We start from the raw sequence: 55,440 nt of genomic DNA, 5'->3' as shown, positions 1-55,440 counted from the left end.
AGAGAAGATCACCACCTGGAAGGCGATCCGCGAGCACTGGCCCGACGAGCCCGTGGAACTCTTCGGCCGCGGCCAGAACTCCGGCACCTACGACGTGTTCACCGAGGCCATCGTCGGCCAGGCCCACCGCAGCCGGCACGACTACCATGCCAGCGAAGACGAGGAAGCGCTGGCCCGGGGCATCGCCGATTCGCCCAATGCCCTGGGCTTCTTCGGCATCGGCGCCTATCACCGGCACTGGGACGAGCTCAAGCTGGTCGCCGTGGACGCCGGCAAGGGGCCGGTCTACCCGACCCTCGCCACGGTCGGCAGCGGCGACTATCAGCCGCTGACGCGGCCCCTCTACCTCTACGTCAACGAACGCAGCCTCACCGGCAATCCCCGGCTGCGCGAGTTCCTCACCCACTACCTGACCCACCTGCGCAGCTGGATCCACTTCACCGGCTTCATGCCGCTGGACGCCGGCGGCTACCAGCAGAGCCTGCAGCGCCTCGGCGCCGGCGCCCCCGTCGGCGCCCGCCCCTGAACGCGGCGACCGGCAGCCTCGACCCAGGCCCGGCCCGGGTAGCGCAGCGCCGTGGCATCCGACCTACGGACCGAGTCACGGGCGCGCCCGAATGGTCCAACGCGGAGTCCACACAACCGAAAACGAGGTGACTTATGGGCCTGTTCGACAAGATCAAGGAAAAACTGGGTGTCAGCAACGAGGCGCACAAGAAGGCCGAGCCGCAGAACCCGCAGGCGCGTGACAACCCCGCGACCGATCCGGTGATCGACTCCGAGCGTCCCACCGCCGCGCAGAACGCGACCACGGGGCCCGGGCAGTACCTGGATGCGGACGCCAGCAGCCAGAGCGCCGCCGCAGGGGCCACCGCGCCGCTGAACACCGCACCGTTGAACACCACGCCGGTGGATGTGACCACGCACCTGGACAACCTGGCGCAGCAGCACTGGGAAAAGCTCGACTGGCGCAACTCCATCGTCGATCTGCTCAAGCTGCTGGGCCTGGACAGCGACCTGGAGACGCGCAAGTCACTCGCCACCGAACTCGGCTGCCCGCCCGAGAAGATGGCCGATTCGGCGCAGATGAACATCTGGCTGCACCGCGCCGTCATGCGCAAGCTGGCGGAAAATGGCGGTACCGTGCCGGAAGAGCTCGCGCGCGCCGCCGACTGACCCCCCTGGCGACCGGGGCCATACGGCCCCGGTTCGCCGGGTGCTCCCCCTGCCCCCGGCCCGTTTGCTAGGCTGCGCGCTTTCCCCCAGCCGCGTGCGCCATGAGCCTTTCCGACTTCCTGCTGTTCGCCCTGCCCGCGGTCTTTCTCACCGGCCTGTCCAAGGGTGGTTTCGGCGGCGCCCTGGGCGGCATCGCCGTGCCCTTGCTGGCGCTGGCCACCTCGCCCAAGCAGGCGGTGGCGATCATGCTGCCGATCCTCTGCCTGGCCGACGTGGTGGGCCTGAAGGCCTATTTCGGCAAATGGGACCTGGCCAACCTCAAGGTGATGCTGCCCGGCGCGCTGATCGGCATCCTCATCGGTTCGCTTACCTTCGAGCTGCTCGACGAGCACCTGATCGGCCTGCTGATGGGCATCATCGCCGTGTCGTTCGTGCTGCTCGGCCTGATCAACACCAGCCAGACGCCACGTCCGCTGCAGCGCGGTCGCGGCACCGCCCTGTCGACCCTGGCCGGCTTCACCAGCTTCGTCGCCCACGCCGGCGGACCGCCGGTGATGATGCACCTGCTGCCGCAGCAGCTGGAAAAGCTGCGCTATGTCGCCACCATCAACATGTTCTTCCTGCTGACCAACGCGATGAAGCTGATCCCCTACACCGCGCTCGGCCAGTTCAGCCGGGAGAATCTCCTGATGAGCCTGATGCTCGCGCCCATCGTGCCGTTCGGCGTCTGGACCGGCCTCTGGCTGCAATCGCGGATCAACCACACCTGGTTCTATCGCATCGCCCGCCTGGGCATGTTCGTCGCCGGAGTGCAGCTGATCTGGCGCAACCTCTAGGGCGGTCGAGAGACGGCTCACAGCTGGCGAACGCAGCCTCTTTCCCTGCCCGGCGAACTGGAGGATAGTCGCGCCCGCCAATGACTTCGCAACCAGGGACGGACATGGAAAATATCTACCAGGCACCTGCCGCCGAGCTGGTGGAACCGACCACCGACAGCGCCTTCTTCGTGACCTCGATACGCAAGCTGATGGTCCTGTACCTCGCGACCTTCGGTCTCTATGCCTGGTACTGCCTGTACAAGCACTGGCAGGCGTACCGGGCCACCACCGGCGAAAAGGTCTGGCCGATCGCCCGATCGTTCTTCCAGATCTTCTTCATGCATGCGCTGGGCCGCGCGATCTCCCGGCGGCTGGAAGCCGAGGGGCTCGGCCGGTGGGACTACATCGGCAGCGCGACGGTTTATGTCGTGCTGGTGATCGCGTCGACCGCGCTCAACTTCATTGTTGGCGGCGAGGCGCCGGGGGTGCTCAACCTGGTGACCATTCTGGTCTCGCTGGCCTGCGCGATGCCGCTCGTCACCTTCCAGAAGATGGCCAACCGGGCCAGCGGCGACTCGCTCGGCCAGGGCAACGCCCAGTTCACCTGGGCGAACGTGCTCTGGATCCTGCTCGGAGCGATCATCTGGGCGCTGACCCTCATCGGCTTCCTGCTGGGCTGAGACCGCCAGCAAAAGTCGCACCCTGAAAAAAAGGGGCTGCCCAGGCAGCCCCTTTTTCGTCTTGCCGGCCGCCTTCAGGCGGCGTGGGCGAACAGGGCCCGACCGTGGTCCAGGCTCTGATCCACCAGCCATTTCCCATGGGCGATGGACGCCCGCTGGGCCTGTTCCAGCTCCGCCAGAAACGCGTGCTCGACCGGTAACGACATGCGTCGACTGGTACGACCGTCCGGCGCGCTGATTCGACAGCCCCCTGCCCAGGGCATCGGGCTGCCGGCGTGCTCGAAGACGTCGGCGGTGATGGTGTGTTCGCGGTAAGTACATTGCATCGTGTTCATGAGCTGACCCTCGCTATGCAGAGCCTCCTCCGGTGCGAAGAACATCGCTGCTTGCCCCAGCACGACCGGATGGAACGGCCTGTATCCGCGTGATCGCGGTAAGCCATCGCAACGGTCGGGCAAGCTCCGCCACGACGGATATTCAGGCTGCGCCCCTGCCCGCTCCGATGCAAGGTCTCTCCGACGGATGCCTCAATCGCCGTCCAGCGACGGGCCGATCATTCGCGCCAGCTGTTCGTACACGCCCGGCGCGGCAGCCAGGTAGGGGTTGCCGTGCAGTAACCCGTCGTTACGAAAGAAGTCGTTGATGCGCCCGCCGGCCTCCTCGACCATCACCACCCCGGCCAGGCAATCCCAGCTCTTGAGGTGGGTCTCGTGGTAGCCGATCAGGCGGCCGGCGGCGACATAGGCGGTCATCAGGGCGCCGGAGCCGTTGCGAAAGAACATCCCGCCCTCGGCCAGCAGCTTTTCCAGGAAGGGAATGAAGTTGCCCTTGCCCTTGCTGTGAAACGTCCCGGTCCCCATGACGCCCTGGCCGACATGGGTGGCCTCGCTGACCTTGAGCGGCGTCTCGTTGACGAAGGCGCCACGGCCCCGGCAGGCATGGAACAGCTCGTCGTGATTGGGATCGGCGATGGCGCCGATCACCGGCTCGCCATCGACCAGGAGTCCGATCGACACGCACCAGTTGTGCAGGCCGTTGAGGAAACAGGCCGTGCCGTCGATGGGATCGATCACCCAGACGCAGCGCGCGCCCAGGTCGGCGCCGCCGCCCTCCTCGCCGAGGAGCCCGTCCTCGGGAAAGCGCCTGGCGAGTTCGGCGCGGATGAACAGCTCGATTTCCTGGTCGGCGGCACTCACCACGTCCTGCAGGTTGCCCTCCTTGTGCTCGACGATCAGCTCCTCGCGTCGCGCGTAATAGGCCATGCCCCTGCGAGCGGCCTCCTGGGCGATGGCCCGCGCGCTGGCGTAGCGTGCGTCGAGATCCAGGGGATGTGCGGTGGTGGTAGCCATGAACGAACCTGCCGGGGGATGAAGGGAGGGAAAGAGACGGATTATCGCGCCTGCCGGGCCGCTGTGGAACGGCACTCGCCATGGCCGTATCGCCGGGTGCGGGGCAGCTCGCTGCCAGGCCGCCCCGGGGCCGTTCGCATAGCGCCCGGCCCCCTGCAGGCAAGGGCAGGCGCCAGGCGCGACGCTCAGCGCATGTTTTCGTGCAGGCGCACGTTGAGCTCGTCGACGATGGGCGCCCACTCGGCATCCTCGAGCAGTTCGTCCTTGAGGAAAGTGCGCTGGGCGTCGTTCCAGAACGGCGCCTCGGACACCTTCACGTCATCGGGCAGCGGGTAATGCTGGGCGATGAAGGCGTCGATGCTGGCCTCGTCGGAAGCCAGCCCGAGTTGTTCGAACAGCGTGCCCAGGTCTTTGTTGGGTAGTTCCATGCGATGTCCTCCAGGTAGGGTCGAATGACGCGTGGGCGCCTCGTTGTCGTTATTCAGAGGCCGCCCCCGGCGCAACAGTTCCGACGGCGAGACGGGCGTGGCCGTCGCCAGGCAAAGCCTTTAGGCTCTTGGGCAATCCCCAGGCGAAGGCAGTGATATGCACATTCTTCTTTGCGGCAGTTTCGATGCGTGCGAACGCGACCAGTGGCTGCGGGTGCTGCAGGCGCAGATCCCGGATGCCCACTGGCACCTGGACCGGGACGAAGCGGCCGAGCGGATAGAGGTCGCGGTGGTGGCCAACCCGCCGCCCGGCTCGCTGCGGGGGCTGCCCGGGCTGCGCCTGATCCAGTCGCTGTGGGCCGGGGTGGATCGGCTGATGGCGGACGACAGCCTGCCCGCCGGCGTGCCGGTGGCGCGTATGGTCGATCCGTACATGAGCGCGGCGATGGCCGAAACCGCCGTCTGGGCCAGCCTCTCGCTGCATCGCGGCTTCTTCGCCTACCAGCGCCAGCAGCGCGAAGGACTATGGCGCCAGCTCGAACAGCGCCGGGCCTGCGACGTCCGGATCGGGGTGCTGGGCATGGGACAGCTGGGCCGCCGCGCCGCGCGCCAGCTCGCCGCGCTCGGTTACCGGGTGACCGGCTGGAGCCAGCGCACCGCCGCGGCCGAGCCGGGTATCGACACCTGCAGCACGGACCAGGCGCTGCAGGAGCTGCTGCCGCAGTGCGACATCCTCATCAACCTGCTGCCCCTGACGCCGGCGACCCGAGGCCTGCTGAACCGGCAGCTGTTCGCCGCGATGCGGCGAGGCGCCAGCCTGGTCAATCTCGCGCGCGGCGCGCACCTGATCGAGCAGGACCTGCTGCAGGCCCTGGACGACGGCCAGCTCGGCCACGCCGTGCTCGATGCCTTCGCCGAGGAACCATTGCCGGCCGGACACCCGTTCTGGCAGCACCCGCAGATCACCCTGCTGCCCCATGTCGCGGCGCTGACCGACATGCGCAGCGCCGCCGAAGCGGTGGCCGCCAACCTGCAGGCGCTGGTCCGTGGCGAGCCGCTGAGCTACCTGGTCGACCGCCAGCGCGGCTACTGATCGCGGCCGTCCGGCGGCCCACGCGCCGAATGGACGCAGCCGGGTGGATGCCCTTCCTCGCCGGAGCGACTAGAATCGCGCTCCACGCCGGCCCCGTGACCTCACCGGAGCCGGCCCCCTTTCACGAAAAGAGATCAGCCATGGGCGCACAGTGGAAAGCCAAACATAAGGAAGCGGCGGCCAACGCCAAGGGCCGCATCTTCGGCAAGCTGTCGAAGGAAATCATGATCGCCGCCCGCAGCGGCCCGGACCCGGACATGAACCCGCGCCTGCGACTGGTCGTCGAGCAGGCCAAGAAGGCCTCGATGCCGCGCGAGACGCTGGAGCGCGCCATCAAGAAAGGCGCCGGGCTGCTCGGCGACACCGTGCAGTTCGAGCGCACCACCTACGAAGGCTTCGCGCCCCACCAGGTGCCGCTGATCGTCGAATGCCTGACCGACAACATCAACCGGACCGTCGCCGAGATTCGCGTGCTGTTCCGCAAGGGCCAGCTCGGCGCGTCCGGCTCGGTCGCCTGGGACTTCGACTACCTGGGCATGATCGAGGCCTCCCCGGCCGAGGCCGATGCCGATCCGGAACTGGCGGCCATCGAGGCCGGCGCCCAGGATTTCGAACCGGCTGAGAATGGCGCCACGCTGTTCCTCAGCGATCCGACGGACATGGACGCGGTCTGCCGCGCCCTGCCCGCCCAGGGTTTCACCGTGACCGCCGCCCAGCTCGGCTACCGCCCGAAGAACCCGGTGAGCCTGTCGGGCCCCGAACTCGAAGAGGTCGAAGCCTTCCTCGAGGCGCTCGACGCCCACGACGACGTGCAGAACGTCTACGTGGGTCTGGCGGGCTGAGCCCGTCCGCTGCGAGCCTCGGGTAGCCCCGGGGCCGCGGCAGCGACTCCCACCCAGAAGGGAGCGCCTCCTTTGCCGTGCGTGTAAACCATCGATCCGTTATCCGCGAGGTTTACCATGGCCACCACATCCGCCGACATCTGCGCCGCCGCCGACCAGCTCAAGGGCTTCGTCGGGTTCAACGGCAAGACCGGAACCCACATCGTCCGCTTCAGCGAAGACGCCTTCGGCCTGGACGTCGCCGAAGACAGCATCGCTCCCACCTGTGAATTCGTCTGGCAGCCCCAGGGCAACGGTCTGATGACGCTCAAGCGCGAACTCATCCAGCTGCTGCTCGACCAGAACATCCACGACCGCCTCGGCGTCGGCGAACCGCTGATGCTCTACATGCGCCGCCAGGAACTGCCGGAAATCACCGCCGAGCGGCTGCGTCGCTAGGCTCCTGCGTCATCCTCCATCCGAAGCGCTCCGGACTTGCAAGAGTAAAAATGACTAAACGGTCACAGTTTTATCTCTACAGCTGACGGCAAGGCTGCAGCAGGCCGGGGTGCGCGCCGATAACGAAGAACAATTCCAAAAAGGGCACCCGCCCGCCAACGAGACACGCCTATGAAAAACCTCAAGGTAAGCTACAAGCTGGGCCTGGGCTTTGCCGCCGTGCTGCTGCTCACCCTCGCGACAGCGGCTATCGGCATACAAGGTCTGGACATGCTGATTTCACGCAGCGACAAGGCCCAGACCGCCTCGCTGATGCTGGACAAGGCCAACGACATCCGCCATGCACAGATGACCTTCGAGGCCACCAGCGACCCGAAACAGGTGGAACGGCTCGATGCACTGGTTGCGGAAGTCATCGCGATGATCAACCAGGAAAAGCGCAAATTCACCGATCCGAAGGACCTTCGCCTTCTGGACTCCATGGCAGCCGAAACGCTGAACTACCAGAAGAGCTTCAAGGCGCTGGTCGCGGCTAAAGAACTCAAGGTCGCGACGCGTCGCAATTGGGTCGCCTCGGGCGATACCGCCGACAAGCTCATCGCTGCACTGGAGGCGCGCTGGAGCGGGGCCATCGATAACCCTGTCGTCCACCAGGACCGTGAGACGGCGTCACTCGCTCTACAGGTTGCCAACCTGTCCAGGCAGAACCGCCAGCTGCGCTTCGCCGTTCGCGGTTACTTGCTGGACGAGTCGGACAAGTCGCTGCTGCTCCTGCAACAGCAGTTCCAGACCCTGCGCGATGTCATCGACGTACTGGCCCAGGAGCTAGTGGGCTCCCAGGCGCAGAGCCTGCAGATGATCAAAGCCGCCGCTGAGGAATACATCGGCCTGGTTGAAAAATTGCCGCCGATCGTCGACACCGAACGCAAGGCACACGCCGAAATGGGTAACAACTTCGAAAATTTCTACACCGCTGCCGTCGGCATCGGCGCTGCTCAAAACGCCAAGCGCGCCGAAGACGCGGCTTCCAGCAAGCTGCGCATGCTCGGCGCGACCCTCCTCGCCCTGCTCGCCGGCGTGGTGCTGAGCGCATGGATGGTGCGCCAGATCACCCAGCCCCTGAGTCAGGCGGTGAAGATCGCCGAAGGTATCGGCGCCGGCGACATGACCGGCCAGCCCACCGAGAAGCGCGGCGACGAATTCGGCCTGCTGCTCGATGCCATGAGCCGCACCCGCAACAATCTGCGCGACCTGCTGGCTCAGATCGGCGGTATTACCACCCAGCTCGCCGCCGCGGCCGAGGAGCTTTCGGCCGTCACCGAACAGACCAGTGCTGGTGTCAACAATCAACGCATGGAAACCGATCAGGTTGCCACCGCCATGAACGAAATGGCCGCCACGGTGCACGAAGTGGCACAGAACGCCGGTGAAGCCTCCGAAGCGGCGCAACGTGCCGATCGCCAAGCCGTTCAGGGCAACACCGCGGTCAAGCGCGCCCTTACCCAGATCGACAAACTCACCAGCGAGGTAAGCCTCTCGGCCGAAGCCATGGGGCGCCTGAACCAGGAAAGCGCCAACATCAGCACCGTGCTCACCGTCATAAACGGCATCGCCGAGCAGACCAATCTGCTGGCGCTCAACGCGGCGATCGAAGCGGCGCGTGCCGGCGAAGCCGGCCGTGGGTTTGCGGTGGTGGCCGACGAGGTGCGTGGCCTGGCCCAGCGCACCCAGCAATCCACCGCCCAGATCGAGACCTTGATCGGCAGCCTGCAAAAAGGGTCGCAGGACGCGTCGAGCATGATGCAGAGCAGCAGCGCACTGGCGTTGGAAACCGTCGATCTGGCGCGCAAGGTCGGCGAGGAACTGGAGGCGATCACCCAGACCGTCTCGATGATCCAGGCCATGAACATGCAGATCGCCACGGCGGCCGAAGAGCAGAGTTCGGTGGCCGAAGAGGTCAACCGCAGCGTGCTCAACGTGCGCGACGTGGCCGATCAGTCCGCCGCTGCCGCCGAGGAGACCGCCGCGTCCACCGTCGAGCTGGCGCGACTCGGCAACGAGCTGAACCTGCTGATCGGCCGCTTCAAGGTCTGAGGAAGCGCAGGCTTCGCCTCAGGCGAGGCGGAGCCTGCCGAACAGCCAGCCACCGAACACGTTGACCAGCAGGCCCAGCATGACCAGCAGCGCCCCGGCCATCTGCAACGGGCCGAGCGCTTCACCCAGCAGCAGCGCCGACGAGCTCAGGCCGATCACCGGCACCAGCAGCGAGAACGGCGCCACCTGCCCCGCCGGATAGCGCGACAGCAGGCGGCTCCAGAGGCCGTAGCCGAGAATGGTGGCCCCGAAGGCGAGGTACGCGAGCACCAGGAATGAGTTCCAGCCGAACTGGCGCAACGAGGTCGCGATCAGCTCCGGCCCCTCGAGGAACCAGGACATCGCCAGGAACGGCAGCGGCGGGATCAGGCTGCCCCAGACCACCAGCCCCACCAGGTTCACCTTGCCCACCTTGCGCGTGACGATGTTGCCCATCGCCCACATCGACGCCGCGCCGATGGTCAGCAGGAAGCCGGTCAGGGTCGTCCCCCGTTCGCCCTGGGAACCGATCAGAAACAGGCCGGCCGCCGCCATCACCAGGCCCAGCAGATTGGCCGCCCGGATGCGTTCGCCGAGGAACATCGCCGCGAAGAACAGCGTGAAGAAGGCCTGCGACTGCAGCACCAGCGACGCCAGGCCCGCCGGCATGCCCTGGTTCATCGCCGAGAACAGGAAGGCGAACTGGCCGAACGAGATCGTCAGCCCATAGGCCAGCATCCAGCGCAGCGGGACCGCCGGCCGCCGGATGAAGAACACGGCCGGGATCGCGGCGAGCGTGAAGCGCAGCGCCCCCAGGAGCATCGGCGGCATGTCGTGCAGGCCGACCTTGATGACGACGAAGTTCAGCCCCCAGACGACGATCACGACTAAGGCGAGCAGCAGGTCCTTGGGCGCCATCTCGGGCTCCGGGCAGAGGAAAAGACGATCATTAGAACGGTGCAGCCGCCCGGCGCGCCCGATACAGTCGCGGCGGATTTTTGCCATACAGTGCCGGCCGCGACAGCCATGGGCGGCAGGGCTAGAATTGCAGAGCCACCACCGACGGGACCGTTCCATGAATGACAACGCCAAAAGCAGGATTCCCTACAGCCAGCGCGAGCAGGGTTATCGCGAAAAGGCGCTGAAGATGTACCCCTGGGTCTGCGGACGCTGCGCCCGCGAATTCTCGGGCAAGCGCCTGAGCGAGCTGACCGTGCATCACAAGGACCACAACCACGACAACAACCCCGAAGACGGCTCCAACTGGGAGCTGCTTTGCCTGTACTGCCACGACAACGAGCACTCGCGCTACACCGACAACCAGTACTTCGCCGAGTCGACACCCGGGGCGGACAAAGGCCCCAAGACCACCTTCAAGGGCCTGGCCGGCTTGGGCGACCTGCTCAAGGGCAAACAGTAAACCCGACCTGAACGGCGAGCCGGGCCCCATCGGCTCGCCGGTTCGCCGCTTCCGTTCGGCTATATCGCCGACAGGGTACGGTACTCGTCCTGGGCATGCTGGTCGGTCATGCCGCTGATGAAGTCCTGCAGCATCCGGCAGCGGTGGTAAAACTCCCAGAGCCCCGCGTCCGGCCCGCGCCCCTCCACCTCCTTGAGCGCCTCGTGGTAGGCCTTTACCTGCTGGCTCGGCAGGCGGCGGGCCAGCATCTGCAGATGCGGCTCGCGGCGGCAGCAGCCCTGGGTCAGCTCGGCGAAGGTCTGCGGCGAGACGCGCAGCAGCGGCGCGTAGAAATCCAGCAGACCCTGCAGGATGCGGTAGCCCTGCAGCTGCAGCGTATCGACCTCCGGATGACAGAAGACCCGCTCCATCGCGACGTCCTTGAAGGTCTGGACGATGGCATTGGGCAGGCTGTCGTCCTCCATCAGGGCGCGGTCGAGGGTTCCTTCGTACACCGCCTCGATGTTGTCGATGAACTGCCGGGCCGCATGCTGGACCAGCGGGTGGATCATGTTCACCCGCAACCAGATGAAGAACTCGCTGACCTTGTTGATCGGCTCGTTCTGGGAACGCTTCAGGGCGTACTGGACGAGTTCGCGAAAGGATTGCTGCTTGCCGGGAATCGGCGCGTCGGGCGACTTGTGCTCGGCGAACTTCTCGACCAGCAGCTGCGCCAGCTGCTCGATGCCGAGGATGCCCTTCTCCACCGAGTCCTCGATGTCGGCCAGGCAATAGGAAATGTCGTCCGCCGCTTCCATGATGTAGGCCACCGGGTGACGGGTGCCGTCCGGCATGCCTAGCGCCGCGCGCAGCTCGGTGACGAAGGCTTCCTCGCTGAGATAGAAGCCGGGCTTCTTGTTCAGGTAGGCGCACGGGCTGCCCTTTTCCGGTTTGGGCAGATAGGCCGGGCGCACGTACTTGATCAGCCCGGCGGTCTGGGTGTAGGTCAGGTTCAGCCGCAGCAGCTTGACCACCAGGCGGATGGCCTGCGCATTGCCCTCGAAGCTCTTGAGGTCGGTGAGCATGCGCTGGCGCAGTTCGGGATCGCCCTGCTCCTGCGGCACCGCGGTGGCGAACAGCGAATCCAGCGCGCCGCCGAACCAGTCGCCTATGGCGTATTCGCCGAAATGCCCGAACGGCGGATTGCCGACGTCGTGCATCAGGCAGGACATCTCCACCAGGGTTTCGAGCGCGCCCTCGAGCCCGTCGAGCCCGTACTGCCCGGCGCGATCGCCCAGCTGCTTGTACAGCGTGCGCACGATGAAGCGCCCGGTCTGCTGGACCTCCAGCGAATGGGTCAGCCGGCTGCGCACCGCGGCGTTGCGCTCGAGCGGGAAGACCTGGGTCTTTTGTTGTAGCCTGCGCACCGCCGCGGAGTTGATGATGCGGCCCCGATCGCTTTCGAGCTGATCGATCAGCGCGCCGACGTTGCCCGTCTCGAGCATGCCGGACTCCGATTTTCCGTGTGGCCGCTGGCGGGATATCTTCTGCTTGAAATCGAGGGGGCCCTGCATCGTTGCGCTCGCTGGCTATGACCGAGCCCGCAGCCTAGCGCGGCTCGCCCCTTCAACCAAGTGCGCCACGCACGCTGATCGACGGAGCCTTCGATGGATCGCGCCACCTTTCATCGGCAACAGGCCGAACGCGCCACCGCCGAAGCCCGGCGCCTGCTGGAGCAGCGCGACGCCCTGGGCCCCCGCTGGCTCGCCTGGGTGGCGACGCAACTCTACGCGATGGGGCCGCCGGAGTTCGCCGCCATGGTCCGGCGCGAACTGCAACGACTCACCGGGGCGTCCGAATGAGTCAGCGCTGGCAGGCGACCGGCCCCTTCCTGCTCGAACGGCTTGAACCACTTCCCGGCACGGGCAAGCCATCGGCCATCGACAAGCGCGCGGCCCAGGGCAGCGTCTGGCTCGGCCGCGACGGTTTGAAGGGCGATCGGGTCGCTGATCGGCGCTATCACGGCGGCCCCGACCGCAGCGTCTGCCATTTCCCGGCGCAGCATTACGCCAGGCTCGCCCGGCAGTTTTCCGCGCTCGCCGGCTGCGCCGTTCCGGCCTTCGGCGAGAACCTCTCCACGCGGGACCTGGACGAGCGGGCGGTGTGCATCGGCGACCGCTTGCGCTGGGGCGCGGCGGTCATCGAGATCAGCCAGCCCCGCGTGCCCTGCGTCAACCTCGATCGCCGCCACCAGGCGCCAGGCCTGGCGCGCACCATGACCCAGGCCGGGCTGACCGGCTGGCTCTATCGGACCGTCCAGGAAGGCGCGGTCGAACCCGGGGACGACCTGGAACTCATCGAGCGGCCGTTGCCGAGGATGACGGTCGCCTCGGTGTGGCGCGCTTATGGAGACGAAGAGGCTTCGCTGGACACCCTGGCCGACCTGGCTCAGGCGGCGCTGCTCGCGCGCCAGCTGCGCCAGGTGTTCGTCCAGCGGCTCGAGAGCGCACGCAACCGGCGCGATCAGACCCGCCTGTTCGACTAGGCCATCTCCTCGCGCAAAAGGCGCAGCAGATCGCCCGCCGGCATCTCGCGCGCCAGCGGCGCGCCCTGCCCGGCCCACTGCGCGGCGAAGTCGTCGCTGCCCGCCGCACTGGCCGCGGCATGCAGCGCCTTGGCCGCATCGTAGGCGATGGGGTAATCGGGCAAGGCCGGGGCGCCGGGCCCGCCGATTTCCTGGTACATGCGGTTGGGCAGGCCGCGGGCAGGCCGTCCCGAGATATTCGAGGTGACCTGCGTATGGGCGGCGCGCTCGCCCTTGAGTGCCTCGCGGTAGGCGGCGTTGGCGGCCGACTCCGGACAGAGGATGAACGCCGTGCCCAGCTGAACGCCAGCCGCCCCCAGCGCCCGCGCCGCCTTGATCCCTTGGCCATCCATGATCCCGCCGGCCGCGAGGATCGGCAGGCGTGTCCGCGTGGCGAGCAGCCGTACCAGGGCCAAGGTGCCGATCGCATCGTCGCGGCTGCTGTCATCGAACACGCCACGATGCCCGCCCGCTTCGATCCCCTGGGCGACGATCGCATCGACGCCGGCCGCCTCGATCCGCTCGGCCTCGGCCAGGGTGGTGGCACAGGCCAGCAAGCGGATACCCGCCGCCTTCAGCGATTCGATGAAGGCGGCCGGCGGCAGGCCGAAATGGAAACTGACCACCGCCGGGCGCTCCTCCAGCAGCATGGCCAGCATCGCCTCGTCTTCGACGAAGCTTCGGTAGATCTCCCGTAGCCCGGCCGGTGGCAACGCGCCGAATTCGGCGAACCGGGGCTTCAGATGGGCCAGCCAGGCGGCCTCGCGGTCGGGTTCGGCGCGCGCCGGGCGATGGCAGAAGAAATTGACGTTGAACGGCTTGTCGGTCAGCGCCCGCGTTTCGCGGATCATCACCCGCGCCTGTTCGACCGTGCAGGCCCCCGCGCCTATCGAGCCGAGCCCGCCCGCCTCGCTGACCGCCGCGGCCAGCCGCGGGGTGGAGACACCCACCATGGGTGCCTGAACGATGGGAGTGTCGATACCAAGCAAATCTACGAGCGTGTCCACGTTGAGCCCTCGAACCGGTTCCTGGCGAACAGCTTAACCGGTTGCCCGACGAACACCACAGAACGCGACGCTATATCCCCGCCGACAAACCCCATGCCGGTCCCTCGTCTGCAACCGGGACGGCCGATAACTTCCTGACACAAATAATAACGGCGCCCGCAGGCGCCGTTATTGAACCGACCACACTTAGAAGTTGTAGCCGATACCCACGCTGTAGAAGAACGCGCCATCGTCATAACGATTACGCGCATCGCTGCCGCTCTTGAACAGGAACTGATATTCCGCCATTGCGGTAATGAACGTCTTTTCCTGAACCCAATACTTGATACCGACTTCGGGACCGGCCATGAAGGTATCGTCGACACCTTCGCCGTAAACGCCACCGGCACTTACCCCCACGAATGGTCGAGCCGGTCCGGTTCCGAAATGGTAGTCGTAGAATACCCGAGTGGAACCGTCGAACTTGACGCTCTCGCCTTCAGTGTCGCGTGCATTGATGGTCTGGCGAATACCCCACATGGAGGAGTCGTCCAGATATCTACCCCAACTACCCTGGACCGACAGAATGGTATCGTCGAAGTCCTTGTCACTACTGCCCGCGCCACTGAGCGTAACTTCTTGATCTCCCGCTACCGGAACCGCGAGTGCGGCTACAGGGAACATCGCGGCGACTAACAGGGATGATTTGAAAAGTCGGTTCATGACTCTGCCTCTTGTTCTGTCGAGGGGAAACGCAGATACGGTAATCGCACAGCGTACACAAAGGACAAAGCATGTATGTAAGCGTTCACGTAACATTGAAAAAAAGCGATAACAGGTACTAACAAGCGCAAGCGGCAACAAGCGAAGCGCCGGACTTACATTGAGCCGGGCATGTTTCGTCATATCAGGTGACATATATTCTGGCGCAAAAAACATAACGGAGGAGACGGCGAACCGTCCCCTCCGTTCAGTCAGGCCCGGTTGGCCGCGCCGGAGGGTTTCATCAGCGGTTCGTCTTCGGGAACCACATCGAAATCGCGACGCAGCGCGATGCGCAACCAGATGGGAATTAACACCAGGCCGATCACGATGCACACCCAGCTGAGCACGACGCTGCCCTCCGGCGGAGGGAACATCAGCCGCCCTACCCCAACCAGCAGCGAATACAGCGAAATGGCGGTCGTCGCCACCGCGCCCAGCCGCACGCCGAGGGCCTTCATCGACGCGCTGTTGCTCGCGCCACACAGGGACGCCGCCCGTGGCCAGAAGCCCAGGGGCCGCACACGCTCGTAGAAGCGCTTGAGCGTCGAGTCGTCGGTCTCGGGGGTGATGAAGGTCACCAGGATCGCGACGCTGGTCGTGACCAGGGCCATGATGCCCAGGCGAATCCACTCGCCATCCGGATCGGTACCGAGGAAGTAGAGCAGCAAGGGCGCCGTGATCAGCGAGGCGCCCATCGCCGCGAGTTCCGAGTACAGGTTGATCCGCTCCCAGAGCCAGCGCAGCACCAGCACCGATCCCATCCCGGCGCCGAACAGCAGCGATATGAACCACGCGGTCTGGATCGACCCCAGGTTGGCCATGATGATCATCGCGATCACCAGGATGAGCACGTTGGACAGCCGCGCCACCAGCACCAGCTCGCGGTCCTTGGGCTTGCGCTTGAGCAGGTGCGGCGCGACGACACCGCCGTAGACGTCGTTGCTCCAGTAGGACGCGCCCCAGTTGAGGTGAGTGTCCACCGTCGAGGCCAGCGCGGCCAGCAGGCCGACCAGCATCAGACCGCGGACCCCTGGCGGCAGCAGGTCGTTGATGCCCTGGACGAAGAGCGCCTCGCGCCCTGCGGTGAAGCCGTCGCCCGACATGTCGCCGACGGAGAACGGATAGAGCACCAGCAGGCCGATGGCGATGGCAAGCCAGAACAGGCTGCGCAGGAAGATCTGCAACCAGGTGAAGACCAGCCCGGCGATGCGCGCCTCTCGGTCGTTGGTACAGGCCATGCTTCGCTGCGCCAGGTAGCCGGTGCCGTCGGAGTTCATCTGGAAGAACCACTGCAACCCGATGATGACCAGGAACGGCATCAGCGCCTCGCCGGCGTTGGACGGCGGCGAGAAGGACAGCATCTTGCTCGCCTGGTCGACCCCGTAGATCTCGACGATGCGATCGGTCAGCCCGCCGAGCCCGCCAGCCGCATCGACGACGAACCAGGCATAGGCCAGGGTGCCGAGCATCGCGACGCTGAATTGCACCACGTCGGTCTGGATCACCGCACGCAGGCCGCCGGTGATCGAATACATCGCCGTGAAGATCAGGATGGTCAGGATGGAGATGAGGTTGTTGGCGCTCATCATCGCCGGGTCCAGCCCGGTTATGCTTTCACCCAGCCGTATGCCGGTGGCCTGGACGAAGCCCACGATGGGATCGTAGATGCCCGACGGCAGCCAGTCGTGCCAGGGCAGGAAGACCTCGGCGATTCGAATCGCGGCCACCAGCACCATCGCCAGCACCACGCAGTTGATCACCGTGCCGTAATAGATGGCCTTGAGCAGGCGCAGCGGCGTCACGCCCCGCCCGCTGTAGCGAACCCGGGTCAGCTCCGCATCGGTGAGCACCCCGGCGCGCCGCCATCCCACCGCGAAAACGAAGGCCAGCAACAGGAAGGCCAGCCCGTATATCCACAAGCGCCATAGCGCGAAGACGCCCGCCGTCGCGACCAGCCCGGTGACCAGCAGCGGCGTGTCGGCGGCGAATTGAGTGGCAGACATGGAAAAGCCGGCTTTCCAGCCCTTGATGCTGTTACCGGCCAGGAAGTACTCATTAAGACTCTGAGACGCCTTGCTTCGTGCTCGCAGGCCTGCGCTCAGGCCGTAGATAATGAAAGCCGCCACGATCAGTAGGTCCAACATGTTGTTATTCCTGTCGTTGGAATGGACTCGTTTGTTGAGAGCGCGCAGGCCCCTAAAAAATGCATGGACCTGATAGACGGTCAATAAATTGGCAGCGCGCCACGTTTCGGACTCGACCTCCTTATTCGTTATAGTCAGTCCGGCGACGTTGCGTTCGCCGATCGGCCGCCCTGACCGCATCGCCCTGGAAGATTTCGTGGACCCGATCCAGTACCTGCCCCTCCCTTCGCTGCAGCGCCCCTTGCTGGACAAGTTCTATCGCGAGCAGCGCAGCGCCATGCGCACCCCGGCGCAGGCCTCCCTCTGGGTGGCCCGGGCGCCGCAGATCATTGCAGGGCTGTGCCTGTCACCGGTGGAAGACGGCTGCTGGCTGACCGGCCTGCTGGTCGCCGGGACGCACCGCCGGGCCGGTATCGCCAGCGCCTTGCTGAGCCGGGCCGCGGAATCGGTGGATGGGAATCTGTGGCTGTTCTGCCACCCGAATCTGGAAGGCTTTTACGCCAGGCGGGGCTTCGCAGCCTGCATGCAGCTGCCAGGCCCGCTGGCCGACCGATACCGGCGCTACAGCCGCCACAAGCCGCTGGTCGCGCTGGTACGCGCGCCTGCGCCTCGCTGAGCTCAGCGGAGGCCGTGTCCGGGCGTATCGTTTGGATGGTTAGGGATCGGTCTGGCGCTTCGCTCACTGCAGACTCAGCGGCGAAGCGCTATCGGGCATCAGGGGGAGATGGGATCGCTGGCGGGAAAGGTTTCCTCCAGCGCTTCGTCCAGCTGATCCTCGTCGGCATCCGTGGGGCTGCGCTTGATGGGATCTTCGTCCGGAACCGGTTGCTGCTGTTTATCGTCACCGCTCATGGCCGTACTCCTGCAATGGGACACGTCCATTAGGCTCCGGCGCCGCGGGAGGGTTCGCCTTTGCGCGGGCAAAAAAAAAAAAGGGGCGGGGTTGAACCCCCGCCCTCTTTAGTCCATTTCCCTTGCTTCCTAGCCATCGTCCTGATGAATCATGCCCTTGATTGTTCCTGACCCCCTTCCCTGGCGGCCTGTGCTTGTCCCTAAGCACAGGTGCGATAGTAAGGATCTGGCCGACCACAGCAACTCGAAATAAATCCCGCCATCACCACGAAAAATACCTGAGCATGGATATTTTTTATTTACAAAACAATTGCTTATGCGAAGCCCTACTTCCAATGTCGCCTGCACAAACGGCATTTTCGAGCTTGGCTTACAGATCCTGTAAGCGAATGCCTACAAGGGGCGAGGTAAAGCGTCGTTTCGCTGAAAATAGGGTGCGCAAGAAAAGACAATGCCCGGCAACGAGGCCGGGCATGGCAGAGGCGAAGCTGCGGGTTTTACTGGAACAAGGCGTCGCTGGACAGGCCGTTGCGCTCGAGGATCTCGCGCAGGCGCTTGAGCGCCTCGACCTGGATCTGACGGACGCGCTCGCGGGTCAGGCCGATCTCCTGGCCGACCTCCTCGAGCGTGCAGCTCTCATGGCCGCGCAGGCCGAACCGGCGAATCACCACGTCGCGCTGCTTCTCGGTCAGGTCCGAAAGCCACTGGTCGATGCTCTGTGACAGATCGTCGTCGAGCAGCAGTTCGCAGGGGTCGGAAGGCTTTTCATCGGTGAGGGTGTCGAGCAGCGTCTTGTCGGTGTCCGGGCCCAGGGAGATGTCCACCGAGGTGACCCGCTCGTTCAACCCCAGCATGCGCTTGACCTCGCACACCGGCTTCTCAAGCAGGTTGGCAATCTCTTCCGGGCTCGGTTCGTGGTCGAGCTTCTGGGTCAGCTCGCGAGCGGCGCGCAGGTAGACGTTGAGTTCCTTGACCACGTGGATCGGCAGGCGGATCGTGCGGGTCTGGTTCATGATCGCCCGCTCGATGGTCTGGCGGATCCACCAGGTCGCGTAGGTCGAGAAGCGGAAGCCCCGCTCCGGATCGAATTTCTCGACCGCGCGGATCAGGCCCAGATTGCCTTCCTCGATCAGGTCCAGCAGCGAGAGACCGCGATTGACGTAGCGGCGCGCGATCTTGACCACCAGTCGCAGGTTGCTCTCGATCATCCGCTTTCGCCCCGCCGGATCGCCCTTCTGGGCAAGGCGCGCGAAATGCACTTCTTCGGCAGGAGACAGGAGTGGCGAAAAGCCGATTTCGTTGAGGTACAGCTGCGTGGCGTCGAGCGCCCGGCTGTAGTCGATGAACTTGTGTTGCTTGGGGGAAGACGCGGTTTTCGCCTTGCTGCCGGAAGAAGGCGTGGACGCCGGTCGGGCACCCTCGAAGACTATAGCGGGGTCCATCAGCAGGACCTCGTCGTCTAAGTCAAACTCCGGCGCTTCTTTTTCGAGAGCCATTATTGTTGTCCTTTGCTGAGTTCGACAACAGGCTCGGCGACACCAACCGTGGCAGCGCTGAGCCTATTCGTGCCGGACGGTCAGGAGTCAGGTCAACGTTTAGGCAGGTATTGCTGGGGATCTACCGGTTTACCCTGGCGGCGAATCTCGAAATGCAGCTTCACCCGGTCGGTTCCTGTCGAACCCATCTCGGCAATGGTTTGCCCGGCTTTGACCTGTTCGCCCTCCCGAACCAGCAGCCTCCGGTTATGACCGTAGGCGCTTACGTAGGTATCGTTGTGCTTGATGATCACCAGTTCGCCGTAGCCCCGCAAACCGCTACCGGCGTACACGACGGTCCCATCAGAAGCAGCTAAAACAGGCTGTCCTAATTCCCCGGCGATATCAATTCCTTTATTCAAACTTCCGTTTGAGGAAAAAACGCCGATGATCGGGCCGTTCGCCGGCCATGCCCAACCGCTGGCCGACCGTGTGACCGGCGTCACAGGTGTGGTGGCAGGCTTGTTCACCGGCTGTGTCGCAGGCGTTGTCGAGACTGGCGGCTGGGAAGCTGGTGTGGAGACGATCACCGGCGAGGAGGTGGCTGGCGGCGGAGGTGCCGCTGGCGTCACGCGGCGCGGCGGTGCCGTGGCGACCGAAGCAGCCGACGAATGGCCATCGAAGCGAATGCGCTGACCCGGGTAGATCACGTAGGGCGGCTGAATGCCATTGCGCTGCGCCAGCTGTTTCCAGTCCCAGCCGAAGCGAAAGGCGATGGCATACAGGGTGTCGCCTCGCTGAACGGTGTACTGGCCACTGGTGACCGGAGCCCGTGCGTTGCGATCGACCACCTGGACGCCACCGGAAGGGGACGCCGCACAGCCGGTCAGCAGCGCGGCCAGCAGCAACACGCAGACGACGGGGCTGGCGGGTGTCGGGGAGCTGAACGGCTGGCTGGAAAGATGCCTCAACTGACGCTCCGGTACATCATCGACTCCTAGGCGTTTTCGGCAACGGGCTGGTGGCGCGCGGCGATCCATTCGATACCGAGCACGAGCGCTATACCGGCGAAGGCCAGCATCAGGGCGAGCACGAGGTGAGGATCCTGCCCGGTGATGTCGGCAAAGGCACCCGGCGACAGGTTTCGCTCCAGCAGCGGCACTTGCTCGCCGTGGGAGTTGACTCGCCAGGTCAGGGTTTCCTTCCAGGGCCAGACCTTGTTCAGCGAGCCGAGCATCAGTCCGGTCAGGAAGGCCAGGGTCAGGTCGCGCCAGCGCTTGAGCATCCAGCTCACCAGGCGGGCGAAGGTCAGCAGCCCCACCACGCAGCCGGCCAGGAAGGTCAGCAGGATTCCGGCTTCGAAGCCCTTCACCGCGGCCAGGATCACCGGATACAGGCCAAGCAGCAGGAGGATGAAACTGCCGGAAATGCCGGGCAGGATCATCGCGCAGATGGCGATGGCCCCGGCCAGGAACAGGCTGAAACCGTCGGTGCCCCACTGCACGGGCTCGGCCACGGTGATCCAGTAGGCGAAGGCGATGCCCAGCAGCAGGGCCACCACGCGGCCGGCTCCCCAGCGCCCGATGTCCTTGGCGACGATGTGCACCGACACCAGGATCAGCCCGAAGAAGAACGACCAGACGGGAATCGGATGATGCTCGAGCAGGTAGGAGATCAGCCGCGCGAGGCTGATGATGCTGGTGAAGACGCCGCCGAAGAGGATCAGCAGGAACGACAGGTTCGCGGTCTGCCAGGCTTCACGCACCCGGCCGCGCAGGAGCTGCACTGCCGCATTGGGGACGGCGGAAATCGACCGCAGCAGTTCGTCGTAGATCCCGGTGATGAACGCGACGGTGCCGCCCGAAACGCCCGGTACCACGTCGGCCGCGCCCATGGCGATGCCCTTGGCGTACAGCAATAAAGCCTTCTTCATGTTTCCTTCCGCTGAATCGTCAAACTACAGGTCCATTGAGCAGCGGCACGAAACGTACGGTATCCAGCATGTGGCGGGAAAAACCGTTTTCCTCTCGAATGATCAGCATCAGTTGCTGGACATCACCCGCGCCGACCGGAATCACCAGTCGACCACCGGGTGCAAGTTGGTCGAGCAATGCCTGAGGCACGTCGGCTGCCGCTGCGGTAACGATGATGCCATTGTAGGGCGCCAGTGCCGACCAGCCTTCCCAACCATCACCCCAGCGAAAGACCACATTGCGTAATTTGAGTTCGACCAGACGCTCCTTGGCGCGATCCTGCAGCGCCTGGATTCGCTCGACCGAAAACACCCGCTCGACCAGTTGCGCCAGCACGGCGGTCTGGTAACCGGAGCCGGTGCCGATCTCCAGCACCTTGTCCAGCGGGCCGTCGGCGATCAGCAGCTCGCTCATGCGCGCGACCATGAACGGCTGCGAAATGGTCTGGTTATGCCCGATCGGCAGCGCCGTGTCCTCGTAGGCCCGATGCGCCAGGGCCTCGTCGACGAACAGGTGACGCGGCGTGCGTCGGATCACCTCGAGCACCTTCGGGTCCGACAACCCTTCCTCGTACAGGCGCTGTATGAGTCGGTCGCGGGTGCGCTGGGAGGTCATGCCGGTGCCGTTGCGCAGGAAATCGTCTGGTCCACGCCTGATCACAGCAACCCCTCCAGCCAACGGTCGAGGCCCTGGAACGCCTCGTGAAAGGTGCGATCGAGCTGCAGCGGGGTGACCGAAACATAGCCCTGCATCACCGCGTGGAAATCGGTACCCGGCCCGCCATCCTCGACGTCTCCGGCTGCCGAAATCCAGTAGCCCTCCTTGCCCCGCGGGTTGGCCACCTTGACCGGGGCCTTGGCGCGTCGCCGGTGCCCCAGGCGCGTCAGCTGAATGCCGCGGATATGGTCCAGCGGCAGGTTCGGCACGTTGATGCTGAGCACCGTGCGCTCAGGCACCTGCAGGCGCGCATGGTTTTCCACCAGCGTGCGGGCGATGTAGGCGGCGGTCGGGAGGTTGTCCGGCTGACGCGAGACCAGGGAAAAGGCGAACGCCGGCATGCCGGTGAAGCGCCCTTCGATGGCGGCGGCCACGGTGCCCGAATAGAGCACGTCGTCCCCCAGGTTGGCACCCAGGTTGATCCCCGAGACGACCATGTCCGGCGCCTGCTCGAGCATGCCGTTGATACCCAGGTGAACGCAGTCGGTGGGCGATCCGTTGAGACCGATGAAACCGTTCGGCATGGTGACCGGGTGAAGCGGGCGATCCAGGGTCAGCGCGCTGCTGGCGCCGCTCATGTCCTGGATCGGGGCGATGACCTGGCACTCGGCGTAATCCGCCAGCGCGTCATAAAGCGCGGCGAGCCCAGGTGCATACACCCCGTCGTCGTTGGCGATCAGAATACGCATCAGATGTCCGTCTGCCCTGCCAGGCTGACCAGCTCACGAACCACGGCAGTGGCGAAGCATCCGGTCGGCAGGACGAATTCCAGTTGCAGAATGTCAGGCTCGGGATAATGCCACGACAGGCCCCCAATTGGGAGGCGAAGAATACGCCGTTCGTGCTCCAGTCGCGCTTGCGCCAGCCAGGCGGTCAATGCCGGTTCGGCCTCGGCCACCTGGCGCTCGAGCATCGCGGTGGCGCCGGTCGCGGGCGAATCGCCCTGCCCCCATAGCGCAGCGGTCGGATGCAGGTCGAGAATGGCCAGCCGCGGGTCGCTGCATTCGGCTTCGCCGGCGGCGAAATGACTGCGACTGTCGGTGAAGGCCAGCAGATCGCCGACCTGCGCGCGGTTCCAGCTGCCCGCCGCGACCCGTTCGGCGAGGATACGGTTGAACAGGTAGCTGCGCGCCGCCGAAAGCAGCCGTGAGCGAAGGTTGCGCGACTCCGGCAGCTCGCCCCGCTCGGCATGTTCGCGGGCACCGGCGAGGTTACCGCCCTGGTAGCCGAAACGCTGGGGACCGTAATAGTTGGGCACCCCCTGCTGGCGAATGCGCTCCAGGCGCGCTTCGAGCGCCTGGCGATCGGCCTGCAGGTCGGTCAGGCGCAGCGTGAATCCATTGGCCGAATGCGCACCGCGCTGCAGCTTGCGCTGATGCCGCATCTGCCTGAGCAGGCGCAGGCTGTCGTTCTCGGCGGCGGCGAGATCCGGGTCGGCCTTGCCGGGCAGGTGCAGGCTGAACCACTGGCGCGTCAGCGCCTGGCGGTCCTTCTGCCCGGCGTAGCTGATCGCCCGCAGCGGCACACCGGCGGCGCGCGCGAGACGCCGTGCCGCCTCCTCGGTATTCAGGTTGCGCTTTTCGACCCACAGCCACAGGTGCTCGCCCTCGCCCGACAACGGGATGTCGAGCACCTCGTCGACCTGAAAGTCCTCGGCCACCGCCTTGAGCACGGCCTGGCCGCAGGGCTCGCCATGGGCCCGGGGGCCGAGCAGCTGATCTTCGGTCATGCCTTGACCAGCAGCGCGACGGCGTGGACCGCAATGCCCTCTTCGCGCCCGACGAAACCGAGTTTTTCGGTCGTGGTCGCCTTCACGTTGACCTGGTCCATTTCCACTTCCAGATCCTCGGCGATGGAGGTGCGCATGGTCTCGATGTGCGGCGCCATTTTCGGCGCCTGGGCGACGATGGTGGCGTCGACGTTGCCGACCTGCCAGCCGCGGGCACGCACCTGGGCGACCACGTGGCGCAGCAGGACCCGGCTGTCGGCGCCCTTGAACTGCGGGTCGGTATCGGGGAAATGCTTGCCGATGTCGCCCAGCGCCGCGGCGCCCAGCAGCGCGTCGCACAGCGCGTGCAGCAGCACGTCACCATCGGAATGGGCCAGTAGCCCGCAGGTATGGGGAATGCGTACACCGCCGAGGGTGATGAAGGTCCCCTCGCCGAAGCGATGCACGTCGTAACCGTGGCCGATACGCATAGTGATGTCCACCCAAGCAGAAGCGAGCGGCGATTCTACAGGAGCCGGTGACTGCGTGAACGTCGTCACGAACGATGGGCGGATCGAAACCGCTGATGATGACCATCGACCGAATCGATCTCATATCGGTCAAGGCCGATATAAAGTTCGCCCCAACACGATATTCATTCGGCCTTCCCATGCCCGACGAACTCGACGACATCCTCAAGGCCCTGGCCCATCCGCTCAGGCGCCAGATCCTCGACTGGCTCAAGGACCCGCAGGGCAATTTCCCCGACCAGGAGCACCCGCTGGAAAGCGGCGTCTGCGCGGGGCAGATCGACCAGCGCGCCGGGCTCTCGCAATCCACCGTTTCGGCACACCTGGCCACCTTGCAACGGGCCGGGCTGGTCACCAGCCGCAAGGTCGGCCAGTGGCACTTCTTCAAGCGCAACGAGGAGGCCATCGAGGCCTTCGTCGAGCGCCTCGGTCGGGAACTCTGACCGGACACCCCTGAACCTTCGCAACCGGAGCCTCACGCATGCCTACTCTGTTCGACCCGATCATCATCGGCGACCTGCACCTGACCAACCGCATCGTCATGGCGCCGCTGACGCGCTGCCGCGCAGAACCCGGCCGTGTCCCCGGCGACCTGATGGCCGAATACTACGCACAGCGCGCATCGGCCGGCCTGATCATCAGCGAGGCGACGTCGGTCACGCCGATGGGCGTCGGCTATCCGGACACCCCCGGCATCTGGTCCGACGAGCAGGTCGAAGGCTGGAAGAAGATCACCGCGGCCGTGCATGCCAAGGGCGGCAAGATCATCCTGCAACTGTGGCACGTCGGGCGCATCTCCGACCCGGTCTACCTGGACGGCCAGCTGCCGGTCGCGCCGAGTGCCATCCAGCCGGCGGGCCACGTCAGCCTCATCCGCCCGATGAAGGACTACGTGACCCCGCGCGCCCTCGAGACCAGCGAGATCCCCGGCATTGTCGAGGCCTACCGCAAGGGCGCCGAAAACGCCAAGAAAGCCGGCTTCGACGGCGTCGAGATCCATGGCGCCAACGGCTACCTGCTCGACCAGTTCCTGCAGGACAAGACCAACACGCGCACCGATGCCTACGGCGGCTCCATCGAGAACCGCGCACGGCTGATGCTGGAAGTCACCGACGCGGCGATCGGCGTCTGGGGACCGGGACGCGTCGGCGTCCATCTGGCTCCTCGTGCCGATTCCCACGACATGGGCGATTCCAACCTGGCGGACACCTTCGGCTACGTCGCCCGCGAACTCGGCGCCCGCGGCATTGCCTTCATCTGCACCCGCGAGAAGGCAGGCGCCGACAGCCTCGGCCCGACGCTGAAGCAGCACTTCGGCGGGGTCTACATCGCCAACGAGCGCTTCACCAAGGAACAGGCCAACGCCTGGCTGGCTGAAGGCAAGGCCGATGCGGTGGCCTTCGGCATTCCCTACATCGCCAACCCCGACCTGCCCGAGCGCCTGCGCCAGGACGCCCCGCTGAACGAGCCGCGCCCGGAACTCTTCTACGCCAAGGGCGCGGAAGGCTATACCGATTATCCGTCGCTCTAAGCTCCGCTGACGGAAAAGGCCCGACCGGGTGACCGGTCGGGCCTTTTTTTATCCATGTGGATCGCGACATGCGTAGGGTGGAAAACCGCGAAGCGTTTTCCACGCGGGCCGGAGATCGTCCAATCACCGCTGATCCGAACGCCGCCACATCCAACGCGTGGATGAGGCTTCGCCGTCATCCACCCTACGCGGTCAACGCCTCGGCGTGGTGTCGCAGGTGATCTTCGATGAAGCTCGCGATGAAGAAGTAGCTGTGGTCGTATCCGGGCTGCAGGCGCAGCGTCAGAGGATGGCCTGCCGCCTTCGCCGCCTGCTGCAGGGCTTCGGGCTTGAGCTGGGTGGCCATGAAGTCGTCGCGGTCGCCTTGGTCCACCAGGATCGGCAACTTCTCCTGCGCCGAAGCGATCAGCGCACAGGCGTCCCACTCCTTCCAGCGCGCCCGGTCTTCGCCCAGGTAGAGGCTGAAGGCCTTCTCGCCCCAGGGGCAGTCGAGCGGGTGGGTGATCGGCGCGAACGCCGAGAGCGACCGGTAGCGTCCCGGGTTGCGCAGCGCGCAGACCAGCGCGCCGTGGCCGCCCATCGAATGGCCGCTGATACCGCGTCGGTCGGAAACCGGGAAGTTGGCCTCGATCAGCGCCGGCAGCTCCTGCACGACGTAGTCGTACATGCGGTAATGCCGGGCCCAGGGTTCCTCGGTCGCGTTGACATAAAAGCCCGCGCCGAGCCCGAAGTCCCAGGCGCCCTGCGGATCGTCGGGCACGCCCTCGCCGCGCGGGCTGGTGTCGGGGGCGACGATCACCAGGCCAAGCTCGGCGGCCATGCGCATCGCCCCCGCCTTCTGCATGAAGTTCTCGTCGGTACAGGTCAACCCGGACAGCCAGTAGAGTACCGGCAGCCTGGCGCCCTGCTCGGCCTGCGGCGGCAGGTAGACGGCGAACACCATGTCGCAATTGAGGCTGCTGGACCGGTGGCGATAACGCTTGTGCCAGCCGCCGAAGCTTTTCTGGCAGGAAATGTTTTCAAGGGTCATGGGTATTCCTCGCGCAGGGTGGAAAACCGTGAAGGTTTTTCCACTGGTCGAGGTGGATAAGCCGTCTGGCGACGGCGTTATCCACCCTAAGGATCAGAAATGGATGACGGTGCGGATGCTCTTGCCTTCGTGCATCAGCTCGAACGCCTCGTTGATCTGGTCCAGGCCCATGTTGTGGGTGATGAAGGTATCGAGCGGGATGTCGCCCTTCTGCGCCTTTTCCACGTAGCTCGGCAGTTCGGTGCGGCCCTTGACGCCACCGAAGGCCGAACCGCGCCAGACGCGCCCGGTGACCAGCTGGAACGGACGGGTGCTGATTTCCTGGCCGGCCGGCGCCACGCCAATGATGGTCGACTCGCCCCAGCCCTTGTGGCAGCACTCGAGCGCGGCGCGCATCAGCTGGACGCTGCCGACGCACTCGAAGGAGTAATCGACGCCGCCGTCGGTCATCTCGACGATGACGTCCTGGATCGGCTTGTCATGCTCCTTCGGATTGACGAAGTCGGTCGCGCCCAGTTCGCGGGCGATGTCGAACTTGGCGGGGTTGATGTCGATCGCGATGATCCGGCTCGCCTTGGCCATGGTCGCGCCGATGATCGCCGCCAGACCGATGCCGCCCAGCCCGAAGATGGCGACCGTGGCGCCCTCTTCCACCTTGGCGGTGTTGAGCACCGCACCGATGCCGGTGGTCACGCCGCAGCCGAGCAGGCAGACCTTCTCCAGCGGCGCCTCCTTCGGAATCTTGGCGACCGAGACTTCGGGCAGCACGGTGTACTCCGAAAAGGTCGAGGTGCCCATGTAGTGGTAGACCGGCTGGCCCTGGTAGGAGAAGCGGCTGGTGCCGTCGGGCATCAGACCCTTGCCTTGGGTCGCGCGCACCGAGCTGCACAGGTTGGTCTTGCCCGACTTGCAGAATTTGCACTCGCGGCATTCGGCGGTGTACAGCGGAATCACGTGGTCGCCGACGGCCACCGAGGTCACGCCCTCGCCGACGGCCTCGACGATGCCGCCGCCCTCGTGGCCGAGGATGCAGGGGAACACGCCTTCGGAGTCCTGCCCCGAGAGCGTGTAGGCATCGGTGTGGCAGACGCCCGACGCGACGATGCGCACGAGCACCTCACCCGCCTTTGGCGGCTGGACGTCGACTTCGACGATCTGCAGGGGTTCGTTCGGGGCGAAAGCTACCGCAGCGCGGGATTTGATGGTCATGGCCTGGCTCCTGTCATGGGCTTGAAGGCGACAGTGTAATTCACCCGTACTCTGGGATAATCAACGCATCAGTAAAACATTGTTGTCACACAGGGATAATCGATGGGCAGTTTTCGCTGGGACGGTCTGGACGAATTCGTCGCCGTGGTCGAATGCGGTGGTTTTCAGCGCGCCGCCGAGCGCCTGCGGGTTTCCTCTTCCCACGTCAGCCGGCAGGTCGCCGCGCTGGAGGAGCGCCTGCAGGCCAGGCTGCTCTATCGCACCACCCGGCGCGTGTCGCTCACCGAAGCCGGCCAGGCGTTCTACGTGCGTTGCCAGCGGTTGATCGAGGAACGCGACCAGGCCTACCTCGCCGTCAGCGACCTGCACAGCGCACCCGCGGGGCTTTTGCGGATGACCGCGGCGGTCGCCTATGGCGAGCGCTTCATCGTCCCGCTGGTCAACGCCTTCATGGCCCGGCATCCGCAGCTGCGGGTCGAGATCGAGTTGACCAACCGCACCCTCGACCTGGTTCAGGAAGGCTACGACCTGGCCATCCGCCTCGGCCGGCTCAGCGAGTCGCGCCTGGTGGCCACCCGCCTGGCACCGCGCGCCATGTACCTGTGTGCCGCACCGGCCTACCTGGAGCGCTACGGCACGCCCCATACCCTGTCCGAACTGAGCCGGCACAACTGCCTGATCGGCACCGGCGATACCTGGACATTCCGGCTCGACGGCCGCGAGCACCTGTTCAAGCCCAGCGGCAACTGGCGCTGCAACAGCGGCCAGGCCGTGCTCGATGCCGCCCTGCGCGGCTTCGGCCTGTGCCAGCTGCCCGATTACTACGTCCAGGAGCCGCTCCAGCGCGGCGAGCTGGTCTCCCTGCTGGAGCCCAACCAGCCGCCGGACACGGCCGTCTGGGCGGTGTACCCCCAGCGACGGCTGCTGTCGGCGAAGGTCGGCGGGCTCATCGAGGCGCTCAGGACGGGACTGGCCGCACGCCCGGAATACTCCTGAAGCGCAACACACATGGCGCAAGCATTCGGCTCGGAACCCTGTATCGACTGATCCGTCGTAACTAGGGAGGGCGGCAGGAAACACCGCCTTCCAAGCCATTGCGCGCAATGCGCCTGACAGGAGACTTGCATGCACATTCAGGTCAACAGCAATCACAGCATCACCGTTTCTCAAGCGCTGGAAGAGCGCGTACGCGCCACCCTCGAAGGTGAGCTGGAACGTTTCGATGAGTACCTGACGCGGCTCGAGGTGCACCTGAACGACGAAAACGCATCGCGAAGCGGCCCTCAGGACAAACGCTGCCAGATCGAGGCGCGCCTGAAGCACCACGATCCGCTGTCGGTCACCCACAAGGCCGACTCGCTGGAGCTGGCCATCGACGGTGCCGCCGAAAAGATGCACCACGCCCTGGATCACCTGATAGGCAAACTCAGCCGCAGAACAGATTGACACTCACCCCGAGGGATCGAATCGAGTCACACGCAAAGAGGTGCACTATGCCTGCGACAACTCTGAACCGAGCAAACCTCAAGCAGCTCCTGGCCCACAAACAGCCGCCCTGCCTGTCGTTGTATCAGCCGACCCATCGCAGTTTCCCGGACCGGGAACAGGACCCGATACGCTTCAAGCAACTCGTCCGGCAGCTCGAAGAAGCGCTGCAAAAACAGGGCAGGACCGACACGGCGAACATACTGGCGCCCTTCCACGCCCTGGTGGACGACATCGACTTCTGGAACCACAACCTCGACGGCCTCGCCGTGTTCGGCGCGCCGGACTATTTTCAGGTGTTCCGCCTGCAGCGCAGCGTTCCTGAGCTCGCGGTGGTCAACGACCGCATGCATGTCAAGCCGCTGGTGCGCATCGCCCAGTCGGCCGACCGCTACCAGATCCTCTGCATGACCCTGGACTCGGTGCGCCTGTTCGAGGGCACCCGCGACGGCATCAGCGAAGTCCCGCTGGCCGAAGGCGTGCCGGCGACGCTGGAGGAGGCCCTCGGTGCGGACCTGACCCAGAAAGGCCAGACCGGCTTTCCCCAGGGCTACGGCCGAGCGAGCGAACGGGGCGACCCGATGCAGGTGGAGGCCGGCGGTTCCGGCAAGCAGGATGAGATCGACCGCGACCGCGAGCGCTTCTTCCGCGAGGTCGACCGCGCCATCATCGAGCATCACTCCAAGCCTTCGGGTCTGCCGCTGATCCTCGCCGCGCTGCCGGAACACCAGTTCCACTTCCGCAAGCTCAGCCACAACGACCAGCTGATCGATGAAGCGATCGAGGTCGACCCCTCGCTGCTGTCGTCCGAACAGCTGCGCGAGAAGAGCTGGACGGTGATGCAGCCGCGCTACCTGAAGCGCCTGGGCGGGTTGCTCGACCAGTTCGGCGAATCCCACGGGCAGGGCCTGGCAACCGACCAGCTCGAAGCCATCGGCCAGGCCACCCGCGAAGGCCGGGTCGCCACGCTGCTGGTCGAGGCCGAGCGCCGGATTCCCGGCAAGGTGGACAAGGAAGAAGGCAAGGCGATTCCGGTCGATGACGGCTCCCAGACCACGCCGGACCTGCTCGACGAGCTCACCGTCTGGACCCTCGAACAAGGGGGCGAAGTCGTGGTGGTGCCGGTCGAGCGCATGCCGACCCAGAGCGGCGCCGCCGCCATCTATCGTTACTGAGCGGGCATGAAAAGGCGGGGTCTCCCCCGCCTTTTTCATTCTTCCCGACGTTCCCGTCCGCCCGGCCATTGCTGCTCCAGCCAGTGCAGATCCTCGGGCCGGGTCACCTTGATGTTGTCCGCCCGCCCTTCCACCAGCCGAGGGGCATGCCCGGCCCACTCCATCGCCGAGGCCTCGTCGGTCACCGTCACGCCGGCAGCCAGGGCCTGGCGCAGCGCATCGCGCAACAGACCGAGGCGGAACATCTGCGGCGTATAGGCCAGCCAGATCACCGAACGATCCACCGTTTCGGCCACCCGCCCATCCGCACCGGCGCGCTTGAGGGTGTCCTTCGCCGGAACCGCCAGCAGACCGCCGACCGGGTCGCCGGACAGCTGCTCGAGCAGCCCGTCGAGATCGGCGCGCTGCAGGTTCGGACGCGCCGCATCGTGCACCAGCACCCAGTCCGCCTCGTCGGCGCCCAGCGCCTCCAGCCGCAGAAGCCCTTCGAGCACCGAGTCGGCACGCTCGCGGCCGCCGACGGCCCGGGCGATGCGCTCATCCGAGGCGCAGGGCAGCGTGCTCCAGTAGGGATCGTCCGCCGCCAGGCTGACCACCAGCCCGCGCAACCCGGGATGGGAAAGAAAGCACGCCAGGGTGTGTTCGATCAGCGCGCGGCCGGCCAGCGGCAGGTACTGCTTCGGCCGGTCGGCGCGCATGCGGCTGCCGACGCCCGCTGCCGGGATGACGACCCAGAAGCCGTTCATTCGGCGAGCTGAAAGAGGGTTTCGCCCTCTTTGACCATGCCCAGCTCGTGACGAGCCCGCTCTTCGACCGTCTCCATGCCCTGCTTGAGCTCCATCACTTCGGCCTCGAGGATACGGTTGCGCTCGAGCAGGCGCTGGTTCTCCCCCTGCTGGTCGGCGATCTGCTTCTTCAGCTCGGTCACCTGCGCCAGGCTGCCTTCGCCGACCCACAGGCGATATTGCAGCCCGCCCAGAAGCAGGAGCAGCACGACGAACAACCAGTAAGGACTACGCATGGATGGCATCAGAAGGTTTTGGGTAGCTGAGCGACGGGCGAGCCGCGAATGGAAACATGAATCGACAACCGGCCGGCTGACCATCGGTCAGGCGCAGGCAAGAGAAACCCGCCGAATGCGCGGCGGGGCTGGATCCTTCCGGCTCACACAAAAAAGGGCGGCTCAGGCCGCCCTTTTAACATGGCAGGTATCAGCCACGGAACTCCGCACGTCCCTTGTAGGGCGCTTTTCCGCCCAGCTGCTCTTCGATGCGCAGCAGCTGGTTGTACTTGGATACGCGATCGGAGCGGCACAGCGAACCGGTCTTGATCTGGCCGGCGGCGGTACCGACGGCCAGGTCGGCGATGGTGCTGTCCTCGGTTTCGCCCGAACGGTGCGAGATGACCGCGGTGTAGCCGGCCGCCTTGGCCATCTGGATGGCCTCCAGGGTCTCGGTCAGCGAGCCGATCTGGTTGAACTTGATCAGGATCGAGTTGCCGATGCCTTTCTCGATGCCTTCCTTGAGGATGCGGGTGTTGGTCACGAACAGGTCGTCGCCGACCAGCTGCACCTTGCTGCCGATCTTGTCGGTCAGCACCTTCCAGCCGTCCCAGTCGGATTCGTCCATGCCATCTTCGATCGAGATGATCGGATAGCGCTCGGACAGGCCGGCGAGGTAGTCGGCGAAACCGGCGGCGTCGAACACCTTGCCTTCACCGGCCAGGTCGTATTTGCCGTTCTCGAAGAATTCGCTGGAGGCGCAATCGAGTGCCAGGGTCACGTCGTCGCCCAGCGTGTAGCCGGCGTTGGCGACGGCTTCGGCGATGGCGGCCAGCGCGTCTTCGTTGGAGGCCAGGTTCGGTGCAAAACCGCCTTCGTCACCCACGGAGGTGCTCAGGCCACGCGCCTTGAGCACGGCCTTGAGGTGATGGAAGATCTCGGCGCCCATGCGCAGCGCATCGGCGAAGGTCTTGGCGCCGACCGGCTGGACCATGAATTCCTGGATGTCGACGTTGTTGTCGGCGTGCTCGCCGCCGTTGATGATGTTCATCATCGGTACCGGCATCGAGTACTGGCCCGGGGTGCCGTTGAGGTTGGCGATGTGCGCGTAGAGCGGCAGGTCGGCATCCTGGGCAGCGGCCTTGGCGGCGGCCAGGGAGACCGCGAGGATCGCGTTGGCGCCCAGTTTGGCCTTGTTGTCGGTGCCGTCGAGTTCGATCATGGCGCGGTCGAGCGCCTGCTGGTCGGCCGGGTCCTTGCCCAACAACAGGTCACGGATCGGCCCGTTGATGTTGGCCACGGCCTTCAGCACGCCCTTGCCCAGGTAGCGGCTCTTGTCGCCGTCGCGCAGTTCCAGCGCCTCGCGGGAGCCGGTCGAAGCACCGGACGGCGCGCAGGCGCTGCCGGTGATGCCGTTATCGAGGATTACATCGGCTTCCACGGTGGGATTGCCACGGGAGTCGAGAACCTCGCGCCCCTTGATATCGACGATCTTTGCCATTGTTGTTCACTCTCCATAGATAACTGCAGGCTTCAAGCAGCTCGCTTCAAGCGGTTTCGATCGGGGGGAAACTCTTGACCAGGTCATCCAGTTGCTTGAGCTGGGCGAGGAACGGCTCCAGCTTGTTCAGGCGCAGCGCGCAGGGACCGTCGCACTTGGCGCTGTCCGGGTCCGGGTGCGCCTCGAGGAAGAGGCCCGCCAGCCCCTGGCTCAGACCGGCCTTGGCCAGGTCCGTCACCTGGGCACGGCGGCCACCGGCCGAATCGGCGCGCCCGCCCGGCATCTGCAGGGCATGGGTCACATCGAAGATCACCGGGTATTCGGTCTGCTTCATGATGCCGAAGCCGAGCATGTCGACCACCAGGTTGTTGTAGCCGAACGAGGAGCCGCGCTCGCAGAGGATAAGCTGGTCGTTGCCGGCCTCCTCGCATTTGGCGAGGATGTGCTTCATTTCCTGCGGGGCGAGGAACTGCGCCTTCTTGATGTTGATCACCGCGCCGGTCTTGGCCATGGCCACCACTAGGTCGGTCTGCCGCGACAGGAAAGCCGGCAGCTGGATCACGTCGCAGACCTCGGCCACCGGAGCGGCCTGGTAGGGTTCGTGCACGTCGGTGATGACCGGCACGCCGAAGGTCTTCTTCACTTCCTCGAAGATCTTCATCCCCTCGTCCAGGCCCGGGCCACGGAAGGAATTGATCGAGGAGCGGTTGGCCTTGTCGAAGCTCGCCTTGAAGACGTAGGGAATGCCCAGCTTCTCGGTGACCTTCACGTAGGCTTCGCAGATCTGCATGGCCAGGTCACGGGACTCGAGCACGTTCATCCCGCCGAAGAGGACGAACGGCTTGTCGTTGGCGACGTCGATGTGGCTGACGCGAATCGTCTTCTGAGTCATGCGGTGCGGGCCTTCTGTGCCAGTGCGGCATTGACGAATCCACTGAACAGCGGGTGGCCGTCACGCGGAGTCGAGGTGAATTCGGGGTGGAACTGGCACGCCACGAACCAGGGATGGTCCGGCGCCTCCACGACCTCCACCAGGGCGCCGTCGCCCGAGCGGCCGGTGACCTTGAGCCCGGCGGCCTGAAGCTGCGGCAGCAGGTTGTTGTTGACCTCGTAGCGGTGACGATGACGCTCGACGATCCGCTCCTTGCCGTAGCAGGCGTGCACGTTGGAGCCGCCCTCGAGCTGGCATTCCTGCGCACCCAGGCGCATGGTGCCGCCCAGGTCCGAAGCGTCCGAGCGGGTCTCGCGCGCGCCGGTCGCGTCTTCCCACTCGGTGATCAGGCCGACCACCGGATGACCGCTGTCACGGTCGAACTCGGTGGAGTTGGCATCGGACCAGCCCAGCACGTCGCGCGCGAACTCGATGACCGCGACCTGCATGCCCAGGCAGATGCCCAGGTAGGGAATCTTGTTCTCACGGGCATATTTGACCGTGGCGATCTTGCCTTCGACGCCGCGCAGGCCGAAACCACCGGGCACCAGGATAGCGTCCATGCCTTCGAGCAGGCCGGTTCCCTGGTTTTCGATGTCTTCGGAGTCGATATAGCGGAGGTTCACTTTCGTGCGGCTCTGGATTCCAGCGTGGCTCATCGCTTCGATCAGAGATTTGTAGGCATCGAGAAGTTCCATGTACTTGCCGACCATGGCGATGGTGACTTCTTTTTCCGGGTTCAGCTTGGCGTCGACCACACGGTCCCACTCGGACAGATCGGCACCGCCACACTCCAGCCCGAAGCGCTCGACCACGAAATCATCGAGGCCCTGGGCATGCAGCACGCCCGGGATCTTGTAGATGGTGTCCACGTCCTCGAGGGAGATGACCGCGCGCTCCTCGACGTTGGTGAACAGCGCGATCTTGCGACGCGACGAGACGTCGACCGGGTGGTCGGAGCGGCAGATCAGAACGTCCGGCTGCAGGCCGATGGAGCGCAGCTCCTTGACCGAATGCTGGGTCGGCTTGGTCTTGGTCTCGCCAGCCGTGGCGATGTAGGGCACCAGGGTCAGGTGCATCAGCATCGCGCGCTTGGCGCCGACTTCCACGCGCAACTGGCGGATCGCCTCGAGGAACGGCTGGGACTCGATGTCGCCGACCGTGCCGCCGATCTCGACCAGAGCGACATCGGCGTCGCCGGCACCCTTGATGATGCGGCGCTTGATCTCGTCGGTGATGTGCGGAATCACCTGGATGGTGGCGCCCAGGTAGTCGCCACGGCGCTCACGGCGCAGCACGTCCTCGTAGACGCGGCCGGTGGTGAAGTTGTTGTTCTGGGTCATGGTGGTGCGGATGAACCGCTCGTAATGGCCCAGGTCCAGGTCGGTTTCGGCCCCGTCATGGGTGACGAAGACTTCACCATGCTGGAAGGGGCTCATGGTGCCCGGATCGACGTTGATGTACGGATCCAGCTTGAGCATGGTGACCTTCAGGCCCCGCGCCTCCAGGATTGCCGCCAAAGATGCCGAGGCGATGCCTTTCCCCAATGAAGAAACAACACCGCCCGTGACGAATATATAGCGCGTCATGAAAAACCCTAGAAGTCTGCGTTAAGCGGCCAGCGCCGCCGGGGAAAGCGAGGTGCCATTGCACGAGGTTCGGCAATGACGAACTGCCGCGGGATCCATGCGGACCGCAGAAGCTCTGTAGAGACGGGAGCGTAGTCTACTCGAAAGGCCTTATCAGCTCAAACGGCCGTCACCCGTCGGAGGGCGCCAGTCGAGGCGGATGCCGGAGCCGGTCAGGTCGCCCAGGTTGGCGACCGCGACGACCTCGCGCTCGCGCAGCAGCAGCGGAAGGCGCGGCCGGACGAATCCCGGGACGCCCTGCTCGTTGAGCACCCGCTTGAGATCCCGCCTGCCCCGCCCGGCCAGTTGCAGCCACTCGCCACCCTGGCGATACCCGAGCCGCAACCCGTCCCCCGCCGCGCCGCTGATGCGCACGCGACCATTGCCGGCCAGATCGATGTCGCCCAGCAGGCTCGCCACGTCCGGCTCCGGCGGCGTCTGCAGCCAGGCCCCGCGCAGCAGCCAGAGGCGGTCGGCGGTCCGGCGCAGCTCGGCCTGGTCCAGGCGCCACACCGGCGCGGCATCGCCAGCGGCATCGCGCAGATCGCACCAGCCGGCCCAATGGTCGGCATCAGGCAGTCGTACATGGGGGCGCAGCCAGTGGCGCAAGGCATTGCGCTGCCGCGCCTCGGAGATCGCCTGCAATGGCCCCATGGCAAGACTGGGCAACCCGAGCCAGGCAAAGGGCGGCGGCGCGGCAGCCGATGCCAGGTCGAGCGCCGCCAGCTCGTCCAGCAGCCCCTGGGCCTCGGCCAGGTGCCCGGCGGCACGCGCCATGGACGACGCGGCAGCCGGCCAGCGCCGCTCGAGCACCGGGAAGACCTGGTGACGGAGGTAGTTGCGCGCATGATCGAGCGAGGCGTTGCTCGGGTCCTCGACCCAGCTCAGCCCCTCGGCCCTCGCCCAGGCTTCGAGCTCGGCGCGGCCGGCATCGAGCAGCGGACGCACCAGAAGCCCGCGCCCCAGCGCGCGCGACGGCGGCATCGCAACCAGCCCTCTCAGCCCCGCGCCACGCAGCAGGCGAAACAGCAGCGTCTCGGCCTGATCGTCACGGTGCTGGGCCGTCAGCAGCACCTCGTCCTCGCCAAGCCGTGCCTCGAAGGCCGCGTAGCGGGCCTGGCGGGCGGCGTTCTCGAGACTGGCCGAATCTGCGACCCGCACCCGGACAACCTCCAGCGGAACACCCAGCGCCCCGCAGGTCTCACGGCAATGCTCCGCCCAGGCATCGGCGCCCGACTGAAGCCCATGATGAACATGGATCGCCGAGATCGGCGGCAGCGCCTGTTGGCGCGCGAGCCTGACCAGCAGGTGCAGCAGGACGCAGGAATCGAGGCCACCCGAATAGGCGATCCGCCAGGCGGGCGCGTGGCGCTGCGGAATGAGCGAGGTCAGCAGGCGGGATTCGAGCGACATGGGAAGCGACGATGCGCAAGGAGGAGTGGCAGAGGATGCGCCCGTGCCGGGCACGGCGCAATCGCACTGCGGCGAGGCCTGCGGCGCCAGTGACGCTGCAGGTCTCGCAGGGCGGGATTATCAGGCGATGCCGTAGCTCATCAGGCGCTCGTAGCGCTGGGCCAGCAGCGCATCGACGTCGAGCGCGCGCAGCTGTTCGAGCTGAATGTTGAATTCTTCGCGCATCGCTTCGGCCATTACGGCCGGGTTGCGATGGGCGCCACCCAGCGGCTCCGGGATCACCTTGTCGACGATGCCCAGGCCCTTCAGACGCTCGGCGGTGATGCCCATCGCCTCGGCGGCATCCGGCGCCTTCTCGGCGGTCTTCCAGAGGATCGACGCGCAGCCTTCCGGGGAGATCACCGAGTAGGTCGAGTACTGCAGCATGTTCAAGCGGTCGCATACACCGATCGCCAGCGCACCGCCAGAACCGCCCTCGCCGATCACCGTGGCGATGATCGGGGTCTTCAGGCGCGCCATCACGCGCAGGTTCCAGGCGATGGCCTCGCTCTGGTTGCGCTCCTCGGCGTCGATACCCGGATAGGCGCCGGGCGTGTCGATGAAGGTGAGGATCGGCATCTTGAAGCGCTCGGCCATCTCCATCAGACGGCAGGCCTTGCGATAGCCTTCCGGACGCGGCATGCCGAAGTTGCGACGCACCTTCTCGCGCACGTCGCGGCCCTTCTGGTGGCCGATGATCATCACCGGCTGGCCTTCCAGGCGCGCCACGCCGCCGACGATCGCGGCGTCGTCGGAGAAGTGACGATCGCCGTGCAGTTCATCGAACTCGGTGAACAGGTGGTTGATGTAGTCCAGCGTGTAGGGACGACGCGGGTGACGCGCCAGTTGCGCGATCTGCCAGCTGGTCAGGTTGCCGAAGATGCTTTCGGTGAGCGACTCGCTCTTGTCCTGCAGGCGTGCGATCTCATCGCCGATGTTCAGCGAGTTGTCGTTGCCGACCAGGCGCAACTCTTCGATCTTGGCTTGCAGGTCGGCGATCGGCTGTTCGAAATCCAGGAAATTCGGGTTCATAGGCATCCGTCATGCGTCGACGGCCAGGCGGCCGGGAGGCTGTTCCGTTTTTTGCGCCTTACCTTACGGGAGAGGCGCATTCAGGTCGAACAAAAATATGCTCGTCTCGTGACCCGGTCATCGACCAGGCCTATCGGTAGTGCAGGAAGACGTTGTCTCGGCCGAACTGGTCACGCAACGCTTGAATCAAGTTGTCGGCCGGGTCGATTCGCCAGCCCTCGCCGAACTGCAGCAACGCCTTCGCATCGCGGCTGGTGTACTCGAGGGTGATCGGGCAGGCGCCGCGGTGGCGCCCGCAGACATCGGCGAACCAGCGCAGCCGATCGCCTTTCAGGCCGTCGGCCGCGACCTTCACCCGCAGGCTCTCGGCAAGGCCGGTGCGCGCCTCTTCCAGACTCATCACGCGCTTGGCGCGAAGACGCAGGCCGCCGGAGAAATCGTCGTTGCTGACCTCGCCCTCGACCACCACCAGCGCATCGGTCTGCAGCAGTGCCTGGGCCGAATTGAACGCATCGGCGAACAGCGACGCCTCGATACGCCCGGAGCGGTCGTCGAGGGTGATGAAGCCCATCTTGTCGCCCTTCTTGTTCTTCATCACCCGCAGGTTGACGATCAGTCCGGCGATGGTCTGCGACTCGCGCGCCGGGCGCAGGTCGATGATCCGCTGGCGGGCGAAACGCCGGACCTCGCCTTCGTATTCGTCGATCGGATGGCCGGTGAGGTAGAGACCCAGGGTCTCCTTCTCGCCCCGCAGGCGCTCCTTGAGGGAAAGCTCCTTGGCCTTGCGATGGTTGGCGTACACGTCGGCCTCGGGCTCGGAGAACAGGCCGCCGAACAGGTCCATGTGGCCACTGTCCAGGCTGCGCGCCGTCTGCTCGGCCGCCTGCACGGCTTCTTCCATCGCCGCCAGCAACACCGCACGGTTGCGGTCGATGTTCGCCTGGTAGGCCTTGGGCTCGTCGGAGAAATAGGGACCGAGACGGTCCAGCGCCCCGCCACGGATCAGCGCTTCGAGGGTCCGCTTGTTGATCCGCTTGAGATCGACCCGGGCACAGAAGTCGAACAGATCCTTGAACGGACCGCCCTCGTTGCGGCACTCGACGATCGCCTCCACCGGCCCCTCGCCGACGCCCTTGATCGCGCCGAGCCCGTAGACGATGCGCTTGTCGTCATCGACGGTGAACTTGAACTCCGAATTGTTCACGTCCGGCGCGACGATGCGCAGCTTCATGCTGCGGCATTCCTCGATCAGCGTGACCACCTTGTCGGTGTTGTGCATGTCCGCCGAGAGCACCGCGGCCATGAACGGGGACGGATGGTGCGCCTTCAGCCAGGCGGTCTGGTACGACACCAGGCCGTAGGCGGCCGAGTGCGACTTGTTGAAACCGTAGCCGGCGAACTTTTCCACCAGATCGAAGATGTTGCCTGCAAGATCCGCGTCGATACCGTTCCTGGCGCAACCTTCGATGAAGCCGCCGCGCTGCTTGGCCATCTCCTCGGGCTTCTTCTTGCCCATGGCGCGACGCAGCATGTCCGCGCCGCCGAGGGTGTAGCCGGCCATCACCTGGGCAATCTGCATCACCTGCTCCTGGTACAGGATGATGCCGTAGGTGGGCTTGAGCACCGGCTCCAGGCCGGCGTACTGGTAATCCGGGTGCGGATAGGCGAGCTCGGCGCGGCCGTGCTTGCGGTTGATGAAGTCGTCCACCATGCCCGACTGCAGCGGGCCGGGGCGGAACAGCGCCACCAGTGCGATCAGGTCTTCCAGGCAGTCCGGCTTGAGCTTCTTGATCAGCTCCTTCATGCCGCGCGATTCGAGCTGGAACACGGCCGTGGTTTCGGCCTTCTGCAGCATCGCGTAGGTCGGTTTGTCGTCCAGCGGGATGAAGTCGATGTTCAGCGGCTCCAGGCCTTTCTGGGCCTGCTCGCGGTTGATCGTCTCCATCGCCCACTTGATGATCGTCAGGGTCCGCAGGCCGAGGAAGTCGAACTTCACCAGGCCGGCCTGCTCGACGTCGTCCTTGTCGAACTGGGTCACCAGGCCGCCACCTTCCTCGTCACAGGCGATCGGCGAGAAGTCGGTGAGCTTGGTCGGCGCGATCACCACGCCCCCGGCGTGCTTGCCGGTGCCGCGGGTGATGCCTTCGAGCTTGAGCGCCATCTCCCAGATTTCGGCCGCTTCTTCATCGACCTTGAGGAACTCGCGCAGCGGCTCCTCCATCTCGTAGGCCTTTTCCAGCGTCATGCCCACTTCGAACGGGATCATCTTGGACAGTCGGTCGGCCAGGCCGTAGGACTTGCCCTGCACCCGCGCAACGTCCCGCACCACTGCCTTGGCGGCCATGGTGCCGAAGGTGATGATCTGGCTGACCGCGTTGCGCCCGTAGGCCTCGGCCACGTAGTCGATCACCCGGTCGCGACCGTCCATGCAGAAGTCGACGTCGAAGTCGGGCATCGATACCCGCTCCGGATTGAGGAAGCGTTCGAACAGCAGGTCGTAGGCGAGCGGGTCGAGATCGGTGATCTTCAGCACGTAGGCCACCAGCGAGCCGGCACCCGAACCCCGGCCGGGGCCCACCGGCACGCCGTTGTTCTTGGCCCACTTGATGAAGTCCATCACGATGAGGAAGTAACCGGGGAAGCCCATCTGGATGATGATGTCCAGCTCGAAATTCAGCCGGTCGATGTAAACCTGCCGCTTGGCTTCGTAATCCTCGGTGTCGGGCGGCAGGATGACGCTCAGGCGCTCATCGAGGCCTTCGAAGGAGACATGTCGCAGGTAGTCGTCGATGCCCATGCCGTTGGGCGTGGGGAAGTCGGGCAGGAAGTACTTGCCCAGCTGCACTTCGATGTTGCAGCGCTTGGCGATCTCGACGGTGTTTTCCAGCGCCTCGGGCAGGTCGGCGAACAGCTCCTGCATTTCTTCGGGCGTCTTCAGGTACTGCTGATCGGAATAGTTGCGCGGCCGGCGCGGATCGTCCAGCGTGCGGCTCTCGCCGATGCAGACCCGGGTTTCGTGGGCCTCGAAATCCTCCTGCTTGAGGAAGCGCACGTCGTTGGTCGCCACCAGGGGCGCGCCGAAGCGATCGGCCAGCGCCACGGCGGCGTGCAGGTATTCCTCATCGTTGACGCGGCTGGTGCGCTGCACTTCGAGGTAGAAGCGATCCGGAAACACCTGCTGCCATTCGGCGAGCAGCCCGGCGGCGACGGACTCGTCGCCCGCCAGCAACGCCTGGCCGATCTCACCCTCCTTGGCGCCGGACAGGCAGATCAGCCCTTCGGCCGCGCCCTTGACCCAGTCGCGCTGGATGATCACCAGCTCGTTGCTCTGTCCTTCGGTCCAGCCGCGCGAGACCAGCTCGGTGAGGTTACGATACCCGCGGTTGTCCATCGCCAGCAGCGTCATGCGGCTGAGCGGACCATCTTCCTCGCGGCTCGCCAGCCAGATGTCGGCGCCGCAGATCGGCTTGATCCCGCCCCCCATCGCCGCCTTGTAAAACTTGACCAGCGAGCACATGTTGCTCTGGTCGGTTACCGCCACCGCCGGCATGCCCGCCCCCGCCACCGCCTTGATCAGCGGCTTGACGCGCACCAGACCGTCGACGAGGGAGAATTCGGTATGCACACGCAGGTGAACGAACAGGGCGGTCATGGGGATCCTTTCGACATCAAAAACGACAAGGCCCGGATTGTACCGGGCCACGGTCCAAACGGCAGCGTCAAACGATCAGCGATCGTCACAGAAATCGGGACTGGCATCGCCTGCCGCCCACAGGGCGGGCCGCCTCCAGGCGAGCGCCCGGGCGATGCGATGAAACGGACTGGACGACCAGCGGCAGCACTCTGGGATGGACCGCCGATCAGACGATGAGCACGTCCACCGGCACCGACGCCTCGACCACCGCAACGGCCTCGAGCAGGTTGCGCACCGGCGCGAAGGAGCGCCGATGAATCGGCGTGGGGCCGAGCCGCTGCAGCGCGTCGAGGTGCACGGCCGTGGCGTAGCCCTTGTGGGAGGCGAGCCCGTAACCCGGGTAGCTGAGATCGAGCTGGTGCATTTCCCGGTCGCGGCTGACCTTGGCCAGGATCGAGGCGGCCGCGATGGCCGGAACCGACGCATCGCCCTGGATCACCGGGGCGCTCGGCACGCCCAGCTGGGGGCAGCGGTTGCCATCGATCAGGGCCAGACGAGGCGTCACGCTCAGCCCCTCCACCGCCCGCTTCATCGCGAGCATGGTGGCATGCAGGATGTTCAGGCTGTCGATCTCATCGACGTCCGCGCGGGCAACGCACCAGGCCACCGACTTTTCGCAGATCTCGTCGAACAAGGCCTCGCGACGGGCTTCGGTGAGCTTCTTGGAATCGTTGAGGCCTTTGATCGGCCGCAACGGATCGAGAATCACCGCCGCCGTGACCACCGGACCGCACAGCGGGCCGCGCCCGACCTCGTCGACACCGGCGACCAGCTCCTCCACGAGGCTGAAATCCAGGCCCAGCTGCATCAGTTGCGCCCCGCCAGCTGCAGTACCGCCTCGGCCGCCTGCGCCGAGGCGTCGCGGCGCAAAGCACGATGGATCATGTCGAAACCTTCGGTTTGCACGGCGCCGTTGTCGATCAGCGGACAAAGCAGCTGCGCCATCGCCTCGGGCGTCGCCGCCTCCTGCAGCAGTTCGGGCACCAGCAGACGCTGGGCCAGCAGGTTGGGCAACGAAACGTAGGGTGTTTTGACCATTCGCTTGAGGATACGGTAGGTCATCGGCGCCACGCTGTAGCCCACCACCATGGGCCGCTTGTAGAGCAGCGCCTCCAGCGTCGCGGTACCGGACGCGATCAGCACCGCATCGCATGCCGCCAACGCCTCGTGGGAGCGCCCGTCGAGCAGGGTCAGCGGCAGGTCGCGCCCGGCGAGCATCTGCTCGAGCTGCTGGCGACGCGCCGGACTGGCCGCGGGCAACACGAAACGCAGCCCCGGGCGCAATGCCCGCAGGCGCTCGGCGGCATCCAGGAACAGCTCGCCAAGACGACCGACCTCCCCGCCTCGGCTGCCCGGCATCAGCGCCACGACCGGGCAATCCTGCGGAAGGTCGAGCGCGGCGCGTGCGGCCTCCCGGTCCGCGACCAGGGGAATCGCATCGGCCAGCGGATGCCCGACGAAGCGCACCTGCACCTGGTGCTGGTCATAGAACTGCGCCTCGAAGGGAAACAGCGTCAGCATCAGGTCGCACGCCTCGCGGATCTTGTGCACCCGCCCCTGCCGCCAGGCCCAGACCGAAGGGCTGACGTAGTGAGCCGTCTTGATGCCGGCACGGCGCAGTTTGAGTTCGAGATCGAGGTTGAAGTCCGGCGCGTCGATGCCGATGAAGACGTCGGGGCGCTGCTCGATCAACGTCTTGAGCAGGCGCTTGCGCCGCGACAGGAGCTCGGGAAGGCGCCCGAGGACCTCGACCAGCCCCATCACCGAAAGCCGTTCCATCGGGAAGTAGGAGGCAAGCCCCTGGGCCTCCATCAGCGGCCCGCCGACCCCGATGAATTCGACGTCGGGATGCGCCGCCTTCAGTGCCTGCATCAGCCCGGAGCCGAGGATGTCGCCGGACGCCTCACCGGCTACCAGCGCGATACGAAGCCGCTTCATTTCAGCGGGTGATGCCGCGGGTCGAGGCGAGGATGGAATCGCGGAACAGCGCCACTTCGGGGAATTCGGCCGCCTGCTCGGCGAGCTCGACGACCGCCTCTTCGATGGTCAGCCCCTTGCGGTAGACCGTCTTGTACGCACGACGCAGCGCGTGGATCGACTCGGCGCTGAACCCGCGGCGACGCAGCCCTTCGAAGTTCATGCTGCGCGCCTCGGCCGGATTGCCGGACACCGTGACGAAAGCCGGCACGTCCTTGCCGATCGCCGTGCCCATGCCGGCGAAGGCGTGGGCACCGATGTGGCAGAACTGGTGGACCAGGGTATAGCCGGACAGGATCGCCCAGTCTCCCACGTGGACATGACCGGCCAGCGCGGTGTTGTTCACCAGGATGCAATGGTTGCCGATCACGCTGTCGTGGCCGATGTGGGCATAGCACATGATCAGGTTGTGGTCGCCCACCGTGGTCTCGTCGCGGTCCTGGATGGTGCCGCGGTGCATGGTGACGCCTTCACGAATGATGTTGTGGTCACCGATGACCAGCCGGGTGGGCTCGCCCTTGTACTTGCGATCGGGCGTGTCCTCGCCCAGGGAGGCGAACTGGTAGATGCGGTTGTGCTTGCCGATTCGCGTCGGGCCTTTGACGATGACGTTAGGGCCGAGCACCGTGCCTTCGCCTATTTCCACGTCGGGCCCGATGATCGACCAGGGACCAACGACAACGTCATCGGCCAGCTTTGCAGCCGGGTCGATGATGGCGCGAGGGTCAATCAAACTCATAGCTTGCGTTCCGCGCAGATGATCTCCGCCGAGCATACCGGCTTTTCATCGACGGTTGCCTGACAGTCGAACTTCCAGATGCCGCGTTTGACGCTGAGGAACCTGGCCTCGAGGATCAGCTGGTCGCCAGGCAGCACCGGATGCCGGAAACGCAGCTTGTCGGAGCCGACGAAGTAGTAAAGCGTACCGTCCGACGGCTTCACATCGAGCATCTTGAAACCGAGCACGCCGGCGGCCTGGGCCATGGCTTCGATGATCAGCACCCCGGGCATGATCGGGTGCTGGGGAAAGTGGCCGTTGAAGAAGGGCTCGTTGATGGTGACGTTCTTGTAAGCGCGAATGCGTTTGGCTTCCGTGTCGAGCTCCACCACCCGATCCACCAGCAGGAAAGGATAACGGTGTGGGAGGTATTCGCGAATCTCGTTGATGTCCATCATGTCAGGGAAAGGCCTGTAATTGAGTAAGAGTCCGCCGGACCGTCGTTCCGTTTCGCAGCGAATCGGCTGCGTGCTCGAACGGTCGGTCAGAGGGGACGTTCAGGCATCAGAAGCAGCATCCCCGCTCGGGGTCACGGCCGCCAGCCCTTTTTCCAGTTGTTGCAGCCGGCGCGCCATGTCGTCCAGCTGACGTATCCGCGCCGCGCTCTTCTTCCATTCGCCGGCGGGCTGCATGGCCGTACCCGATGAATAGGCACCCGGCTCGCTGATCGAGCGGGTGACCATGGTCATTCCGGTGACGAACACGTTGTCGCACACTTCGATGTGGCCGACCATGCCGACACCCCCTGCGATCATGCAGTTGGCGCCAATCTTGGTGCTGCCGGAAATACCGCAGCAACCGGCCATGGCGGTGTTGTCGCCGATCTGCACGTTGTGCGCGATCATGATCTGGTTGTCCAGCTTGACCCCGTTGCCGATCAGCGTGTCGGACAGCGCACCGCGATCGATCGTGGTGTTGGCGCCGATCTCGACATCGTCGCCGATGCGTACGCCGCCGATCTGGGCGATCTTCTGCCAGGCACCTGCTTCCTTGGCGAAGCCGAAACCCTCGCCGCCGATCACCGCGCCCGACTGGATGACCACACGTTCGCCGATGACCACATCGTGATAAAGCGTGACCCTGGCCGCCAGCCGCCCGCCGGCACCGATGCGGCTGCGAGCGCCCACGACGCTATGTGCGCCGATCACGACGTCCGGGCCAATCCAGGCGCCCTCCTCGATCACCACGAACGCACCCAGACTGGCCGAGGGATCGACCTCGGCCGTCGCGCTGACCACTGCCGACGCATGCACGCCTGGCGCAACCGGCGGCCGGGTTTCGAACAGATGGGAAGCCTGCGCATAGGCCAGGTAGGGATTGTCCACGACAAGCGCAGCGCCCGCATAGGCAGCCGCATCGTCCGCCTTGAGCAGCACGGCGCCGGCCCGGGTCGAGCCCAGGAATTTGCGGTATTGAGCGTTGGCGAGAAAGCTGAGCTGGTCTGCGCCGGCATCCTGCAGCGTGGCAAGCCCGCGAATGGGCATCGCGCCATCGCCGCGCAGGGTCGCCCCCAGCCGCTCGGCGAGGTCGCCGAGCGTAAAGACAGCGTTACCGGTCATGTCAGCGCAGCTGATTCATGCGCTCGATGACCTGGCGGGTGATGTCGTATTGCGGCTTGACATCCACCACCGAGCCGCGCTCGAACACCAGGTCGTAGTTACCCTTCTTGATCACCTCTTCGACCGCCTGATCGAGCTTGGGCTTGAGCTGCTTGAGCATCTCGCGGTCGGCGACGGCCTTGGATTCGTTCAGCTCCTTGGACTGGAACTGGAAGTCACGGGCCTTCTGCTTGAATTCGAGCTCCAGGCGCTCACGCTCGGCCTGTTGCATCTTGTCGCCATCCTTGACCAGACGGTCCTGAATGCGCTTCGCATCGGTTTCCAGCGTCTGCAGCTTGGTCAGCTGGGGGCCGAACTTCTTCTCGGCATCAACCGCATAGCGCTTGGCCGCGTCGGACTCCAGCAGAGCCATCTGATAGTTCATCACCGCGATCTTCATCTCGGCGAATGCGGGGGTCGCTACCAGTGCTGCGGCAACGAGCATCATTTGGGTCAACTTACGCACGGTATGTACCACTCCTGCTTGTGGATCTCGCCACGTGGCGGCAGATCGTTAAAAGGTTTGTCCAAGGGAGAACTGGAAGACCTGGGTCTCGGCGTTGTCCGGCTTCACGACCGGCATGGCCAGACTGAAGCTGAGCGGGCCGAGCGCGGTGATCCAGGTCAGGCCCACGCCGACCGAACTCGCCATTTCGCCAAGATCGATGTCGGTGCAGCTAGGCGAGCCGGACGGGCAGTTGCTGTCGAAGACGTTACCGACATCCCAGAACACCGAGGTACGCAGGGAACGCTGATCCCTGACGAAGGGCATCGGGAAGAGTACTTCCAGGCCGCCCTGAATGAGAACGTTGCCGCCGAACGGCAGCGGATCCTGATCCGGGTCTCTGATGGTACCCGGACGACCTCCATTCCCTTCACCAAGGCTTGGCGTGCTGCGCGGACCAAGCGTGCTGTCCTTGAAGCCTCGTACCGAGTTGAAACCACCAGCGAAGTAGTTCTCGTAGAACGGCAGGCGCGAGGTCGAGCCGAAGCTGTCGGCATAACCCAGCTGCGTGTGCATGCGCAGCGTGTAGGAATCGGTCAACGGCACGAACAGCTGGCCGTTGTAGTCGAGCTTGTAGAACGACAGGTCGCTTCCCGGAATGGTGCTTTCGAGCACCAGGCTCTGCGAATGACCGCGGGTCGCCAGCGTGCCACGGTTCAGGGTGGATTCCGACCAGCCGATCGAGCCGCGGAAGTTGAGGAACTTGTCCCCTTCCTGGTCGAGGAAGTCGAAAATCTCGTCGACGGTATAGAGGCCGGTATCGATCTCGTCCTGCTGCACGGTCAGGCCGAACGTCAGGCGCGAGGTTTCGCTGATCGGATAGCCGATGTTGACGCCGGCGCCGAGGCTGTCGACCGCATAGCTGGAGATGTTGTAGTCCAGCTCGTCGTAGTCGGTCGTCCGGTAGAAGGCGTTGTAGCCCAGGCTGACGCCATCTTCGGTCCAGTAGGGATCGACGAAGCCGAAGTTGTAGCGCGACTGGTATTCGCTGCGGGTCAGACCCAGGCTCACCCGGTTGCCGGTGCCCAGGAAGTTGTTCTGGCTGATCGAGCCCCCGAGAATCAGGCCGGCGTTCTGGGCGAAACCGATGCTCGCCATGATCGAACCCGACGGCTGTTCCTCGACGCTGTAGTTCACGTCGATCTGATCGTCGGTGCCGGGCACCTGCGGCGTCTCGACGTTGACCTCCCTGAAGAAGCCCAGGCGCTCGAGACGGGTCTTGGACTGATCGATCAGATAGGTCGAAGCCCAACCGCCTTCCATCTGGCGCATCTCGCGGCGCAGCACCTCGTCCTCGGTCTTGGTGTTGCCACGGAAATTGATGCGGTTCACATAGGCCCGGTTGCCCGGATCGACGGCGAAGGTAATCGACACCGTGTTGTCTTCGTCGTGCGCCTCGGGAATGCCGTTGACGTTGGCGAAGGTGTAGCCCTCGTTACCCAGGCGACGGGAAATGAGTTCGGAACTGGTGGTCATCACCTTGCGCGAGAAGACCTGACCCTTCTTCACCAGCAGCAGCGCCTCGACTTCCTCCTGGGGAACCTTGAGGTCGCCGCTCAGGCGCACGTCGCGCACGGTGTAACGCTCGCCTTCGGCGATGTTCACGGTGATGTAGACGTCTTTCTTGTCCGGCGTGATGGACACCTGGGTCGAGGTGATGTCCATGTTGATGTAGCCGCGGTCCAGGTAGTAGGAGCGCAGGCGCTCCAGGTCACCCGAAAGCTTCTCGCGAGCGTACTTGTCGTCGTTACGGAAGAAGGAGAGCCAGTTGCTGGTCTTGAGCTCGAACAGGTCGGTCAGGTCCTCGTCGGGGAAAACCGTGTTTCCGACGACGTTGATGTGCTTGATCGCCGCGACCGTGCCTTCGTTGATCTTGATTTTCAGCGCCACGCGGTTGCGGGGCTGCGGAACGACTTCCGTCTCGATGCCTGCCGAGTAACGGCCCTGCGCCACGTACTGGCGCTGCAACTCGTTGCGCACGCCCTCGAGCGTGGCCTGCTGGAAAATCTCGCCCTCGGCAAGACCGGACTGCTGCAGTCCGTTCATCAGGTCTTCGGTCTTGATCGCCTTGTTCCCTTCGATCTCGATACCCGAGATCGAAGGGCGTTCAACGACGGTGATGACCAGCACGTTGCCGTCGCGGCCGAGCTGGATGTCCTGGAAGAAACCGGTCTTGAACAGTGCCCGGGTCGCCTCCACGAGGCGCCGGTCGTCTGCGGCATCGCCCACGTTGAGCGGCAGGGCGCCGAACACGCTACCGGCCGAGACCCGCTGCAGGCCGTTGACTCGGATATCGGAGATGGTGAAAGACTGAGCGTGAACTTCGGCGATCATCAATGCGGAAATCACCGCAGGTAGCAGCAGACGTTTCATGAAGTCCTTTCTTGTTCAGAGACCTGATAGAGAGCCGGCGCACGAGCGCGGCATTACGGTGCCTGGCGTCACAGTCGACCGATGTCGTTGACCAGGGCCAACAGCATCACCCCGATCACGAGGCTGATACCGATCTGCACGCCCCAGCCCTGCACCCGATCCGATAGAGGCCGCCCGCGTACCCACTCGATCAGATAAAAAAGCAGGTGCCCTCCATCGAGGACCGGGATAGGCAATAGATTGAGCACGCCCAAGCTAATACTCAGATAGGCAAGGAAATTCAGGAAGTCCCCGAACCCTGACTGGGCAGAAGCGCCCGCCACTTTAGCAATGGTTATCGGACCGCTCAAGTTTTTTACCGAGAGCTCGCCGAACAGCATTTTACGCAGCGAGTCGAGCGTCAGGACGCTCATCGTCCAGGTCCGCTTGGCCCCTTCGACCACCGCTTCCAGCGGGCCATAGCTCACTTCGCGCAGCATGTCGGCCGGCCATTCGCCGCCTTCGACGCCCGCCCCCAGGTACCCGCGACGCGCTTCGCCCTCGCCGCGTTCGGCCAGCGTCACCGGCACCGCCAGGCGCTGACCGTCACGCTCGATCTCGAAGGAGACGCGCGCACCCGCCAGGGTCTTCACCGAATCGATGACCTGCTGCCAGTCGTCCAGCGGCTGTCCGTCGAGGCTGAGCAGGCGATCGCCGATGCGAATACCGGACGCCTGCGCCGGCCCGTCGGGATCGAGCTGTGAAATGAGCGGCGCGACCTGCGGCCGCCACGGCCGGATACCGAGCGACGCGATGGGATCCGGCTCCTCGACGCCCTTGAGCCATTCGCGCAGCTCGATCTGCCGCGTGATCGGATGATCGCTGCCGGCATCGCGCACGGAAAGCTCGAGCGTGCCGCTTTCTCCGAGGCGGCGCACGAGCTGCAGGTTCACCGCGGCCCAGCCGGAGGTCTCCTGGTTATTGATGGAGACGATTTCCTGGCCGACCATCAGACCGGCCCGCTCGGCCAGGCTCTCCGGCTCGACGGCGCCGATCACCGGCCTGACCTGCTGGCTGCCGAGCATCGCAACCAGCCAGAAGAACAGCAAGGCGAGGATGAAGTTGGCCAGGGGACCGGCCGAGACGATGGCGAAGCGTTGGCGCACCGGCTTGCGGTTGAACGCTTGGTCCAGCTGGTGCTCGGCCACCGGGGCCTCGCGCTCGTCGAGCATCTTGACGTAGCCACCCAGCGGAATCGCGGCGATCACGAATTCGGTGCCATGGCGGTCATGCCAGCGAACCAGCGGCGTGCCGAAGCCCACCGAGAAGCGCAGCACCTTGACGCCACAACGGCGCGCCACCCAGAAATGCCCGTACTCGTGAAACGTGACCAGCACCCCCAGCGCAACCAGGGTGCCGATGATCATGTAAAGCGCGCTCATGGATTCCTCTGGGCTATTGCCCGTAGCGACTCAGCCATTGGCCAGCCAGCACGCGCGCCTGCGCGTCGGCAGCCAGCACATCCTCCAGGCATGCCGCCGGCACGCTGGCCTCGCGGCCGAGGACGTCGTCGATGATACTCGCGATCTCGGTGAAACGGATGCGTCCCGACAGAAACGCATCGACCGCCACTTCGTTCGCCGCATTGAGCATGGCCGGCGCGGTACCGCAGGCCTGGGCCGCCAGGCGAGCCAGGCGCAGACAGGGAAAGCGCTGCTCGTCGGGCGCCTGGAAGTCCAGACGACCGATACGCAGCAGGTCGAGGGGAGAAACGTCGGAGTGAATGCGCTCGGGCCAGGCCAGCGCATGGGCGATGGGCGTGCGCATGTCGGGATTGCCGAGCTGGGCGAGCACCGACCCGTCGATGTAGTCGACCATCGAATGGATGACGCTCTGCGGGTGGATCACCACCTCGACCTGCTCGGGCCTGGCGTCGAACAGCCAGCAGGCCTCGATGAGCTCGAGCCCCTTGTTCATCATGCTGGCCGAATCGACCGAGATCTTTCGGCCCATCGACCAGTTCGGATGAGCACAGGCCTGCTCCGGCGATACGTCGTGCAACTGGTCGACCGCCATCTCGCGGAACGGACCGCCGGAGGCGGTCAGCAGGACCCGACGAACGCCGACGGCAGCCAGCCCGCGGCCATAGTCGGCCGGCAGGCACTGGAAGATCGCATTGTGCTCGCTGTCGATCGGCAACAGCAGGGCGTCGCTCTCGCGCAGCGCCTGCATGAAGAGCGCCCCGGACATCACCAGGGCTTCCTTGTTGGCCAGCAGCACGCGCTTGTCCGCTTTCACCGCCGCCAAGGTGGGCCGCAACCCGGCAGCCCCGACGATGGCGGCCATGACGGTATCGACCTCCGGATGGGCCGCCACCTCGCACAGCCCGCCCTCGCCCACCAGGACGCGGGTATCCAGACCCGCCTGCTGCAGGTCCTGCTGCAGGCAGCGCGCACTCGCCTCCTCGGCGACCACCGCGTAGCACGGCCGATGGATGAGGCACAGCGCACGCAGCTCGTCGATGCGGGAAAACGCCGTGAGCGCGAAGACTTCATAGCGATCCGGATGACGGGCAACCACGTCCAGCGTGCTGAGCCCGATGGAGCCGGTGGCCCCGAGCACGGTGATCTTCATCGGCTGACTCACCAGGCACCCCAGCGGGCGAGCCAGAGCAGCACGACGAACACCGGAATCGCGGCGGTCAGGCTGTCGATGCGATCCATCACACCGCCATGACCGGGCAGCAGCTGGCTGCTGTCCTTGATACCCGATTTGCGCTTGAACATGCTTTCGGTGAGATCGCCCACCACCGAGATCAGCACGACCAGCGCAGCCCCGACCAGGGCCAGGATCATGGCCTGGCCGTCCCAGCCGCGATAGAGCCCGACGCCTGCGGTGATCACGAGACTGGTCGCCAGGCCACCGAACAGCCCTTCCCAGCTCTTACCGGGACTCACCAGCGGAGCCAGCTTGCGCTTGCCCAGCGCGCGCCCGCAGAAATAGGCGCCGATATCCGCTGCCCAGACGAGCACCATCACCGCCACGATCAGCCAGTTGCCCAGCGGCCACTGCTTGAGCACGACCAGTGCCTGCCAGGCCGGCAGCAGGATCAGCAGACCGATCAACAGACTGCCCGGCGCGCCACCCCACAGGCCAGTGCTCCGGGGATAGGTCAGGACCAGGCCGGTCGCCGCCAGCCACCACAGCACGCCGGCCCACAACAGCCAGGGCGCGATACCCGGCGCCCGGTAGGCCAGCACCAGCAGGATCGCCACCGCAAGGGCATAGCCCACCCGTACCGCCTGGCTCTCGTAGCCGGCCAGCCTCGCCCACTCCCAGGCGCCCAGCGTCACCACCAGGCCGATGAAGAGTGCGAAAGCGACACCATGGAGCAGAAAGAAACCGATCAGCGCAACGGGGAGCAGGATCAGTGCGGTGATGATTCTCTGTTTCAGCATTCGGCCCCAGCCTCTCTTTCGACCTGCTCGCAGGTCTTGCCAAAGCGACGCTGTCGCGTGGCGTAGTCCGCCAGCGCCTGACGCATCGCCTCGTGTTTGAAATCGGGCCAGTAAAGGTCCGAAAAATAGAGTTCCGCGTAGGCGATCTGCCACAGCAGGAAGTTACTGATGCGGCGCTCGCCGCCGGTGCGTATGCACAGATCAGGAAGCGGGCCGTTCTCGGTGGCCAGATACCCCTGGAACAGCGCGGGCGTGATCTCGTCGGGATTCAGGCGCCCGGACTGCGCCTCGCGCGCCAGTTGCTGCGCGGCCTGCACGATATCCCACTGGCCGCCGTAGTTGGCCGCCACCTGCAGGATGAAGCGATTGGGACCGGCGGTCATGGCTTCGGCCTGCGCCATCGCGGCCTGCAGTTCGGGATGGAACCGCGAGCGGTCGCCGATGATCTTCAGGCTGATGCCGTTCTCGTTGAGTTTCCTCGCCTCACGGCGCAACGCCGACAGGAACAGCTCCATCAGCGCCCCGACCTCTTCGGCCGGCCGCTGCCAGTTCTCACTGGAGAAGGCGAACAGCGTCAGCACCTCGACACCCGCCTTGGCGCATACCTCGATCACCGCCCTTACCGCGTCGACCCCGGCCTTGTGGCCAGCCACTCCCGGCAGCAAACGCCTTTTAGCCCAGCGGTTGTTGCCATCCATGATGATTGCAACATGGCGAGGAACGCTCCGCCCGGCAATCTGCCTGACCTTTTCCATGAAACGACTCTACTTGCGCTATAAGCGCGGCGAACGATAAAGGATGAAGCTAGACCTGCGCATCACGCAGCCCGATGCGGGACGGATGCCGCTCGATGGAGCCGAGACAGCACCCTGCATCAGACGATAGCCGAACGAGGCCTTATACGGCCATCAGATCGGCTTCCTTGGCCTCGAGCAGCTTCTCGACTTCGGCGACGAACTTGTCGGTCAGCTTTTGCACGTCATCCTGTGCACGACGCTCCTCGTCTTCGCTGATTTCCTTTTCCTTGACCAGATCCTTGAGCTGCGCCAGGGCGTCGCGGCGGATGTTGCGTATGGCGACCCGGGCATTTTCCGCCTCGCCACGTGCCTGCTTGGAAAAGCCCTTGCGGGTTTCCTCGGTCAGAGCCGGCATCGGCACACGGATGGTGGTACCGGCGGTGGCCGGGTTCAGGCCCAGGTCGGAGGTCATGATGGCCTTCTCGACGGCCTGGATCATGCTCTTGTCGAACACGCTCAGTGCGAGGGTGCGGGAGTCCTCGACGGTCACGTTGGCGACCTGGCGCAGCGGCGTGTCGCTGCCGTAATAGGACACCGTGATGCTGTCGAGAATGCTGGGGTGCGCCCGGCCGGTGCGGATCTTGGCGAAAGCGTGGCCAAGGGACTCCAGGCTCTTCTGCATGCGCTCCTGCGCGTCCTTCTTGATCTCGTTGATCATTCGTTCGACTCCTCGATCAGTGTTCCTTCGGCGCCACCGAGCACGATGTTCAGCAGGGCGCCGGGTTTGTTCATGTTGAAGACTCGCAGCGGCATGTTGTGGTCGCGGCACAGACAGATGGCCGTCAGATCCATTACGCCAAGCTTGCGATCGAGCACGCCATCATAGGTCAGACGATCGAATTTCTCCGCATTCGGGTCCTTGAACGGGTCGGCCGTATAGACGCCGTCGACCTTGGTGGCCTTGAGCACCACGTCGGCGTGAATTTCGATGGCACGCAGGCACGCTGCCGAGTCGGTTGTGAAGAAGGGGTTACCGGTGCCCGCGGAGAAGATCACCACTTCGCCGGTATTGAGGTGGCGCATGGCCTTGCGGCGATCGTAGTGATCGGTCACGCCGACCATCGAAATGGCGGACATCACCAGTGCCGGAATGTTGGAGCGCTCGAGCGCGTCGCGCATGGCCAGGGCGTTCATCACGGTGGCCAGCATGCCCATGTGGTCCCCGGTGACCCGATCCATGCCCGCCGCCGACAGCGCCGCGCCACGGAACAGGTTGCCGCCGCCAATGACCAGACCGACCTGGACGCCGATTCCAACCAGCTGACCGACTTCCAGCGCCATGCGATCCAGCACCTTCGGATCGATGCCGAAATCTTCGGACCCCATTAGGGCTTCGCCGCTTAACTTGAGCAGAATCCTTTTATAGCGAGGTTTGCGTCCACTCACCTGCTGAGCCATTGCGAGTCTCTCCTGCGGCGTTCGATGTAAGAAGGCTGAAGCAAAATATCTGCGGTGTGACAGCACGAAGTAGCATTGGTGCCACAACGCCAGTGAAAAGAGGCGCTAAAAACAAAGCCTTGCACCCATTTGAAAAAGAGGCCGCGCGCGTGAGCGGGCAGCCTCTTTTATTACAGCAACACGCCTTACTGCTTGATAGCCGCTACCTGGGCAGCCACTTCTGCAGCGAAGTCGACTTCGGCGCGCTCGATGCCCTCGCCCACTTCGTAACGAACGAAGGAAACGATTTCGGCACCGGCCTTCTTCGCCAGGTCACCGACCTTGACTTCCGGATCCTTGACGAAAGGCTGCTCGACCAGGCTGGCTTCGGCCAGGAACTTCTGGATGCGGCCACCGACCATCTTCTCGACGATCTCTGCCGGCTTGCCCTTGATCTTGTCTTCGTTCAGTGCCAGGAAGACGCCCTTCTCGCGCTCGATGGCTTCCTCGGAAACCTCGGACGGGTTGAGGAACTGCGGGTTGCTCGCGGCAACGTGCATCGCGATTTCCTTGGCCAGGTCGGCATCGCCGCCCTTGAGCACGACCAGCACGCCAATACGGTGACCGTGCAGGTAGGCACCAACGACATCGCCTTCCACGCGGGTCAGGCGACGGATGTTGACGTTCTCGCCGCACTTGGCGACCAGCGCCTCACGTGCCGGCTCCTGCGCCGCGATCAGCGGAGCGGCTTCGGTCAGCTGCTGGGCGAAAGCCTTGTCCAGGCTGTCGGCGACGAACGCCTTGAAGTCATCCTGCAGGGCCAGGAAGTCGGTCTGGGAGTTGACTTCGATGATCACGGCAGCCTTGTTGTCATCGGCTACCTTGACCGCGATGGAGCCT

The 55,440-nt window shown here is 65.1% G+C and carries 56 protein-coding genes and 1 pseudogene (1 of these 57 only partly in view); 17 read left to right on the top strand and 40 right to left on the bottom strand.

The genetic code is table 11. The annotated features are described in order from the left end of the window. The 4 genes from DN824_RS12735 to DN824_RS12720 form a co-directional block, all read left to right on the top strand. Window positions 1–526 carry the 3' portion of a PstS family phosphate ABC transporter substrate-binding protein gene (locus tag DN824_RS12735; RefSeq protein ID WP_241666698.1) on the top strand. 431 nt of this gene lie to the left of the window's left edge, so only the last 526 of its 957 coding nucleotides appear in the window; its start codon lies beyond the left edge, outside the window; its stop codon occupies window positions 524–526. Window positions 527–660: 134 nt separating this feature from the next. Next, entirely contained in the window at window positions 661–1,176 is a 516-nt protein-coding gene (locus tag DN824_RS12730; RefSeq protein ID WP_138408779.1) for a DUF3597 domain-containing protein, read from the top strand. Window positions 1,177–1,277: 101 nt separating this feature from the next. After that, a complete protein-coding gene (locus DN824_RS12725) occupies window positions 1,278–2,012 on the top strand; it encodes a sulfite exporter TauE/SafE family protein (RefSeq protein WP_138408778.1) in 735 nt (244 codons plus the stop codon). 104 nt (window positions 2,013–2,116) lie between these two features. Then, the gene (locus DN824_RS12720) at window positions 2,117–2,674 is read left to right on the top strand and encodes an MFS transporter permease (protein ID WP_138408777.1); all 558 of its coding nucleotides are present in this window, start codon (window positions 2,117–2,119) and stop codon (window positions 2,672–2,674) included. 74 nt (window positions 2,675–2,748) lie between these two features. Here the strand turns inward: DN824_RS12720 and DN824_RS12715 are convergent, their stop codons facing one another. The 3 genes from DN824_RS12715 to DN824_RS12705 all read right to left on the bottom strand — a co-directional run bounded on the left by DN824_RS12715 (window position 2,749) and on the right by DN824_RS12705 (window position 4,451). After that, window positions 2,749–3,009 carry a hypothetical protein gene (locus DN824_RS12715; protein ID WP_138408776.1) on the bottom strand — a complete coding sequence of 87 codons (261 nt, stop codon included), beginning with the start codon at window positions 3,007–3,009 and terminating at the stop codon, window positions 2,749–2,751. A gap of 192 nt (window positions 3,010–3,201) precedes the next feature. Next, on the bottom strand, window positions 3,202–4,023 hold the full coding sequence (locus DN824_RS12710) for an inositol monophosphatase family protein (RefSeq protein WP_138408775.1): 822 nt from the start codon (window positions 4,021–4,023) through the stop codon (window positions 3,202–3,204). Window positions 4,024–4,208: 185 nt separating this feature from the next. Continuing rightward, complete coding sequence (locus DN824_RS12705; RefSeq protein ID WP_138408774.1) at window positions 4,209–4,451, bottom strand: DUF2789 domain-containing protein; 243 nt, start codon at window positions 4,449–4,451, stop codon at window positions 4,209–4,211. Window positions 4,452–4,608: 157 nt separating this feature from the next. On the opposite strand from DN824_RS12705, the gene DN824_RS12700 reads away from it, so the two are divergent. The 4 genes from DN824_RS12700 (at window position 4,609) to DN824_RS12685 (ending at window position 8,918) form a co-directional block, all read left to right on the top strand. Continuing rightward, a complete protein-coding gene (locus tag DN824_RS12700) occupies window positions 4,609–5,544 on the top strand; it encodes a 2-hydroxyacid dehydrogenase (protein ID WP_138408773.1) in 936 nt (311 codons plus the stop codon). A 140-nt stretch (window positions 5,545–5,684) separates the two neighbouring features. Beyond that, window positions 5,685–6,386, top strand: coding sequence for a YebC/PmpR family DNA-binding transcriptional regulator (locus tag DN824_RS12695; protein WP_138408772.1), 702 nt, complete (start codon window positions 5,685–5,687; stop codon window positions 6,384–6,386). A 117-nt stretch (window positions 6,387–6,503) separates the two neighbouring features. Beyond that, the gene (locus DN824_RS12690; RefSeq protein WP_138408771.1) at window positions 6,504–6,824 is read left to right on the top strand and encodes a DUF2025 family protein; all 321 of its coding nucleotides are present in this window, start codon (window positions 6,504–6,506) and stop codon (window positions 6,822–6,824) included. 171 nt (window positions 6,825–6,995) lie between these two features. Continuing rightward, window positions 6,996–8,918 (top strand): methyl-accepting chemotaxis protein, encoded by a 1,923-nt coding sequence (locus DN824_RS12685; protein ID WP_138408770.1) that lies wholly within the window; start codon window positions 6,996–6,998, stop codon window positions 8,916–8,918. 18 nt (window positions 8,919–8,936) lie between these two features. Here the strand turns inward: DN824_RS12685 and DN824_RS12680 are convergent, their stop codons facing one another. Next, on the bottom strand, window positions 8,937–9,815 hold the full coding sequence (locus tag DN824_RS12680; protein ID WP_138408769.1) for an EamA family transporter: 879 nt from the start codon (window positions 9,813–9,815) through the stop codon (window positions 8,937–8,939). A gap of 157 nt (window positions 9,816–9,972) precedes the next feature. Between DN824_RS12680 and DN824_RS12675 the strand changes: the two genes are divergently transcribed. Next, a complete protein-coding gene (locus tag DN824_RS12675) occupies window positions 9,973–10,317 on the top strand; it encodes a YajD family HNH nuclease (RefSeq protein ID WP_138408768.1) in 345 nt (114 codons plus the stop codon). Between the two features lie 59 nt (window positions 10,318–10,376). On the opposite strand, the gene dgt is transcribed toward DN824_RS12675, so the two are convergent. After that, on the bottom strand, window positions 10,377–11,870 hold the full coding sequence (gene dgt / locus DN824_RS12670) for a dGTPase (protein WP_138408767.1): 1,494 nt from the start codon (window positions 11,868–11,870) through the stop codon (window positions 10,377–10,379). Between the two features lie 93 nt (window positions 11,871–11,963). On the opposite strand from dgt, the gene DN824_RS12665 reads away from it, so the two are divergent. Beyond that, on the top strand, window positions 11,964–12,158 hold the full coding sequence (locus tag DN824_RS12665; RefSeq protein ID WP_138408766.1) for a hypothetical protein: 195 nt from the start codon (window positions 11,964–11,966) through the stop codon (window positions 12,156–12,158). Next, window positions 12,155–12,841, top strand: a complete 687-nt coding sequence (locus DN824_RS12660; RefSeq protein WP_138408765.1) for an MOSC domain-containing protein — start codon at window positions 12,155–12,157, stop codon at window positions 12,839–12,841. Before DN824_RS12665 ends, DN824_RS12660 begins: the two co-directional genes overlap by 4 nt. On the opposite strand, the gene DN824_RS12655 is transcribed toward DN824_RS12660, so the two are convergent. From DN824_RS12655 to DN824_RS12645, 3 genes are all read right to left on the bottom strand, one after another. Further along, window positions 12,838–13,887, bottom strand: coding sequence for an NAD(P)H-dependent flavin oxidoreductase (locus DN824_RS12655; RefSeq protein ID WP_282097007.1), 1,050 nt, complete (start codon window positions 13,885–13,887; stop codon window positions 12,838–12,840). The two genes, DN824_RS12660 and DN824_RS12655, sit on opposite strands and share 4 nt — an antisense overlap. Before the next feature lie 186 nt (window positions 13,888–14,073). Then, window positions 14,074–14,589 (bottom strand): hypothetical protein, encoded by a 516-nt coding sequence (locus DN824_RS12650; RefSeq protein WP_174236508.1) that lies wholly within the window; start codon window positions 14,587–14,589, stop codon window positions 14,074–14,076. A 251-nt stretch (window positions 14,590–14,840) separates the two neighbouring features. Further along, window positions 14,841–16,775, bottom strand: coding sequence for a sodium:solute symporter family protein (locus tag DN824_RS12645; protein ID WP_138408764.1), 1,935 nt, complete (start codon window positions 16,773–16,775; stop codon window positions 14,841–14,843). Window positions 16,776–16,971: 196 nt separating this feature from the next. On the opposite strand from DN824_RS12645, the gene DN824_RS12640 reads away from it, so the two are divergent. After that, window positions 16,972–17,391: a GNAT family N-acetyltransferase gene (locus DN824_RS12640; protein WP_174236507.1), complete on the top strand. Its 420-nt coding sequence runs from the start codon at window positions 16,972–16,974 to the stop codon at window positions 17,389–17,391. A 98-nt stretch (window positions 17,392–17,489) separates the two neighbouring features. Here the strand turns inward: DN824_RS12640 and DN824_RS22560 are convergent, their stop codons facing one another. The 8 genes from DN824_RS22560 to ispF form a co-directional block, all read right to left on the bottom strand. Then, a complete protein-coding gene (locus DN824_RS22560; RefSeq protein ID WP_174236506.1) occupies window positions 17,490–17,627 on the bottom strand; it encodes a hypothetical protein in 138 nt (45 codons plus the stop codon). 497 nt (window positions 17,628–18,124) lie between these two features. Continuing rightward, window positions 18,125–19,123, bottom strand: coding sequence for an RNA polymerase sigma factor RpoS (gene rpoS / locus DN824_RS12635; protein ID WP_138408763.1), 999 nt, complete (start codon window positions 19,121–19,123; stop codon window positions 18,125–18,127). 92 nt (window positions 19,124–19,215) lie between these two features. Continuing rightward, window positions 19,216–20,013, bottom strand: coding sequence for a peptidoglycan DD-metalloendopeptidase family protein (locus DN824_RS12630; RefSeq protein ID WP_414718414.1), 798 nt, complete (start codon window positions 20,011–20,013; stop codon window positions 19,216–19,218). Window positions 20,014–20,099: 86 nt separating this feature from the next. After that, window positions 20,100–21,035 (bottom strand): polyprenyl-phosphate transporter, encoded by a 936-nt coding sequence (locus DN824_RS12625; protein ID WP_138408761.1) that lies wholly within the window; start codon window positions 21,033–21,035, stop codon window positions 20,100–20,102. Window positions 21,036–21,054: 19 nt separating this feature from the next. Beyond that, complete coding sequence (locus DN824_RS12620) at window positions 21,055–21,690, bottom strand: protein-L-isoaspartate(D-aspartate) O-methyltransferase (RefSeq protein WP_138408805.1); 636 nt, start codon at window positions 21,688–21,690, stop codon at window positions 21,055–21,057. A gap of 41 nt (window positions 21,691–21,731) precedes the next feature. Beyond that, a complete protein-coding gene (gene surE / locus DN824_RS12615) occupies window positions 21,732–22,481 on the bottom strand; it encodes a 5'/3'-nucleotidase SurE (protein ID WP_138408760.1) in 750 nt (249 codons plus the stop codon). Beyond that, complete coding sequence (gene truD / locus DN824_RS12610) at window positions 22,481–23,521, bottom strand: tRNA pseudouridine(13) synthase TruD (RefSeq protein WP_138408759.1); 1,041 nt, start codon at window positions 23,519–23,521, stop codon at window positions 22,481–22,483. The genes surE and truD overlap by 1 nt, the downstream gene beginning before the upstream one ends. After that, window positions 23,518–23,991, bottom strand: coding sequence for a 2-C-methyl-D-erythritol 2,4-cyclodiphosphate synthase (gene ispF, locus DN824_RS12605; protein WP_138408758.1), 474 nt, complete (start codon window positions 23,989–23,991; stop codon window positions 23,518–23,520). Before ispF ends, truD begins: the two co-directional genes overlap by 4 nt. A 179-nt stretch (window positions 23,992–24,170) precedes the next feature. Here ispF and DN824_RS12600 point away from each other — a divergent pair, with 179 nt between their 5' ends. Both DN824_RS12600 and DN824_RS12595 read left to right on the top strand, forming a co-directional pair. Continuing rightward, window positions 24,171–24,473 carry an ArsR/SmtB family transcription factor gene (locus DN824_RS12600; RefSeq protein WP_138408757.1) on the top strand — a complete coding sequence of 101 codons (303 nt, stop codon included), beginning with the start codon at window positions 24,171–24,173 and terminating at the stop codon, window positions 24,471–24,473. A gap of 38 nt (window positions 24,474–24,511) precedes the next feature. Continuing rightward, on the top strand, window positions 24,512–25,561 hold the full coding sequence (locus DN824_RS12595) for an alkene reductase (RefSeq protein WP_138408756.1): 1,050 nt from the start codon (window positions 24,512–24,514) through the stop codon (window positions 25,559–25,561). 184 nt (window positions 25,562–25,745) lie between these two features. Here DN824_RS12595 and fghA read toward each other — a convergent pair whose 3' ends face one another. Together fghA and DN824_RS12585 are read right to left on the bottom strand one after the other, a co-directional pair. Then, on the bottom strand, window positions 25,746–26,591 hold the full coding sequence (gene fghA / locus DN824_RS12590) for an S-formylglutathione hydrolase (RefSeq protein WP_138408755.1): 846 nt from the start codon (window positions 26,589–26,591) through the stop codon (window positions 25,746–25,748). 93 nt (window positions 26,592–26,684) lie between these two features. Continuing rightward, on the bottom strand, window positions 26,685–27,800 hold the full coding sequence (locus tag DN824_RS12585; RefSeq protein ID WP_138408754.1) for an S-(hydroxymethyl)glutathione dehydrogenase/class III alcohol dehydrogenase: 1,116 nt from the start codon (window positions 27,798–27,800) through the stop codon (window positions 26,685–26,687). Between the two features lie 102 nt (window positions 27,801–27,902). Between DN824_RS12585 and DN824_RS12580 the strand changes: the two genes are divergently transcribed. The 3 genes and pseudogenes from DN824_RS12580 to DN824_RS12570 all read left to right on the top strand — a co-directional run bounded on the left by DN824_RS12580 (window position 27,903) and on the right by DN824_RS12570 (window position 30,460). Beyond that, window positions 27,903–28,796: a LysR family transcriptional regulator gene (locus DN824_RS12580; protein ID WP_138408753.1), complete on the top strand. Its 894-nt coding sequence runs from the start codon at window positions 27,903–27,905 to the stop codon at window positions 28,794–28,796. Between the two features lie 129 nt (window positions 28,797–28,925). Continuing rightward, a pseudogene (locus DN824_RS12575) lies at window positions 28,926–29,228 on the top strand (HPF/RaiA family ribosome-associated protein); the annotation flags it as partial. A gap of 65 nt (window positions 29,229–29,293) precedes the next feature. Next, on the top strand, window positions 29,294–30,460 hold the full coding sequence (locus tag DN824_RS12570; protein ID WP_138408751.1) for a baeRF3 domain-containing protein: 1,167 nt from the start codon (window positions 29,294–29,296) through the stop codon (window positions 30,458–30,460). 35 nt (window positions 30,461–30,495) lie between these two features. On the opposite strand, the gene ispD is transcribed toward DN824_RS12570, so the two are convergent. The 22 genes from ispD to tsf form a co-directional block, all read right to left on the bottom strand. Continuing rightward, complete coding sequence (gene ispD / locus DN824_RS12565; RefSeq protein WP_138408750.1) at window positions 30,496–31,206, bottom strand: 2-C-methyl-D-erythritol 4-phosphate cytidylyltransferase; 711 nt, start codon at window positions 31,204–31,206, stop codon at window positions 30,496–30,498. Beyond that, the gene (ftsB, locus tag DN824_RS12560) at window positions 31,203–31,481 is read right to left on the bottom strand and encodes a cell division protein FtsB (protein WP_138408749.1); all 279 of its coding nucleotides are present in this window, start codon (window positions 31,479–31,481) and stop codon (window positions 31,203–31,205) included. Before ftsB ends, ispD begins: the two co-directional genes overlap by 4 nt. A 190-nt stretch (window positions 31,482–31,671) precedes the next feature. Continuing rightward, entirely contained in the window at window positions 31,672–32,961 is a 1,290-nt protein-coding gene (gene eno / locus DN824_RS12555; RefSeq protein ID WP_138408748.1) for a phosphopyruvate hydratase, read from the bottom strand. Window positions 32,962–33,007: 46 nt separating this feature from the next. Next, entirely contained in the window at window positions 33,008–33,853 is an 846-nt protein-coding gene (gene kdsA, locus DN824_RS12550; protein ID WP_138408747.1) for a 3-deoxy-8-phosphooctulonate synthase, read from the bottom strand. Next, complete coding sequence (locus DN824_RS12545) at window positions 33,850–35,481, bottom strand: CTP synthase (RefSeq protein WP_138408746.1); 1,632 nt, start codon at window positions 35,479–35,481, stop codon at window positions 33,850–33,852. The genes kdsA and DN824_RS12545 overlap by 4 nt, the downstream gene beginning before the upstream one ends. A gap of 153 nt (window positions 35,482–35,634) precedes the next feature. Continuing rightward, the gene (gene tilS / locus DN824_RS12540) at window positions 35,635–36,933 is read right to left on the bottom strand and encodes a tRNA lysidine(34) synthetase TilS (RefSeq protein WP_138408745.1); all 1,299 of its coding nucleotides are present in this window, start codon (window positions 36,931–36,933) and stop codon (window positions 35,635–35,637) included. Between the two features lie 120 nt (window positions 36,934–37,053). Further along, complete coding sequence (locus tag DN824_RS12535) at window positions 37,054–38,004, bottom strand: acetyl-CoA carboxylase carboxyltransferase subunit alpha (protein ID WP_138408744.1); 951 nt, start codon at window positions 38,002–38,004, stop codon at window positions 37,054–37,056. Between the two features lie 130 nt (window positions 38,005–38,134). Then, complete coding sequence (gene dnaE / locus DN824_RS12530) at window positions 38,135–41,656, bottom strand: DNA polymerase III subunit alpha (RefSeq protein ID WP_138408743.1); 3,522 nt, start codon at window positions 41,654–41,656, stop codon at window positions 38,135–38,137. Between the two features lie 208 nt (window positions 41,657–41,864). After that, window positions 41,865–42,506 carry a ribonuclease HII gene (rnhB, locus tag DN824_RS12525; protein ID WP_138408742.1) on the bottom strand — a complete coding sequence of 214 codons (642 nt, stop codon included), beginning with the start codon at window positions 42,504–42,506 and terminating at the stop codon, window positions 41,865–41,867. After that, window positions 42,506–43,636: a lipid-A-disaccharide synthase gene (gene lpxB, locus DN824_RS12520; protein WP_138408741.1), complete on the bottom strand. Its 1,131-nt coding sequence runs from the start codon at window positions 43,634–43,636 to the stop codon at window positions 42,506–42,508. Before lpxB ends, rnhB begins: the two co-directional genes overlap by 1 nt. Before the next feature lies 1 nt (window position 43,637). Continuing rightward, complete coding sequence (gene lpxA / locus DN824_RS12515) at window positions 43,638–44,414, bottom strand: acyl-ACP--UDP-N-acetylglucosamine O-acyltransferase (RefSeq protein WP_138408740.1); 777 nt, start codon at window positions 44,412–44,414, stop codon at window positions 43,638–43,640. Next, window positions 44,411–44,851 (bottom strand): 3-hydroxyacyl-ACP dehydratase FabZ, encoded by a 441-nt coding sequence (fabZ, locus tag DN824_RS12510; RefSeq protein ID WP_138408739.1) that lies wholly within the window; start codon window positions 44,849–44,851, stop codon window positions 44,411–44,413. Before fabZ ends, lpxA begins: the two co-directional genes overlap by 4 nt. A 99-nt stretch (window positions 44,852–44,950) precedes the next feature. After that, the gene (gene lpxD / locus DN824_RS12505; protein ID WP_138408738.1) at window positions 44,951–46,012 is read right to left on the bottom strand and encodes a UDP-3-O-(3-hydroxymyristoyl)glucosamine N-acyltransferase; all 1,062 of its coding nucleotides are present in this window, start codon (window positions 46,010–46,012) and stop codon (window positions 44,951–44,953) included. A gap of 1 nt (window position 46,013) precedes the next feature. Beyond that, window positions 46,014–46,517 carry an OmpH/Skp family outer membrane protein gene (locus DN824_RS12500; protein WP_138408737.1) on the bottom strand — a complete coding sequence of 168 codons (504 nt, stop codon included), beginning with the start codon at window positions 46,515–46,517 and terminating at the stop codon, window positions 46,014–46,016. Between the two features lie 48 nt (window positions 46,518–46,565). Continuing rightward, a complete protein-coding gene (bamA, locus tag DN824_RS12495) occupies window positions 46,566–48,929 on the bottom strand; it encodes an outer membrane protein assembly factor BamA (RefSeq protein ID WP_138408736.1) in 2,364 nt (787 codons plus the stop codon). Window positions 48,930–48,997: 68 nt separating this feature from the next. Further along, on the bottom strand, window positions 48,998–50,350 hold the full coding sequence (gene rseP / locus DN824_RS12490) for an RIP metalloprotease RseP (RefSeq protein WP_138408735.1): 1,353 nt from the start codon (window positions 50,348–50,350) through the stop codon (window positions 48,998–49,000). Between the two features lie 13 nt (window positions 50,351–50,363). Then, window positions 50,364–51,542 carry a 1-deoxy-D-xylulose-5-phosphate reductoisomerase gene (ispC, locus tag DN824_RS12485; protein WP_138408804.1) on the bottom strand — a complete coding sequence of 393 codons (1,179 nt, stop codon included), beginning with the start codon at window positions 51,540–51,542 and terminating at the stop codon, window positions 50,364–50,366. An 8-nt stretch (window positions 51,543–51,550) separates the two neighbouring features. Beyond that, complete coding sequence (locus DN824_RS12480) at window positions 51,551–52,366, bottom strand: phosphatidate cytidylyltransferase (RefSeq protein WP_138408734.1); 816 nt, start codon at window positions 52,364–52,366, stop codon at window positions 51,551–51,553. Continuing rightward, the gene (uppS, locus tag DN824_RS12475; protein WP_138408733.1) at window positions 52,360–53,121 is read right to left on the bottom strand and encodes a polyprenyl diphosphate synthase; all 762 of its coding nucleotides are present in this window, start codon (window positions 53,119–53,121) and stop codon (window positions 52,360–52,362) included. Before uppS ends, DN824_RS12480 begins: the two co-directional genes overlap by 7 nt. Window positions 53,122–53,263: 142 nt before the next feature. Further along, window positions 53,264–53,821, bottom strand: a complete 558-nt coding sequence (frr, locus tag DN824_RS12470) for a ribosome recycling factor (protein ID WP_138408732.1) — start codon at window positions 53,819–53,821, stop codon at window positions 53,264–53,266. After that, a complete protein-coding gene (pyrH, locus tag DN824_RS12465) occupies window positions 53,818–54,561 on the bottom strand; it encodes a UMP kinase (RefSeq protein WP_138408731.1) in 744 nt (247 codons plus the stop codon). The genes frr and pyrH overlap by 4 nt, the downstream gene beginning before the upstream one ends. Window positions 54,562–54,746: 185 nt before the next feature. Further along, window positions 54,747–55,440, bottom strand: a 694-nt coding sequence (gene tsf, locus DN824_RS12460; protein ID WP_138408730.1) for a translation elongation factor Ts, incomplete at its 5' end; no start/stop codon positions are given.

The organism is Stutzerimonas nosocomialis, from assembly GCF_005876855.1.
In the GTDB taxonomy this organism is placed as follows: Bacteria; Pseudomonadota; Gammaproteobacteria; order Pseudomonadales; family Pseudomonadaceae; genus Stutzerimonas; species Stutzerimonas nosocomialis.
Note: the sequence above shows the minus strand (reverse complement) of the source record. Positions and strands in the feature narration are given on the sequence as shown.

What these genes read in the sequence shown, in the direction of transcription:
- DN824_RS12730 (WP_138408779.1), top strand. Translation starts at nt 661, where the DNA reads ATGGGCCTGTTCGACAAGATCAAGGAAAAACTGGGTGTCAGCAACGAG.
- DN824_RS12725 (WP_138408778.1), top strand. Translation starts at nt 1,278, where the DNA reads ATGAGCCTTTCCGACTTCCTGCTGTTCGCCCTGCCCGCGGTCTTTCTC.
- DN824_RS12720 (WP_138408777.1), top strand. Translation starts at nt 2,117, where the DNA reads ATGGAAAATATCTACCAGGCACCTGCCGCCGAGCTGGTGGAACCGACC.
- DN824_RS12715 (WP_138408776.1), bottom strand. Translation starts at nt 3,009, where the DNA reads ATGAACACGATGCAATGTACTTACCGCGAACACACCATCACCGCCGAC.
- DN824_RS12710 (WP_138408775.1), bottom strand. Translation starts at nt 4,023, where the DNA reads ATGGCTACCACCACCGCACATCCCCTGGATCTCGACGCACGCTACGCC.
- DN824_RS12705 (WP_138408774.1), bottom strand. Translation starts at nt 4,451, where the DNA reads ATGGAACTACCCAACAAAGACCTGGGCACGCTGTTCGAACAACTCGGG.
- DN824_RS12700 (WP_138408773.1), top strand. Translation starts at nt 4,609, where the DNA reads ATGCACATTCTTCTTTGCGGCAGTTTCGATGCGTGCGAACGCGACCAG.
- DN824_RS12695 (WP_138408772.1), top strand. Translation starts at nt 5,685, where the DNA reads ATGGGCGCACAGTGGAAAGCCAAACATAAGGAAGCGGCGGCCAACGCC.
- DN824_RS12690 (WP_138408771.1), top strand. Translation starts at nt 6,504, where the DNA reads ATGGCCACCACATCCGCCGACATCTGCGCCGCCGCCGACCAGCTCAAG.
- DN824_RS12685 (WP_138408770.1), top strand. Translation starts at nt 6,996, where the DNA reads ATGAAAAACCTCAAGGTAAGCTACAAGCTGGGCCTGGGCTTTGCCGCC.
- DN824_RS12680 (WP_138408769.1), bottom strand. Translation starts at nt 9,815, where the DNA reads ATGGCGCCCAAGGACCTGCTGCTCGCCTTAGTCGTGATCGTCGTCTGG.
- DN824_RS12675 (WP_138408768.1), top strand. Translation starts at nt 9,973, where the DNA reads ATGAATGACAACGCCAAAAGCAGGATTCCCTACAGCCAGCGCGAGCAG.
- dgt (WP_138408767.1), bottom strand. Translation starts at nt 11,870, where the DNA reads ATGCAGGGCCCCCTCGATTTCAAGCAGAAGATATCCCGCCAGCGGCCA.
- DN824_RS12665 (WP_138408766.1), top strand. Translation starts at nt 11,964, where the DNA reads ATGGATCGCGCCACCTTTCATCGGCAACAGGCCGAACGCGCCACCGCC.
- DN824_RS12660 (WP_138408765.1), top strand. Translation starts at nt 12,155, where the DNA reads ATGAGTCAGCGCTGGCAGGCGACCGGCCCCTTCCTGCTCGAACGGCTT.
- DN824_RS12650 (WP_174236508.1), bottom strand. Translation starts at nt 14,589, where the DNA reads ATGAACCGACTTTTCAAATCATCCCTGTTAGTCGCCGCGATGTTCCCT.
- DN824_RS12645 (WP_138408764.1), bottom strand. Translation starts at nt 16,775, where the DNA reads ATGTTGGACCTACTGATCGTGGCGGCTTTCATTATCTACGGCCTGAGC.
- DN824_RS22560 (WP_174236506.1), bottom strand. Translation starts at nt 17,627, where the DNA reads ATGAGCGGTGACGATAAACAGCAGCAACCGGTTCCGGACGAAGATCCC.
- rpoS (WP_138408763.1), bottom strand. Translation starts at nt 19,123, where the DNA reads ATGGCTCTCGAAAAAGAAGCGCCGGAGTTTGACTTAGACGACGAGGTC.
- DN824_RS12625 (WP_138408761.1), bottom strand. Translation starts at nt 21,035, where the DNA reads ATGAAGAAGGCTTTATTGCTGTACGCCAAGGGCATCGCCATGGGCGCG.
- DN824_RS12620 (WP_138408805.1), bottom strand. Translation starts at nt 21,690, where the DNA reads ATGACCTCCCAGCGCACCCGCGACCGACTCATACAGCGCCTGTACGAG.
- surE (WP_138408760.1), bottom strand. Translation starts at nt 22,481, where the DNA reads ATGCGTATTCTGATCGCCAACGACGACGGGGTGTATGCACCTGGGCTC.
- truD (WP_138408759.1), bottom strand. Translation starts at nt 23,521, where the DNA reads ATGACCGAAGATCAGCTGCTCGGCCCCCGGGCCCATGGCGAGCCCTGC.
- ispF (WP_138408758.1), bottom strand. Translation starts at nt 23,991, where the DNA reads ATGCGTATCGGCCACGGTTACGACGTGCATCGCTTCGGCGAGGGGACC.
- DN824_RS12600 (WP_138408757.1), top strand. Translation starts at nt 24,171, where the DNA reads ATGCCCGACGAACTCGACGACATCCTCAAGGCCCTGGCCCATCCGCTC.
- DN824_RS12595 (WP_138408756.1), top strand. Translation starts at nt 24,512, where the DNA reads ATGCCTACTCTGTTCGACCCGATCATCATCGGCGACCTGCACCTGACC.
- fghA (WP_138408755.1), bottom strand. Translation starts at nt 26,591, where the DNA reads ATGACCCTTGAAAACATTTCCTGCCAGAAAAGCTTCGGCGGCTGGCAC.
- DN824_RS12585 (WP_138408754.1), bottom strand. Translation starts at nt 27,800, where the DNA reads ATGACCATCAAATCCCGCGCTGCGGTAGCTTTCGCCCCGAACGAACCC.
- DN824_RS12580 (WP_138408753.1), top strand. Translation starts at nt 27,903, where the DNA reads ATGGGCAGTTTTCGCTGGGACGGTCTGGACGAATTCGTCGCCGTGGTC.
- DN824_RS12570 (WP_138408751.1), top strand. Translation starts at nt 29,294, where the DNA reads ATGCCTGCGACAACTCTGAACCGAGCAAACCTCAAGCAGCTCCTGGCC.
- ispD (WP_138408750.1), bottom strand. Translation starts at nt 31,206, where the DNA reads ATGAACGGCTTCTGGGTCGTCATCCCGGCAGCGGGCGTCGGCAGCCGC.
- ftsB (WP_138408749.1), bottom strand. Translation starts at nt 31,481, where the DNA reads ATGCGTAGTCCTTACTGGTTGTTCGTCGTGCTGCTCCTGCTTCTGGGC.
- eno (WP_138408748.1), bottom strand. Translation starts at nt 32,961, where the DNA reads ATGGCAAAGATCGTCGATATCAAGGGGCGCGAGGTTCTCGACTCCCGT.
- kdsA (WP_138408747.1), bottom strand. Translation starts at nt 33,853, where the DNA reads ATGACTCAGAAGACGATTCGCGTCAGCCACATCGACGTCGCCAACGAC.
- DN824_RS12545 (WP_138408746.1), bottom strand. Translation starts at nt 35,481, where the DNA reads ATGACGCGCTATATATTCGTCACGGGCGGTGTTGTTTCTTCATTGGGG.
- tilS (WP_138408745.1), bottom strand. Translation starts at nt 36,933, where the DNA reads ATGTCGCTCGAATCCCGCCTGCTGACCTCGCTCATTCCGCAGCGCCAC.
- DN824_RS12535 (WP_138408744.1), bottom strand. Translation starts at nt 38,004, where the DNA reads ATGAACCCGAATTTCCTGGATTTCGAACAGCCGATCGCCGACCTGCAA.
- dnaE (WP_138408743.1), bottom strand. Translation starts at nt 41,656, where the DNA reads ATGACCGCCCTGTTCGTTCACCTGCGTGTGCATACCGAATTCTCCCTC.
- rnhB (WP_138408742.1), bottom strand. Translation starts at nt 42,506, where the DNA reads ATGCAGCTGGGCCTGGATTTCAGCCTCGTGGAGGAGCTGGTCGCCGGT.
- lpxB (WP_138408741.1), bottom strand. Translation starts at nt 43,636, where the DNA reads ATGAAGCGGCTTCGTATCGCGCTGGTAGCCGGTGAGGCGTCCGGCGAC.
- lpxA (WP_138408740.1), bottom strand. Translation starts at nt 44,414, where the DNA reads ATGAGTTTGATTGACCCTCGCGCCATCATCGACCCGGCTGCAAAGCTG.
- fabZ (WP_138408739.1), bottom strand. Translation starts at nt 44,851, where the DNA reads ATGATGGACATCAACGAGATTCGCGAATACCTCCCACACCGTTATCCT.
- lpxD (WP_138408738.1), bottom strand. Translation starts at nt 46,012, where the DNA reads ATGACCGGTAACGCTGTCTTTACGCTCGGCGACCTCGCCGAGCGGCTG.
- bamA (WP_138408736.1), bottom strand. Translation starts at nt 48,929, where the DNA reads ATGAAACGTCTGCTGCTACCTGCGGTGATTTCCGCATTGATGATCGCC.
- rseP (WP_138408735.1), bottom strand. Translation starts at nt 50,350, where the DNA reads ATGAGCGCGCTTTACATGATCATCGGCACCCTGGTTGCGCTGGGGGTG.
- ispC (WP_138408804.1), bottom strand. Translation starts at nt 51,542, where the DNA reads ATGAAGATCACCGTGCTCGGGGCCACCGGCTCCATCGGGCTCAGCACG.
- DN824_RS12480 (WP_138408734.1), bottom strand. Translation starts at nt 52,366, where the DNA reads ATGCTGAAACAGAGAATCATCACCGCACTGATCCTGCTCCCCGTTGCG.
- uppS (WP_138408733.1), bottom strand. Translation starts at nt 53,121, where the DNA reads ATGGAAAAGGTCAGGCAGATTGCCGGGCGGAGCGTTCCTCGCCATGTT.
- frr (WP_138408732.1), bottom strand. Translation starts at nt 53,821, where the DNA reads ATGATCAACGAGATCAAGAAGGACGCGCAGGAGCGCATGCAGAAGAGC.
- pyrH (WP_138408731.1), bottom strand. Translation starts at nt 54,561, where the DNA reads ATGGCTCAGCAGGTGAGTGGACGCAAACCTCGCTATAAAAGGATTCTG.